We start from the raw sequence: 56,522 nt of genomic DNA, 5'->3' as shown, positions 1-56,522 counted from the left end.
GCGGCACGCGCTTTTCCAGCTTCGCCTCGACCTGGTCGGGCGTCTTGCCTTTCGCCAGGCCCGTGCGGTTGCCCACGCGGAAAATATGCGTGTCGACCGCAAAGGTTTCTTCGCCAAACCAGCAATTGAGCAAGACATTGGCGGTCTTGCGGCCCACGCCGGGCAGGCTCACCAGCTCCTCACGGGTCGAAGGCACCTCGCCGCCGAACCGTTCCACCAGCAGGCGCGCCATTACCATCAGGTTCTTCGCCTTGGAATTGAACAGGCCGATGGTCTTGATGTGCTCGCGAAGGCCTTCCTCGCCCAGATCGAGCATATCCTGCGGCGTTTTCACCCGCGCGAACAAGGCGCGCGTGGCCTTGTTAACCCCCACATCGGTCGCCTGAGCCGACAGGGTGACCGCGACGAGCAATTGGTAACAATTGCCATATTCCAGCTCGGTCTGCGGCGCGGGATCGTCCTCGGCCAGACGGCGGAAGAATTCGAAGATTTCGGCTTTGGTCATCGCGCGCGCTTACAATCCCAGCACCTCGGCCATCGTGTAGCGGCCGGGCGTCTTGCCAATCAGCCATGCTGCGCCCTTCACCGCGCCGTGGGCGAAGATCATGCGGTTTTCGGCGCTGTGCGAAAGGGTGATGCGTTCCTGATCGCCTGCCAGAATCACGCTGTGTTCGCCCGCCACCGTGCCCCCGCGCAATGCGGCAAAACCGATCGCGCCGGGGCTGCGCGCGCCGGTATGGCCGTGGCGGCCGCTTTCCGTATGCGTCGCCAGATCGATCCCGCGCCCCTTCGCCGCCGCTTCGCCCAGCAGGATGGCGGTGCCGCTGGGCGCGTCCACTTTCATGCGGTGATGCATTTCCACGATCTCGATATCCCAATCCGGGGCCAGCCGCGCGGCGGCTTCCTGCACCAGATGGGCGAGCAGCGTGACACCCAGCGAGGTATTGCCCGTTTGCAACACCGGCACCGCGCGCGCAGCGTTGTCGATGGCGGCGTGGTGAGCAGCTTCCAGCCCGGTGGTGCCGATCAGGATCGGGATGCCGGCGCCAATCGCGGCGTGCAGATTGCCTTCCAGCGCGGGCGGCGCGGAAAAGTCCACCAGCACATCGCTGCCATCGGCCAGCCGCGCCACATCCTCGCCCCGGTCCACCCCGCCGGCTAGATCATGCCCTGCCGCTGCAATCGCGTCGCGCAGCGCCTGCCCCATGCGCCCCTGGCTGCCGATAATTCCGATGCGTGCCATTTGAAAAATCCCTTTCGTCCTGCTTCATGGTGGCAATGGACAATATCCGCAACATCGTGATCCTGACCGGCGCGGGGATAAGCGCGGAAAGCGGCCTGCGCACATTCCGCGCCGAGGACGGTTTATGGGAAGATCACCCGGTGGAAGAGGTCGCAACGCCGGAAGGCTTCGCCCGCGATCCCGATCTGGTGCAGCGGTTCTACGACGAACGGCGGGCGCAGGTGATCGCCGCCAATCCCAATGCCGCGCATCTGGCGCTGGGCCGGCTGGACAGCGCTTGGAGGCGCGGCGACCTGCTGATCGTTACGCAGAATATTGACGATCTGCACGAAAGAGGCGGCGCTGCGCGCGTGCTGCATATGCATGGGCAAGCGTTATCGGCGTGGTGCACCGCCTGCGATGCGCGCCACGCTTGGCAAGGGACGTTGCGCAACCGTCCGCCATGCCCCGCCTGCGGCATGGCGGCCTTGCGTCCCGACATCGTGTGGTTTGGCGAAATGCCTTACCAGATGGAACGGATCTACCGCGCCATTGCCGCAGCCGATCTGTTCGTGTCCATCGGCACCAGCGGCGCGGTCTATCCGGCGGCGGGTTTTGTGCAGGAGGCGGCACGCAGCGGCGCCCGGACGCTCGAACTCAATCTGGAAAAGAGCCTGGGCAGCCGCTTTTTCGATGAGACACGGCTGGGCCGGGCGAGCGATCTGGTGCCCGCCTTGGTGGAGGAACTGCTGGCTCAGCCGTGATAGGCGGCCAGAAACGGCTCCATATGCGTGCGATAAGGTGCCGCCGCCCCCACGCCGATAGGGCTGATCGGGCGGCGCACCTGCATTACGCTGGATGTGGTCACGGCCTTGGTGTTGAGATGCGGCGCATGTGCGGCGGGTTCATCGGCCAGCCCGCAATGCGCCAGCAGGCGCGGGATGGTGGCAGCCGGATCGCGTGCCAGATCCTCGTAACGCAGCACCAGCAGCCGTTCGCCCAGAATATCCTGCCAACGGGCGCGCAGATCATCCTCCAACCGGAAATGGTGCGCCATGTCCTGTTGCCGGAAACGCCAGCGGAAATCACCGTTGAACCAGTTGCGCAGGCATGACCACGCGCAATCAAGCGGGTCGCGCACCATCCACACGAGCGGCGCCTGCGGCAGCAGTGCGGCGATAACGCCCAGTATGCGGCTTGCTCCAATGGTCTTGTCGACCGCGCGCACTTGCGGGGCAAAGCGTTCGTCCAGCCAGCGGTGCCACAGCCGGGCAAGGGCAGGCGCGGCTTGGCTGCGCAGGCCGCCTTCCACCGCATCGCACGATGCGCCGCCCAAATCCTGCACCAACAGGCTCATCCGGTTGATCTCACCCGCACCCGCGACCTGGCTGTGGCTGGTCAGGATATGCGCGGCCAGCGTGGTGCCGCTGCGCGGCAGGCCGGTAACGAACAACGTGCGGTCGGTGGCCTCGGTCTGCTGCTCGGCCAGCGCGGCCAGCTTTGCCGCATCATATCCCGAAAGGCTTTCTGCCGCCTCACGCGCGTCCTGCGCCGCATCATAAGGCTGGCTGCGCCGCGCCAGATCGGCGCTGTGCGCGAAAAAGGCAAAGGCGCGGTCGTGCTCCCCACGGTCGGCGTGCATCTTGCCAATCGCCTGCGCGAACAGCGCGCCCGCCAGATCGGACGCGCCGGCAAATTGCGCACTCGCCATCGACAGCCTGCCGGCGAGCGCATCCTCCTCGCCAAAATTGACGAGCGTAGCCAGCGACAGCCAGCTGGCGGCGGAATGGGGGCGCAGGCGCACGGCTTCTTCCAACAGCGTGCGCGCCACTTGCGGATCGCCGCAATACAGCTCTGCCGTGCCGCGGCTATGCGCTGCGGCGGCGCGATCGGGCTGGCCCGGCGGAAGGGCGCGCATGATGTCGAGCGCCTCTCCCCACAGATCCATTTCAGCGAGCAATTGCGCGGTCTGGTACAGATTGGCCGGATTGCGGCCCGCCTGCTCAAGGAAGAGCGCCATCAGCCGCCGCGCCATGGCGACTTCGGCGCAATTGGCGGCGATGCGGGCTAGCGCCAGCCATTGCGGCCCCATCGGCGGCGCAAGGCGTTCCAACCGCTCCAGCAGATCGGTAATCCGGTCGCGGCGTCCGCCGGGCAAGGCATCGCGCAATTCGGCCAGCAGACGCAGCGCATCTGTGGTGTGCGGTGGCGCGGCCGGGTTGCGGATAGACACCAAGAGGGGAACCGGTTTCCAGTAAATTCAAACTTTAGCTCTTGCTTGCCCCTTTCCCCGCCGCAACCGGGCAAATGTCGTAATTTGTCTCAACAAGTCACAATTCCCCCTTGCACCGTTAGAAAGCTAACGGCACATTCCGACACATAGGGAAGCAAATGAGAGCACCGCGCAGCAAAAGCAGCGGGCCCATTTAATCGGGGAGGGGGCAATTCGGACATTGGTCGACAGGCGCGCCGATGGAAATGCTGTGGCGCGGCAGGGGGATCATCCCTTTGCCATAAGGGCACAGTTCCTGCGTGAATGGCAGGACGGCGTGAAGCTTGGCCAGGTGCCGGGTTTCGAGCTTATGCCGAACATCACAGACATCGCCGGGGCTGCCCCGATTCGCAAACGGGCGTGGCGGCAGGCCGATGTGCGGCGCGCGATAGGCGCGGCACAGCAGGCGGGCTTGCAGCAATACCGGGTGGAAATCGGCCCGGATGGCACCATCGCCATCGTGGTGGGCACAGCCTCTCCCGAAGGCGCGGTAGAGGCCTTTCGACAGGATTGACCGTCTGCCGAAAGGTGCTGCGCTGTCTCAGCCCTCGCGGGCGATAAAGCCGTGCATCCGCAGCCATGCGGTAAAGGCCTCGAACCAGCCGGTGCTGGTCGTGGTCTTGTCGTACATGCCGAAGCCGTGGCCGCCCTGTTCGTAATAGTGGAATTCCACCGGCCGACCGGCATCGCGCCAGCTTTCGACCAGGCCAAACCCGGTATTGGGGAACAGCGGATCGTCCACCGCCAGCGCAATGAACAAAGGCGGCGCATCGGCTGACACGTTCTGCGCGTTCATCGGCCCATAGATATTGCCGAGGAAGGCGGGCCGCGCGTCCGCCACGGCTTCCTGCGTGGACATCGCCAGACGCGCCCCTGCGGAAAAGCCGATCATGCCGATCCGGTCAGGGTCCACGCCCCATTCCGCCGCGCGCGCGCGGACAAGCGCAAAGGCCGCCTGCGAATCGGCCAATTGCGGGGCCATATTGGCGACCATCTGCGCCCAGGCTTCCTCTGGCGAAGGCGGGGTTGCGGAGGCAGGGCGCGGTTCGGGCCGCCAATTGGCGAACACCTCCAGCTCGGCAGGCGTCTGGTTCAGGCGGTATTTGAGCACGAAGGCCGCCACGCCGCGCTCGGCCAGCGCGCGGGCCACGTCCCACCCTTCATTGTCCATCGACAGCGTGCGGAAGCCCCCGCCGGGAGCTACGATCACCGCCGCGCCGCTGGCCTTGGCGGGATCAGGCAGGAAGGGGGTGAGCGTTGCCTCCACCACATTGCGGGCAAAGCGGCTGCCATATTGCATGTGCCAGCTTTCCCCAGCGGTCGCGCCGGGCAGAGTGCCGGTGCCAAGCGGGATTGCTGTGGGTTGATCGGGGATGGCAATGGCGGTCATCGCGTCATCCTGTGCCGCCACGGGAGGGGCGGACAGGGCCAGCGCCAGCGGCAAGATCGCCATTCCAGTGCGGCGCAGGGCCTTGGCAAACAGCATCGAATCCTCCCATGTTTTCAGGCAGGAGGCAGTATTACTCCGACAAATTAGCGGGTCAACCGCTGCGCTCAGCCGCGCGGCCCGCAGGCGCGGCAGGCGGGATCCTTGGCGATGCGCAGGCTGCGCATACCCGGCTTCAGCCCGTCGAGCAGGTGCAAGTACCCCCATTGCGCATCGCCCATCGGCGCATCGCCCTTAACCGCCAGCAGCACCCGGATCGCCTGAAGCGCGGCAAAAGTCGCGGTCCAGCCCGCCATCGCGCCCAGCATCCCGTCTTCGGCGCAGGTATCGCAATCCTCCGCATCGAAGGCATCGCCGACATAGCAGCGGTAGCAGGGGCTTTCCGGCAAATGCCCCGCAAAGGCACCGACCTGCCCCTGAAAGCGGCCGACCGCGGCCGACAGCAGCGGAACCCCCGCCGCCACGCAGGCATCGGAAACCGCCAGCCGCGTGGCGAAATTGTCGGTGCCATCCAGCGCCAGATCGACACCCTCCAGCATGGCCGGCGCGCTGGCGGGCGTGATGCGCGCATCGCTGATCGTCACGTCCAGCGTGCGGTCGAATCCGGCCACCCATTGCCGCGCGACCACCGACTTGCCGTGGCCGATATCGCGTTCGGTATAGATCGTCTGGCGTTGCAGATTGCTGGCATCGACCGCATCATCGTCCACCAGCGTCAGCCTGCCGATTCCCGCAGCAGCCAGATATTGCAGCGCGGGCGCGCCAATGCCGCCCAGACCCAGCAGCAGCAGATGCGATCCCGCCAGCGCCGCCTGCCCTGCGCCTCCCACCTCAGGCAGCACGATATGGCGCGCGAAGCGTTCCAGCCTTTCGGGCGAAAGCGGGCGGTCGGTGGGCAAGTTCATGCAAAGCCTGTTGGCAGGCTGTGGACGCGCTGTCGATAGCCGCGCGCGGGTTGTTTACTGCGGGCGCGACGCCCGGTTCACACCCGGTTCGTTGACCCCGATCGGCACATCTGGCGCGGCAGCGCGGTTCACGCCCGGCTCGTTCACCCCGATCGCGCGCGCCGCGGGTGGAGGAGGAGGCGTCGCTGGCTCAAACGATTCGGCAGGTGCCGCATCGCCCATCTCCGTTGATCCGGGCTGCTCGCCATTATCGGCAGAAAGGCGCGCAACGCCTCCCTTGCCTACGACATAGCCACGGTTATTGCCCTGCGCCGTCCGGGCCTGCTCGGTGGCCCGCTTTCCCTCGGCCACAGGCAATTCGCCGTTGGCCGGTTGCTGTGCTGCAGCCGGAACCGCCAGTGCCAAGGCGGCCATCCCTGCGAAAAGCGCGTTATTCCTCATCCCCAATATCTCCGCTCTTTCGAGTCTGCTGAGAAGGCGGATTGCACCACAGACGCACTGAACTGCGAATGAACTCTGCCCGAACCGGGGGCGGCAAAGCGCCGATCAGCTTTCCAGCTGGCGCAGCAGGCTGCGCACATCGCCGTCCATATCGGCATCGCGCTTGCGCAGATCCTCGATCAGACGCACCGCGTGAATCACGGTCGAATGATCGCGCCCGCCAAACTTGCGCCCGATTTCGGGATAGCTGCGCGGGGTCAGCACCTTGGCCAGATACATCGCCACCTGCCGCGGGCGCACCACCGCACGCGCGCGCCGCTTGGACGACATTTCCGCGCGGTCGATGCGGTAGAAATGGCACACCGTGCGCTGAATCTCGTCAATCGTGATGCGGCGGCGATTGGCCGAGAGGATATCGGTCAGCTGTTCTTCGGCCAGTTGCAGGCTGACTTCCTGCCCCGTCAACTGGGCATAGGCGACCAGCTTGTTGAGGCCGCCCACCAGTTCGCGCACATTGCGGTTGATCGTGCGCGCCAGAAACTCGATCACATCGCCCGGCACTTCGAGCGGGGCAAAGCGCGTCAGTTTCGATTCGAGGATCTGGCGGCGCAGTTCAATATCGGCAGGCTGGATATCGGCCACCAGCCCCATCGACAGGCGCGACAGCAGGCGCGGCTCCACCCCGTCGAGCGCCTGCGGCGCGCGGTCGGCGGCAAAGACCAGCCGCTTGCCTTCGGCCAGCAGCGCATCGATCGTGTAGAGCAGTTCTTCCTGCGCGCTCGCCTTGCCGATGATGAACTGGATATCGTCCACCAGCAGCAGGTCGAACCCGCGCAGGCGCGACTTGAACTCCATCATCTCGTTCGATTTCAACGCCTGCACGAACTCGACCATGAAGCGTTCGGCGCTGCAATAGAAGATGCGCGCGCGCGGATGCGCGGCGAGGTAATCGTGGCCGATCGCGTGCAGCAGATGCGTCTTGCCCTGGCCGGTCGCGGCTTTGAGGTAGAGCGGCGAGAATTGCGGCTTTTCCGCCTTGGCCATGCGTTCGGCCGCGTTCTTGGCCAGCACATTGGTGGTGCCGGTGACAAAGGCGGCAAAGGTCAGCGTGGGGTCGAGGCCCACCGAGGAGGTGAAGCCGTCATCGCCAATCGATTCCATCGCCAGCGTGGCATCATTGGCCGCGCGATGGCCGAAGCCGTCTTCGCCGCGCAGGTCGATATCGGCGATCTTGCGGCGGCCGGGATGCACCTTGATGGCGACATGGCGGACTTCGCTGCGCGCGATCTTCCACGCCAGCGAAAGCCGGTCGTGAAAACGGTCGTTCACCCAATTGGCCGAAAAATCGGTGGGCAGGAACAGTTCCAGCGTGCCGGTCGCCTTGTTGAACGAGCCGAGCTGAATCGGCCTGATCCATTGCGTGAACAGTTGGTGGCCCAGATCCTTTCTCAGCCCCTGGCTGATATCGGCCCAGTCTGCCGCCAGATCCAACGCTTCCTGTTCTTCCATCTTCAATGCTGTCCCGTCACGCTGTGTTGGATAGGCTGCTGTCTGCTGGCGCGCTTGCGCGTCCGAATCGGCGGTGGGTCCACCAAGCTGTGTGCCGGCGCACGTGCCGGCCGCGCGCGGGTTCGGTCCCCCCACGGGAAGCGAAGTTCCGGTTTGCGGTCCCCTGCGAATCATAGCTGCCTTCAAGCCCCCGAATTTCCCTGCGATGCACGCCCGTGCAACGTCCCCACTGCCTGTTCGAACCGTCTGCGCCAGCGCCCGATTTGCCACTTGCGCGCAGACACAACTTCCCCGTCCCGAAACGCCGCACGGGCGCATCAGTCCATCGATCCAAAGTCTCAATTGTAGAAGGCCAGAGCGAATGCGTCCGGCCGAAACCCCGTTATGAAGCAGCCGCGAAAAGGGGCAAGGGGCGTGGTGTAAAAAAAGCTAAATATAGGGAGTTGACTCGAAGCAAACCCGCAGGCGTCCGTTCAAGTAACTGATTCAGCGGAAAAGTTTTGTGACAGTCTTGCGAATCGTGAGAATACCTAGACTTGCTGCACTGCGAAGGCGCCGCCTGCTGCGGATGCGAAAAGGGCCGGCGGCAACAGCCCCGGCCCCTTGCGTTTCCTGTTCCCAATCCGTTCCAGGCGGGACGATGTCCAGCGGGCGAATCGGCAGCGGAATTACAGCGCGGCGATTCGCTTGGACAGGCGGCTCAGCTTGCGGGCCACCGTGTTCTTGTGCAGCACGCCCTTGGCTACGCCGCGTGCCATTTCAGGCTGGGCGGCCTTGAACGCTTCGGCAGCGGCAGCCTTGTCACCGGCGGAGCAGGCCGCTTCCACCTTCTTCACGAAAGTGCGGATGCGGCTGATGCGCGCACCGTTGATTTCGGCGCGCTTTTCGTTGCGGCGGATGCGCTTCTTGGCTTGCGGCGTATTGGCCATGTTCGTCCTTGTGTCGGGCCGCAAGACGCGGCCGCTGTCGTGTCTGAATGAATACGGGTTCGAGCGGTTCCCCGCCCGGAAAGCGCGCGCCTTAGCGGCGGGGGGGCGAATCGTCAACTCGTTTGGGGCATTGGCGCTGCCCTAATGCTGGCACACCGCGCAATACCATGTGCTGCGCCCGCCCTGCACGATTCGCCGGATGGTGCCGCCATCGCCACTCTGGCACGGTTCACCTTCGCGCCCATAGACGGCAAAGCGCGTGGCGAAATAACCGAGTTGCCCATCGGGCCGCGCGTAATCGCGCAAGGTGGAGCCGCCATCGGCAATCGATTGCAGCAACACCTCGCGGATCGCGGGGACCAGCCGGGACAGGCTCGCGCGGCTGACCGCGCCGCCTGCTTTCAGCGGCGAGATCCCGGCGCGGAACAGCGCCTCGCACACATAGATATTGCCCAGCCCGGCCACCACGCGCTGATCGAGCAGCAGCAGCTTGATCGCCTGCTTGCGCCCCGCCAGCGCGCGGGCAAGGTGCTCGGCGGTGAGGCCATCGCCCAGCGGTTCGGGCCCCATGGCGGCAAAGGCCGGCCAGCCGTCGAGCGCGGCGGTATCGACCAGATCGACATAGCCAAAGCGCCGCGCATCGTTGAGCGCAAAGCGGTGCGCGGCGGTTTCGATCAGCAAATGATCGTGCTTTTCGTCTGTCACAGGATCGATCCGCCAGCGCCCGCTCATCCCCAGATGGAAGATGAAGGTGGCGCCGCGATCCATGTGGATCAGCCCGTATTTCGCGCGGCGCGACAGGCCGGTGACCACCGCGCCGGTCAAGGCCTGTCCCAGACCATCGGGAAAGGGAAAGCGCAGGTCGGGCCGGTTCACCTGTACGCGTTCAATGCGCTGCCCGTCCAGAAAGCGCGCAAGGCCGCGCACGGTGGTTTCGACTTCGGGCAATTCGGGCATGGCATGTCCCTGTTGGGCGGCATTCGAGTGATGCCAGCCCTTTATCACCCTTTGATCGCGCAGCAATTGCCCCTAAGGCTCCTTGCCATGAACGACACTGTCTCCTTCGGTTACGAAGACATTCCCGCCACGGAAAAGGCCGCCCGCGTGGGCAAGGTCTTTGCCAATGTCGCCGCCAAGTATGACATCATGAACGATGCGATGTCCGCCGGCCTGCACCGTTTGTGGAAAGATCGCTTCGTGCGGCGGGTGAAGCCGCAGCCGGGCGAGGCGATCCTCGACATGGCGGGCGGCACGGGCGACATTGCCTTTCGTCTGGCCGATGCGGGTGCCGAAGTGGTGGTGGCCGATATCAATCAGGCCATGCTCGATGTCGGGCTGGAGCGGGCGACGAAACGCGGCATCACCGATCTGGTCTGGTCATGCCAGAACGCGGAAAGCCTCGATTACATGGACAGGCAGTTCGATGCCTATACGATCGCTTTCGGTATCCGGAACGTGACGCATATCGACAAGGCGCTGGCCGAGGCGCACCGCGTGCTGAAATATGGCGGGCGGTTTTTCTGCCTCGAATTCTCCACCATGACGTGGCCCGGCGCGAAGGAGGCTTACGACTTCTATTCGCACAAGATTGTGCCGCAAATCGGCAAGGCCATCGCGCAGGACGAAGACAGCTACCGCTATCTGATCGAATCGATCCGCCGCTTCCCCCCCATGGGCGAGTTCGAGGCGATGATACGCGCCGCCGGCTTTGCCAATACGCGGGTGGAGCCGATCATGGGCGGGCTGGTGGCGATCCATTCGGGCTGGAAGATCTGAGGCAGGCCGCGCGCATGACCCGCCCTTCCACGCATATCTTGCGGCTCTTGGGCTGGGGCCGCACGCTGGCCCGGCACGGCGCGCTGCGCGGGATCGAGCGCGATCCCAACACGCCGCAGCCGGTGCGCCGCCTGGTGCGCATTGCCCGTTTCGGCACGCGCCAGCCCGCCGTGCCCGATTACGCATCCGCCTTTCGCGCGATTGGCCCTGCGGCGATCAAGCTGGGGCAGACGCTGGCGACCCGGCCCGACCTTGTGGGCGAGGAAGCAGCGCGCAATCTGCTGAGCTTGCAGGACAGCCTGCCGCCCGTGCCCTTCGACCAGATCGCCGCGCAGATCGAATCGAGTTTCCAGCGCCCGCTTTCCGACCTGTTCGCGCATATCGATCCCGATCCGGTGGGCGCGGCATCCATCGCGCAGGTGCACAAGGGCGTCACCACCGATGGCCGGGTGGTGGCGATCAAGGTGCTGCGCCCCGGCATTCGCGAGAAATTCGCGCGCGACATCGCCACCTACGAATGGGCGGCCGCGCATCTGGAGGCATTGGGCGGCGAAGCGACGCGCCTGCGCCCGCAATTGACGATTGCCAATTTCAAGCGCTGGACAAATCGCGAGCTCGATCTGCGGCGCGAGGCGGCGTCGGCATCCGAACTGGCCGAATTCATGCGCGCCATTCCCGACTACCGCGTGCCCGATATCGATTGGGATCGCACCTGCGGCAAGGTGATGACGATCGAATGGATCGACGGGGTCAAGATCAGCAATATCGAGGCGCTGAAAGCGGCGGGGCACGATCTGCCCGATCTGGCGCGGCGGCTGGTGCTGGCCTTTCTGACGCAGGCCATCAGCGCGGGTTTTTTCCACGCCGACATGCATCAGGGCAATCTGTTCGTGAAAGCCGACGGCACCATCGTTGCCATCGATTTCGGGATCATGGGCCGGATCGATCGCCGCGCGCGGCAATGGCTGGCGGAAATCCTCTATGGCCTCACCACCGGCAATTACCGCCGCGTGGCCGAGATCCATTTCGAGGCGCAATATGTGCCCAGCTACCATTCGGTCGAGGAATTTGCGACTGCGCTGCGCGCCGTGGGTGAACCGATGCGCGGCAAGCCGGTGTCGGAACTCTCGGTGGGCGCGATGCTCGACGGGCTGTTCGCCATCACCCGCGATTTCGACATGCAGACCCAACCGCACCTGCTCTTGCTGCAAAAGACCATGGTGATGGTCGAAGGGATCGCCACCCAGCTCGACCCCGAAATCAACATGTGGGATGTCTCCGCTCCGTTCGTGCGCAGCTGGATCCGCGACGAATTGGGGCCGGAAGCCGCGATTGCCGACCGCATCAAAGAGGATACCGAAACACTGCTGCGCGTGCCTGCGCTGATCCGCCGGCTGGAGGAGATGTATCCGCCCAAAGGCGGCGCGCCCGAACCGCCGCCGCTGCCCGATATCGAATTGCTGTGGGAAAGGCGGCGCGTGCCGCAACGGCGCTGGCCCGGCTATGTGCTGGCGGCAGGCGCAGGCGCGGCGGCCGTCTGGGCCGCGATGGCCCTTGGCTGGATCGCCTGAACTGCCCGGTTCTGCTTGACCGGCAAAGGCTTGGCAAACGCGGGGGCAGGGTGCAGGAAAGCCAATCTTAACCAAGATGCGCCAAGGATCGCGCGCAGATGAAGCCGGAGGGGCCGGGTAGAGACATGGACAAGCCACGCGTGCTTCTTGTGGTGGGCGGCGGGATCGCTGCCTACAAGAGCTGCGAACTCGTGCGCCTGATCCGCCGGGGCGGGGCCGATGTCACCTGCGTGCTCACCAATGGCGGGGCGCAATTCGTCACCCCGATGGCGCTGGCCGCCCTTTCCGGCAACCAGGTGCATACCAGCCTGTGGGATCTGAAGAACGAGGCCGAGATCGGCCATATCCAGCTGAGCCGAGAGGCCGATCTGGTGGTGGTCTGCCCTGCCACCGCCGATCTGCTGGCCAAGATGGCGGCGGGCATTGCCGATGACCTCGGCACCACGCTGATATTGGCCACCGACAAGCCGGTGATGGCGGTGCCGGCGATGAATGTGCGGATGTGGCTGCACGAGGCGACGCAGCGCAATGTTGCCTGGCTGGCGGATAGCGGCGTCAAGGTGATGCTGCCTGATGAGGGCGAAATGGCCTGCGGGGAATACGGCCCCGGCCGCCTGCCCGATCCGGAAATGATCTGGCTGGAAATCGCTGATATACTCGGCCTTGATCCGGGCCTTGAACCCGGCAGCGCCAGCCACGATGCCATCGCCGCGCATCTGCGCCGGCTGGCCGAGGAGGAGGCCGAGGAACTGGCCGAGGAGGACGGCGACTTCGTCCCCGTCGATCCGCTGGCCGATGCGCCTGCCGCCAAGTCGGGAGGGCTGGGCGGCCTCATCAGCAATCTGATCCAGCGTTCGACCACGCGCCGCATTGCCGAGGACGAGGCCAGCTATTCCGGTATGGAGGAACTGCCCGCAGGCGAGGACGTCGATCCCGATTATATCGGCCCCGATCTGCCCGAACCCGATCCTTCGCTGGGCCCGGTGCTGGCGACCAAGGGCAGCGCTGTTGCCGCTCCACCGACCGACCGCGAGGCGATCAACCACACGGTCAATTTGCGGCAGGCCGCGCCCCAGCCGTTCGAAGGCGAGGAGGCTGCCATTCCGGTCATGCCGCTGGCCGCCACACCGGCACCCGCAATGGCCAAGGCCGTGGCTGAACCGCCGGGCCTGCCGCCTGCCTTTGCCGCGCTGGCGCACCAGCCGCTGAAAGGGCGCCATCTGCTCATCACCGCCGGCCCTACACATGAACCGATCGACCCGGTGCGCTATATCGCCAACCGTTCCTCCGGCCGGCAGGGCTTTGCCATTGCGGCGGCAGCAGCAGCGGCAGGAGCCAAGGTGACGCTGGTGTCCGGCCCGGTGCAACTGCCCACGCCCGCAGGCGTCAATCGCATCGACGTGGAAAGCGCCGAGGAGATGGCGCAGGCGGTGAAGAAGGCACTGCCTGCCGATTGCGCGATCATGGTGGCGGCGGTGGCGGATTGGCGCCCCCGCGAATATCAGAGCGAGAAGATCAAGAAGCGGGGCAGCGCTCCGCCTGCGCTGATGCTGACCGAAAATCCGGACATTCTTGCGATGGTGGCGGCCAGTTCCAAGCGGCCGGATCTGCTGATCGGCTTTGCCGCCGAAACGCAGGATGTGGTCGAAAATGCGCGCAAGAAGCGCAAGAGCAAGGGCGTGGACTGGATCGTGGCGAACGATGTGTCCGGCGAAGTGATGGGCGGCACCAAGAACCAGGTCCACATCGTGCGCGAACGCCGCGTGGAAGACTGGGAAGAAATGGATAAGGACGAGGTTGCCGGCCGCCTGATTGCCGAGGTCGCCGAACATCTGGAGGCAGTGCATGGCTGAGCAAGTCCCTGTCCGCATCCGCCGCCTGCCGCACGGCCACGGCCTGCCTCTGCCCGAATACGCCACTTCCGGGGCGGCCGGGATGGATGTCGTCTCGGCCGAGGCGCTGATCCTGCGTCCCGGCATGCGCCACGCGGTTGCCACCGGTTTTGCGGTGGCGATCCCGCCGGGATACGAGATTCAAGTGCGCCCGCGCAGCGGCCTCGCGCTCAAACACGGCATCACCGTGCCCAATACGCCGGGCACGGTGGACAGCGATTACCGGGGCGAGGTGAAGGTCATCCTCATCAACCATTCGACCGACAATTTTCCGATTGTGCGCGGCGACCGGATCGCGCAGCTGATCGTTTCCCCCGTCACGCTGGCGCGATGGGTGGAAGTGGAAGAGCTGGACGATACCGCGCGGGGTGAAGGTGGTTTCGGCTCCACCGGGGGATATGCCCCGCTCGGCTGAGCTTCCGCTTTAGTCGAAGCGAAGCCTGATTGGGCGATATTGCTGCGATCCTTGGTGCAGACGTCATAACCGCTGCATCCATTGCAGGAAGGGGCCGGACAGGCTCTGATCCGCACTGCCGATGCTGGCGCCTTCGGTCATGTGGTTGTGATCCTTGAGATAGAGCATCGTCGGGCAGTTGAGGCGGCTACCCGCTGCGCACAGCGTCTGTTCGGCATCGCGGGCGAAATCGTGGAACAGGTCGGGGTCATACTCCGCCCAGCCCAGCATCAGCGGGATCGTGCTCGCGCCCAGCCGGGCCAGCACCGGGCCGGTGGTCTGCAAATCCGCGTCGGTGCCGTAATAGGGGTGGGGGCTGTCCCCCATCGCGCGCGCATAGGCGGGCGACAGAAGCAGCGCGCCTTTCACCCCTGCTACCTCAGGCCCCTGCCGGTCGGTATGCTGCACATAATCGGCCACGACCGAGGCGCCGGCCGAATGGCCCCACAGGAAGATGCGGTCGGGATCGCCGCCATGCTGCGCGATATTGGCGCGCACCCATTGAATCGCGGCGGCCAGATCGTCGCGCGCGGCAGGCCAGGGGTTGGCGGGGGCGAGGCGGTAATCGATATTCACGCCTACCATGCCGTTGCGCGCGGCCCAGGCGGTGGCGCTTTGCGGGTAGTATTCGCCCTGCTTGCTGCCCCCGGTAAAGCCGCCGCCATGGACATAGATCAGCACGGGGCGCCGCTCGCCCGCAGCGGCCGCGTTGAAGGTGTAGAGATCGAGGCGTTGCAGCGGGTCCGTGCCATAGGCGATATCGGTGGTCATCGTGACATCGGCATAGGGCGGGGGCGGCACCAAGGGCGCGAAGATGGCAAAACTGGCCGGATCGATCACCTTGCCCGCCGCCCGGATTTGCGCGGCCTGTTCTTCCGGCACGCCCGGCCACACGGTCTGCGCCTGCGGTTCCTCGCTGGCCGGCTGGCTGCAGGCTGCCAGCACGGCTAAGGCTGCAGCCACGACGATTTCCCGGAATCCCCTCATCACCCGATCTCCTTCTCTCCGCCGGGCAGAGTGGCGCAGTTTGCGCCCAAAGGGAAGGCGGGCCTCCCCGGATAGGAAGGCCCGCCCTCGTGATTCCCAGGAGCTACCGGGAACTTGTGAACCGTATGGGGCTCAGCGGCGCTTGTCGCGCTGCACCGGCTGATCTTCGGGTGCGATCGAAATGCGCACCGTCTCGCCCGAATTGCCGGGGAAATCGGTGAACATAGCTTCCACCAGATTGGGCACCAGATATTGCAGCCGGTTCGAGGTCGAGAGCGCTTCGGCCTTGCCTTCGAACAGGCGCTGGCCGGTGGCGGCGTCGTCGATCTTCAGATCAATCCCGCTGGTGTAGACGGTGGTGCTTTCCACTTCGCTGTGGCGAAAGAAGGGATCGTACCAGCCATAGCCCCAGCGGCTGTTGGGAAGGTAGGCCACGCGCGTATTGCCCAGCCGGTCGCGGTAGACGAAGGGGCGGTAGCTGAACCACGGATCGTAGAACGGATCGCGGAAGGTGCTGGGGCGTGAACGGATGCGTTCGCGGCCATTGTCCACCCCGTAATCGAAGCGGACCAGCAGGCTGGCATCCTCTGGTCTTGCGGCCTGCGCATAGCCCAGCCGCGCCATCTGCGCCTCGACATAATCGGCATAAAGCGCGAATTCGAGCCCGCCCGCCAGTGCCGGATCATCCGCGACGACATAGAAGCTCTGTCCTGCAGGTGCGGGAAGCTGCGATTCGAAGCGGCTGACATCGGCGCGGAACGGCGTCGCGCAAGCGGCCAGACTGCCGGCCATCAGCGCGGCAGCCACCAGCTTCAAGCCCTTGCCCCTGCCTGCCTTCAAGCTTGCGGCAAGCGGTTGAAAAAACGTCGACATGGCACCCATTTCCTGTTCCTGCGAGCAGCCTTGCCTGGAAACGGCAGGACGCACGCAATTGTTCCAATATGCGCAAGCGTTTAGCAAGCGCCGGCTGAACAGCGATTGAATGGATTGCAGAACGAAACGCAAGGTCTGCAAACGGCGCGCTCAGCCCCGGATGAGCCCCAGCGCGTCATATGCCGCCTTCAGCGTGGGCACGCCGATCTCGCGCGCCCGCGCCGCGCCGCGCGCCAGAATGGCGTCCAGCGCCTCGCGGTCGGCTTTCAGTTCGACAAAGCGGCGCTGGATCGGCCCCAGCGTTTCGACCACCAGTTCGGCCATGGCCGGCTTGAACACGCCAAAGCCCTGTCCGCCAAATCGCGCCAGCACAGCATCCGGCGTAGAGCCTTCGAGCGCGGCATAAATCGACACGAGATTGAGTGCTTCGGGCCGCCCGTCCAGCCCCGCCACTTCGGACGGCAGCGGTTCGGGATCGGTCTTGGCCTTCTTGATCTTCTTCGCCATCTCGTCCGGATCGTCGGCCAGATTGATGCGGCTCATATCGGATGGGTCGGATTTGCTCATCTTCGCGGTGCCATCGCGCAGGGACATGATGCGCGCAGCTTCGGATGGGATGATCGGATCGGGCAGGGTAAAGACCGGCGCATCTTCGGCGCAAAAATCATTATTGAACTTCTGCGCAATGTCGCGCGCCAGTTCCAGATGCTGCTTCTGGTCGTCGCCCACGGGCACATGCGTTGCCTGATACAGCAGCACGTCGGCGGCCTGCAGCACCGGATAGGTGTAGAGCGCAACGCTCGCGCCTTCGCGGTTCTTGCCCGACTTGTCCTTGAATTGCGTCATCCGGTTGAGCCAGCCCATCCGCGCCGTGCCGTTGAGCAGCCATTGCAGCTCGGCATGGGCGGGCACCTGCGCCTGGTTGAACAGGACGGAGCGGGCCGGATCGATCCCGCAGGCGACCAGTGCCGCGGTCATTTCCAGCGTGGCGGCGCGCAAGCCAGCCGGGTCATGCGGCATCGAAATCGCGTGCAGATCGGCAAGGAAGAACAGGCACTGTTCGCCGTCGGCAAGGCCATCCTGCATACGCACCCAGTTGCGGATCGCGCCCAGATAATTGCCCAGATGGAGCGAGCCCGTGGGCTGGATACCGGAAACAACGCGCATGGATTTCACCTGTCAGATCGTGCGAAGGGGCAGGCTGAGGACACCTCAGGCCGGGCGTCGCTTCAACTGGGCAATCGTCTGCTTGTCAACCACGCCCAGCACGATCGCCGCCAGCAGATAGACCACGCCCCCGGCCGCGACCAGTGCCGCTACCGCGCCCACGCGCTCCAGCGCTCCGGCTGCGTAATAGGGATCGCCCAGCGGCATGGCGAACCACAAGGCCGCACCCATCACCGCGGTTGCCAAGAGAGTCCGGCCAATCCGGCCCAGCGACAGGGCGGTGATGCGGTAATGCCCCTTTGCCGCCAGAATGGCATAGAGCGCGCCCGCATTGCACCACGCGGCGAGCGACCCGGCCAGCGCCAGCCCCTGCACGCCCAAACGCGGAACCAGCAGGAAATTGAGAACGACATTGACCAGCAGCGACGCGCCCGCCGTATAGACCGGGGTGCGCGTGTCCTTGCGCGCGAAGAAGCTGGGGATCAGCACTTTCACCAGCACATAGGCGGGCAGGCCGACGACGAGTGCCGACACCACCGCGCCGGTTGCCAGCGCATTGTCCAGCGTGAACGCGCCGCCTGCGTAAAAGGCGCGGGTAAAGGCGCTGCCACAGATATACAGCGCGACCGCTGCGGGCAGCGTCAGCAGCAGCGCCAGTTCCACCGCATTGCCTTGCAGGCGTGCGGCTTCGTCCGGCTTGTCCTGCGCCACAAAGCGGCTGAGCGAGGGCAGGATCGCGGTGCCCAGCGCAATGGCGATGATACCCATCGGCATCTGGTTCAGCCGGTCGGCCATCGCCAGAAAAGTGTAGGAACCATCGGGCAGGGTGGCGAGGAAGAACAGGTCGATGAAACGGCTGATCTGATACACGCCCGCGCCCAGCACAGCAGGGCCGATCAGGATGAACAGTTCCTTCACCCCGCCCGTCATGCGCGGGCGGGCAAGGCGGATGCGAAAGCCGTGGCGCGCGGCAAACCAGCCCAGCCAGATGAGTTGCAGCAGGCCCGAAACCGTCACCGCCACGCCCAGCAACATGCCCACATTTTGCCGCAGATCGGTGGAATCGGGCTGCACGAATCCCCAGACAAGCACCGCCACCATGCAGACATTGAGCAGGATCGGCGCCGCGGCGGCGGCGGCAAAGCGCGACAGCGAATTGAGCACCGCGGCAAACACGGTGGCAAGGCTCATGAAGGCGAGATAGGGGAAGGCCAGCCGCGCCATCCGCACGGCAAGGTCGAACAATTCGGGATCGCCCTCCATCCCCTCATTCGCGAAAAGACCGGCGATCCACGGCATCGCGATCAGCGCCAGCGCGGAAAAGACAATCAGGATGGGGATCAGCACCGCCATCACCTCGTCGGCAAAGCGGCGCGCCTCGGTCAGCTCGCCATCTGTGCCCATGCGGCGGTTGAACAGCGGGACAAAGGCGCTGGCAAAGGCGCCTTCGGCAAACAGGCGGCGGAAGATATTGGGTAACTGGAACGCCAACTGCCACGCATCCGCCACGCCGCCCGCGCCCAGCACGCGGGCGAGCAGCATGTCGCGGGCAAAGCCGAAAATCCGGCTGACCAATGTCAGCCCGCCGATCGTGCCGACATTGCGGACAAGGCTCATCGCCGGCGCTCCCGGTTCTGGCTTGCCGGCCTTACGCGTTCGCGCCTGCGCCCGCGCCAGCCTCTGCCGCCTGCTTGGCCTGCAATTGCTGGATATACAAGCCATTGAAATCAATGGGATCGAGCAGCAGCGGGGCAAAACCGGCATCGCGCACCGCATCGGCAATCACGCGGCGGGCAAAGGGGAACAGGATGCGCGGCGCTTCGGCATAGGTGAACATGTGCATCTGGTCTTCGGACATGTTGCGCATCCCCACCAGGCCGCAGAACGAAAGATCAACGATATAGGCCACGCCCTGTTCGGTCTTGGCGGTGGCGGTGATCTTGAGTTCAACCTCGCTCACCTCCTCGCTGATCTTCTTGGCGGCGATGTTGAACTGCACATCCATCTGCGGGGCGCCGGTCCACTGGAAGCTTTCGGGCGCCTTGGGGTTTTCCACCGACAGGTCGCGCACATACTGGCTGATGATGCCGGCCACGGGCAGCTTGTCGGCGCCGTTGGGCACCGGCTGGTTGCCATCAAGATTGGTGAGGACGTTGCCTTCTTCGGCCATGATCGAATGCTTTCGTCAGCAGGCCGGGCGCGATTGGCCACCCGGCGGGTTGAGATAGGGGTCTGGGGCGCGCGCCTAGCACCCGTGCGCGGCCACCGCAACGGGGGGCGCGCGGGGCAATCGGCAAAAGCGCGCGAGAATAGTGCCGGATGAATGTTGCGGGGATGGGACGCACCAGCGCCAATTTCGGCCATTTGGCCGTTGCGGATTTGTATTTCATCCCCATCTTTGCCACTATGACGGCACGCGCGGGACGAATTGATGCGCGGCGGCTGCATCGCCCCGCTCCTCCCGCGTCAGCGAAACGGGAATTGCCTGTGGTATTTGAGATTGTCATCCTCGCCATGATCGCCGCCTTTCTGGGGCTGCGGCTGTATTCCGTGCTGGGCCGCCGGGCCGAGCACGAGGAGGAGATTGTGCCCGGCAATTTCGAACGCGCCGAAGAATCGCGCCGCGTGGCGCCGCCTGCTCCGCTGGCGGAAGCCCCTCGCAACGAGCGGCAGCTCTCTGGCTTCCCGCCCGCGGTGGAACGCGGCTTGCGCGAGATTGCCGCGGCCGATCGCCGGTTTGATCTGATCGGTTTTCTCGAAGGCGCGCGCGGCGCGTATCAGATGGTGCTTGAAGCCTTCTGGCGCGGCGACCGCGAGGAGCTGGCCGAATTGTGCGACAAGGACGTGTATGAAAGCTTCCTCGCCGCCATTGCCGAGCGCGAGGCGGCCGGCCACACGCTCGACAACCGCCTGATCCGGATCGAGGACAGCACGGTGCATTCGGCCATGCTTGACGGCCATATCGCCCGCATTTCGGTGCGCTTCGTCGCCGATATCGCCGCTGTCACGCGAGATGCCAACGGCAATGTCGTGGCCGGATCGCTCGACGATGCGGTGGAAAGCCGGGATGTCTGGACTTTCCGCCGCGATGTGCGCTCGTCCAGCCCGGCATGGTTGCTTGACGAGACTGACGAAGGCTGATTCGCACGCAAGCGGGAGGGCTGGCCGGTGCCCGATTTCGACAAGGCCGCACCTCCTTGCAGGTCCGCCGCATTTGCCCTTCGCTTGGGCCTGATCCTGTCCGCGCTGGCCCTGCTGGCCGGCTGCGTCAGCGTTGCGCCATCCCCTCCGCCGCAGCCATCCGCGCCACCAGCCGCGACCGCCGCCTTGTTGGGTGTCGCGCGCGGCCCCGCGATCGCCAGCCTTGGCCTGCAACCGCGCGACAGCGCCGGTGCGCTCGACGCCTTTCAACTGTCCTGCCCCGTCCTGCTGCGCCGCGCCGATGACAGCGGCCTCACCCGCCCCGAAGACTGGCGCGAGGCCTGCACCGCCGCCGCCACATGGCCACGCGCCGATGCCGCCCGCTTCTTCGAGGCGCATTTCGAAAGCGCGGTGGTGGGGGATGGCGCAGCCTTTGCCACGGGATATTTCGAGCCGGAAATCGCCGGATCGCGCACCCGCCGCCCCGGTTTCGAGGTGCCGGTTTACGCGCTGCCGCCTGACCTCACCCGCTGCTGGCGCGACGACACGCCGCAGAGCGAGCGTACGGGCCGCGCCCCGCTGGGGCGGATTGATGCGCGCGGCATGTGCGTGCCCTACTACACCCATGCCGAGATTGCCGACGGCGCGCTGTCCGGGCGGGGCCTCGAAATTGCCTGGGCGGCCGATCCGGTGGAGTTCTTCTTTCTGCAAATCCAGGGGTCGGGCCGCTTGCTGACGCCCGAAGGCGAGGTGATCCGCATCGGCTATGCCGGGCAGAACGGCCATTCCTATACCGGCATTGGCGCCTTGATGCGCGAACGCGGGCTGATCGGCAGCGGGCCGGGACAATATGCCGGATCGATGCAGGGCATCATGCAATATATCCGCGAAAACCCGGAGGAAGGCGCAGCGCTGATGCGCGAGAACGAAAGCTTCGTGTTCTTCCGTGTGCTCGAAGGCGATGGCCCGCTGGGCAGCATCGGTGTGCCGGTGCGCGCGGAAAGCTCGGTTGCGGTCGATCCGCGATTTGTGCCTTACGGGGCGCCGGTGTTCCTTTCCACCGACCGGCCGGAAGCGCGCGGGCTGTGGGTGGCGCAGGATACCGGTGGGGCGATCCGCGGGGCGAACCGCTTCGACACCTTCTGGGGTGCGGGCGAGCGGGCGCGCGAAATTGCCGGCGGGATGAGCGCGCGGGGACAGGCGACATTGTTGCTGCCACGCGGTACGCTGGCGCGGCTGGGCGTAAGGTGAGTTTCCGGCGATGAGCCGCACGCCCCGCGGGTTGTCGCCCGAAGAAGCCGATCTGTGGGCAAGGCTCGCCGCAACGGTAAAGCCGCTGCACCCGCGCAGAACCGCCCCGCACGCGGCGAGCGCACAACCAGCGCTTGCCGCACCGCCTGCCAAGCGGGTGAAGGGCCGTGTGCCTGCGCCACTGACACCCGCCACCCCAAAGCCCGCGCCGCCCATTCTGCCGCCACCCGGCGAAGGGCTGGATTCGCATTGGGAGAGGCGGCTGGCACGCAATGCGATGGAGCCGGATTTCACGCTCGACCTGCATGGCCACAATCTGGAACAGGCGCATCGGCGGCTGGATGACGGACTGATGCAGGCCAAGGCGATGGGGGCACGGCTGGTGCTGCTGATTACCGGCAAGCCGCGCCCCGTGGATGCCGCCGACCGTGCTGAGAAACGCGGGGCGATCCGCGCCAAGGTGCTCGACTGGCTGGCCGCCGGGCCGCATGGCGCGGACATCGCCGCCATTCGACCCGCGCAGCGCCGGCACGGCGGCGAAGGCGCGCTTTATCTGGTTCTGCGCCGCCGCCGCTGAGCCGCCATGCAAAAAGGCCCCCGGCATCGCTGCCGGGGGCCTACTGACGCAAGCGAACGGAGCCTTTCGCTTACTTGTGGTACTTCGCATAGGTCAGGTCGAACCGGTCGGCATCCATCACCTTGGCGAACGCCTTGGCAAAGTCCTTCACGAACTTTTCGCGGTTGCCGTCCTCGGCATAGACTTCGGCCACGGCGCGCAGCTGCGAGTTGGAGCCAAAGATCAGATCCGCGCGGGTGGCACGCCACTTTTCCGCGCCCGACTTGCGATCCCGCCCAACATATTCTTCCTCGCCGCTGTCCTCGACCACGCTCCAATGCGTGCCCATGTCGAGCAGGTTGACGAAGAAATCATTCGACAGCACGCCGGGGCGGGCGGTCAGCACGCCCTTGCCGCTGTTGCCGGACACCGCGCCCAGCGCACGCAGCCCGCCGACCAGCACGGTCATTTCGGGCACTGACAGGCCCATCAGATTGGCCCGGTCGATCAGCATGTCCTCGGTCTTCACATCGGCCTTGGTGCGCAGGTAATTGCGGAAGCCATCGGCAAAGGGTTCGAGCGGTGCGAAGCTGTCCACATCGGTCTGATCCTGCGACGCATCGCCGCGACCGGTGGTAACCTCCACCTTGACCGGATAACCGCCATCGGCCGCGGCCTTTTCAACCGCTGCCGCGCCTGCCAGCACGATGGCATCGGCCATCGACAGGCTGCCGCGCAGGCCATCGAGCGTGGAGAGGACCTTGTCCAGCTCCTCCGGATCGTTGACCTTCCAGCCGCGCTGCGGTTCCAGCCGCACACGCGCGCCATTGGCACCGCCGCGATGGTCCGAATTGCGGTAGGTCGAGGCCGAAGCCCATGCCGCCTTCACCAGTTCGCTGACCGTCAGGCCGCTTTGCAGAACCTTGGCCTTGAACGCATCCACATCTGCCTGTGACGGAGTGGTTCCGGCAGGCACCGGATCCTGCCAGATCAGGTCTTCGGCCGGAACTTCCGGGCCGAGGTAACGCACCTTCGGCCCCATGTCGCGGTGGCACAGCTTGAACCAGGCGCGGGCAAAGGCGTCGTCCAGCGCGGCCTGATCATCGCGGAAACGTTCCGAAATCTTGCGGTATTCCGGATCACGCTTCAGCGCCATGTCGGCGGTGGTCATCATGGTCGGCACGCGCTTGCTGGGATCGCGCGCGTCGGGGGCCATGTCCTCGTATTCCTGGTTGATCGGCTGCCACTGCCAGGCACCGGCAGGCGATTTCACCAGTTCATAGTCATACTTGAACAGCAGGCGGAAATAGTTGCCGCCCCATTGCGTGGGCGTGTTCGACCATGCGCCTTCAATGCCGCTGGTGGTGATGTGGCCCTTTTCGATCTCTTCGGGGTCGGTCAGCCAGCCAAAGCCCATCAGTTCCAGCGCTTCGGATTCGGGCGCCTTGCGGAAGGTGGGGGCCGGGGCCGCGCCGTGCGCCTTGCCAAAGGCGTGGCCGCCCGCGGTCAGCGCCACGGTTTCCTCGTCATTCATCGCCATGCGGGCGAAGGTCTCGCGCATGTCGCGGGCCATGCCTTCCCAATCGTGCGGATCGCCGCCCGGTCCTTCGGGATTGACATAGATGAGGCCCATCTGGATCGCGGCCAGCGGGTTGTCGAGCGCCTTGCCTTCCTTGGGGTTGATGCGCGTGGGAACGCCTTCGTTCACCCACTGCTCTTCCGTGCCCCAATAGACGGTTTCGGGCTCGTACACGTCCTTGCGGCCGCCGCCGAAGCCGAACACCGGGCCGCCCATGCTTTCGATGGCAACATTGCCCGTCAGGATGAACAAATCGGCCCAGCTGATGTGCTGGCCATACTTCTTCTTGATCGGCCACAGCAGGCGGCGCGCCTTGTCGAGATTGCCGTTATCCGGCCAGGAATTGAGCGGGGCAAAGCGCTGCTGGCCGCTGCCCGCGCCGCCGCGCCCGTCACCCGTGCGGTAGGTGCCCGCAGCGTGCCATGCCATGCGGATGAAGAAGGGGCCATAATGTCCGTAATCGGCGGGCCACCAATCCTGGCTGTCGGTCATCAGCGCGGTGAGATCGGCCTTGAGCGCGTTGTAATCGAGCGCGTTGAACGCTTCGCAATAATCGAAATCCTCGCCCATCGGATCGGGCGACTTGCCGCCCTGCGTCAGGATTTCGAGATTCAGCGAATCGGGCCACCAATCGCGGTTGGTGCGGCCAAACAGGCTGCGGGTCTGCACGCTGCCGTGGAACGGGCAACCTCCTGAAATAGAACCGGTTTTCGCGTCCATTGTGCTCTCCTCTCAAGGGCGGGACTGGATGTCCCTGCATTGAATAGAAGGGCAGGATGACGGCTGGGTGATTATCCGTCCAGTCGATTAATTGGCAGACATTGATCGACTGAGCCGTTTAGTTGAACGGCCTGGCGAATGCGCGCCGTCGCCAGATACGCGAAAACCGCAAAGACTGCCGGGGCGGTCTTTGCGGTTCGCTGGGGTCGGGTTGGCAGATAGAACGCGGGGCGGGCTTATTCCGCCGCTACGGCCAGTTCTTCCACGCTCTCGGTGCGGATCAGGTAATCGAACGCGGAAAGGCCTGCTTTCGACCCTTCGCCCATCGCGATGATGATCTGCTTGTAAGGCACGGTGGTGCAATCGCCTGCGGCAAACACGCCGGGGATGCTGGTCGCGGCCTTGTGGTCGATCGCGATCTCGCCGTGCTTTGACAGGGCAATGCCACTGTCCTTCAGCCATTCGGTATTGGGGACAAGGCCGATCTGCACGAACACACCTTCCAGATCGATCCGGTGTTCGACGCCCGAAGTGCGATCCTGATAGACCAGGCCGTTCACCCGCGATCCGTCGCCGGTGATCTCGGTCGTCTGCGCGCTGGTCAGGATGGTGACATTGGGCATCGACCGCAGCTTGGCCTGCAGCACCGCATCGGCGCGCAGAGCGCTGTCGAATTCGATCAGCGTGACATGGCCGACAATGCCGGCAAGGTCGATCGCGGCCTCGACGCCTGAATTGCCACCGCCGATTACCGCCACGCGCTTGCCCTTGAACAGCGGGCCGTCGCAGTGCGGGCAATAGGCAACACCCTTGGTTTTGTAGGTCTCTTCACCCGGCACGCCCAGATTGCGCCAGCGCGCCCCGGTGGACAGGATCAGCGTGCGCGCCTTCAGCACCGCGCCGTTGGAAAACTCTACCGAGTGGTATCCGCCGGGTTGGCTGGCGGGGACGAGGCGGCTGGCGGTGACGAGCTTCATCACGTCGATATCGTATTCGCCCACATGCGCTTCGAGCTGCGCGGCGAGTTTAGGCCCTTCGGTGTAGGGGACGGAGATGAAGTTCTCGATCCCCATCGTGTCCATTACCTGCCCGCCAAAGCGTTCGGCGGCAATGCCGGTGGAGAAACCCTTGCGCGCGGCATAGATCGCCGCCGAGGCACCGGCCGGGCCGCCGCCCACCACCAGCACGTCCATCGGCGCCTTTTCGGAAAGCTTGGCCGCCGCGCGCGCTTCGGCGCCGCTATCGAGCTTGGCGAGGATTTCTTCCACGCCCATTTTGCCGCTGGCAAACATCTGGCCGTTCAGGAAGGTGGCAGGCACGGCCATCACGCCGCGTTCCTCCACTTCGGCCTGGAACGCGCCGCCTTCGATCAGCGTGGCGGAGACACGCGGGTTATAAAGCGCCATCAGCGTCAGCGCCTGCACCACGTCGGGGCAGTTGTGGCAGCTGAGGCTGAAATACATCTCGAAATCATAGTCGCCATCGAGCGCGGCGATCTGTTCAAGCACTTCGGCTTCCACCTTGGGCGGATGGCCGCCAGCCCACAGCAAAGCGAGCACCAGCGAGGTAAATTCGTGCCCCATCGGCAGACCCGCAAAGCGCACGCTGCGCGACGGATCGCTGGCGCGGCGGATTTCAAAACTGGGGCGGCGCGCATCGGCACCGTCAAAGCGGGCGGTGACAAGGTCGTGCAGGCCCGCAATCTGTTCGATCAGCGCGCGCGTATCGGCGCTGCGCTTGTCATCGCCAAGGCTGGCGACAAGTTCCACCCCCTCGCGCAAATTGCCGAGATATTGCTTCAGCTGCTGGGTCATCGTCGCATCGAGCATCGCGGTTCTCCGGTGAGAATATGGGGAGGAGGAAGAACGGCCCGGAAGCATCCGGGGTGGTGGAGGGGGGATGAACGCCTCCGGGCCGTTCAGGCGACCCGTCGGGGGGCGACGGGAACGCGTCAAATGGTCAGGCTTCCGCCCTTAGATCTTGCCAACCAGGTCGAGCGACGGGGCCAGCGTGGCTTCGCCTTCTTCCCATGCGGCCGGGCAGACCTGGCCGGGATTGTTGCGCACATACTGCGCCGCGCGGATCTTGCGGGTCAGTTCGTTGGCATTGCGGCCCACGCCTTCGCAGGTGATTTCCATGATCTGGATCACGCCATCGGGATCGACCACGAAAGTGGCGCGGTCGGCCAGACCCGAATCTTCGCGCAGCACGCCGAAATTCTTGGTCAGCACATGGTTCTGGTCACCCAGGAAGGCAAATTGCAGCTTGCCGATCTTCTCGCTGGTGTCGTGCCAGGCCTTGTGGCTGAAATGCGTGTCGGTGGACACCGCATAGACTTCCACACCCAGCTTCTGCAGCTGCGCGTAATGTTCGCCCAGATCTTCCAGCTCGGTCGGGCAGACGAAGGTGAAGTCGGCCGGATAGAAGAAGAACACCGCCCACTTGCCGGCGATATCGGCTTCGGTGACGTCGAAGAAATCCTTGCCTGCCTGAAAGGCAGTGGCCTTGAACGGCTTGATGGTGCTGCCGATGATACCCATTGTTTTCGCTCCGTTTGGTGGCCCGCAAATGCTGGCCGGTTACAATTCCGAAGCGGCAGATAAGCATTGATGCAGCGCAACAAAGCCGATTGATACGATGGAGATGATCGAAATTATCGATCACCTCCGTGAAAGTTTCGAAAAGTGCAACAGGTGTTGCGTTTTTTGCAGCATTGACGCAGCTTCGCCCGCAAAAGACGCGCAGCAAGCGGGCCGGGGAGGGGTAATGCAGCCAGCCAAGAGCCGTGCGGAACGGCGTGAACGGAAGCGATTCCGGCCAAGCTTTTCGCTGGTCCTCATATTTGCCATGTGCCTGTTCGTATTTGGCGGGTTCGGGATGCATTCGGCGCTTCCCGCATTGCGCGGCGATTTTCCGCCCGCCCCGCCGCTGGTGCATCTGCACGGAATCGTCTTTGTCAGCTGGATGCTGCTGCTGGCGGTGCAGGCGGGATTGGTGAATGCGGGCAAGGTGCGGCTGCACCGTGCGCTGGGCCTGTGGGGCATTGCCCATGCCGCCATCATCATGGTGCTGGGCCTGTTCCTGCAACTGATTGCCAGCCGCGCAGGGATGGATGCGGGGCGCGATCCGGGGACAGATGGGCTGTATCTGGGCCTGCTTGCCTTTGCGGGCTTTTCCATCCTGTTCGCGTTGGCAATCCGCGAGGCGAAACGGCGGCCGCAGGTCCACCGTTCGCTGATCCTGCTCGCCATGCTGCCGGTGCTGCCGCCGGGGGTGAACCGCTTCTGGTTCCGCCTGTTGGAACTCGACGACCCGATCCCGACCTTCTGGCTCTACCTCACGCTGTGGAGCATGGCGGCGGCGATCGCGTGGAACGAACGCCGCAGCACGGGCCGCCTCAGCGCGGCTACGCTATTTGGCGCAGGCTGGATCTTCGTGCAGGGCGTCGTGCACGAGGCGGTGGTCGGGTCTGCATGGTTTGACGGCGTGTCCCGCGCCGTGCTGTCACTGGCGGTGTATCGCTAGCCGCACTGCGCGCGGTGAAGCAGCTTGTGATCGGCCAGCACCAATGCCATCATCGCTTCGACAACGGGTACACCGCGAATGCCCACGCAAGGATCGTGGCGACCCTTGGTGCGCACATCCACCGCTTCGCCCGCCGAATTGATGCTGGGGACGGGCGTCAGGATCGAACTGGTGGGCTTGAACGCCACGCGGCAGCGCACCGGCTGGCCGGTGGAAATGCCGCCCGCAATCCCGCCTGCATGGTTGGCCAGAAACTCTGGCTTCCCATCGGCGCCGGGGCGCATCGCATCGGCATTGGCCTCGCCGCTTAAGGTAGCGGCGGCAAAGCCATCGCCGATTTCCACGCCCTTGACCGCATTGATGCCCATCATCGCGGCGGCAAGGTCCGCGTCGAGCTTGGCATAGATCGGCGCGCCCCATCCGGCGGGAACGCCGGTTGCCTCGCAGGTGACGACCGCACCGATGGAGGAGCCGGCCAGCCGCGCCTCGTCCACGATCGGCGCCCATTCCTCTGCCGCGACGGGATCGGGGCAGAAGAAGGGATTCGTGCCAATCAGGCTTTCGTCAAAGCGGGCATAGTCGATGGCGTGGGTGCCGATCTGTTCGACCCAGGCGCGCACCCGCACATCGGGAATGGCGAGCCTTGCCACCGCGCCCGCCGCCACGCGCGCGGCGGTTTCGCGCGCCGATGATCGCCCGCCGCCGCGGTAATCGCGAATGCCGTATTTCGCGTCATAGGCGTAATCGGCATGGCCGGGGCGATAGCTTTGCGCGATTTCGCCGTAATCCTTGCTGCGCTGGTCGGTGTTCTCGATCATCAGGCTGATCGGCGTGCCCGTGGTCCTGCCTTCAAACACGCCCGACAGGATGCGCACCTGATCAGGTTCGTTGCGCTGCGTGGTGAATTTGCTGGTGCCGGGGCGGCGCGCATCGAGGAAGGGCTGGATGTCGCTTTCGCTCAGCGCAAGACCCGGCGGGCACCCGTCCACCACTGCGCCCAGCGCAGGCCCGTGGCTTTCCCCCCAGGTGGTGAAGCGGAATACGCGGCCGAAAGTGTTCATGCTCATGGGCATCCCCATTACCCAAACCGCGCGGCGTGTCGAGCAGGCGCTTTCCTACAACGCGCCAACGGATGCAGGGCGATGGCAACAAGCTGGCAAATGCGCGGCAAAACGATCCGCACAGGTGTCAACTTCGCAAAAATCAGGCAAGCCAAGGAAAAGCCGTGAAAAAATGGGGCAAAGCGCCACCGTCACGATGTCAACTTCGTCACCTTTGCGGCGCGGTGGTGAAAAGGGTGGCACAACGGCGCGGCACCTCTGGCAAATCGGCACGGATTCAGGCAGCACAGCGCGCATGATCGCACGACTGAAAGGCCTGCTGGACGAAACCGGCCCCGATTGGGCAGTGATCGATGTGGGCGGCGTGGGCTATCTGGTGCATTGTTCGGCCCGCACGCTCGACGCGCTGGGGCCGGTGGGCGGGCCGTGCCAGATCTTCACCGAATTGCAGGTGAGCGAGAACGATATGCGCCTGCTGGGATTTGCCAGCGCGGGAGAGCGCGACTGGTTCCGCCTGCTCACCACGGTGCAGGGGGTGGGCAGCAAGGTGGCGCTGGCGATCCTCTCGGCACTGTCGCCCGGTGAAATCCGCGATGCCTGCGCGGCAGGCGATGCCGCGATGGTGGCCCGCGCACAGGGCGTGGGGCCGAAACTGGCGGGGCGCATCGTCAACGAATTGAAGGACAAGGCGCTGGGCCTTCCCGGCGCGCTGCCCGGCGGGGGCGCTGTTGCCGGTGCCGCCGCCGCGCCGAGGGGATCGGCCAGCGCCGATGCCGTGTCCGCGCTGCAGAACCTCGGCTTCAAGCCCGCCGTGGCCGCGAGCGCGGTGGCCGCCGCAATTGCCGAACTGGGTGAGGATGCCGGCGAAAGCGACCTGATCCGCGTGGCGCTGCGCAAGGCGGCGGGGTGATAGCTGTAACACGGCTGCAGGCGGCCTAGGCCATTATTTCCCGAAAAATAAGCACAATTAGGTCTTTAGTTTGCTTGCCGAACAAGGTGGTAGCGCTATCATGGATGACCGAATCGGATCAACCGATCGCTTGGATCAGGAGCAGGATGATGACAGGTATGGATCGCCGCGGCGTGATGGCCATGGGGCTGGGGATGCTGGTTGCCGGATGCGGTGGCAGCTCCGGAACGCCGACCCCGTCGCCCGCACCCGCGCCTGCGCCGACCCCGGCACCCACGCCAACGCCCACCCCCACGCCAACCCCGGCGGTGTCGCTCGCCACGGCGGCGGTTGCGAAGGGCTTGCGGTTTGGCAGCACCTTTGCCTGGTCGAACCCCGGCGCGGATGCCGGATCGTTCGCCAACCCCAATTACGCCCGCCTGCTCGAAGCGGATTGCAACGTGCTGGTGCCCGAAAACGAGCTGAAATGGGAAGCCATCCGCCCCTCCTCCTCCACCTACAATTTCACCCGCGCGGACGAGATGCTGGCCTATGCCGAATCCAAGGGCATGGCGATGCGCGGGCATACGCTGTTGTGGTATGTGGCCGAACGTTTCCCCGTGTGGCTGCGCGATTACAATTACGGCGCCAATCCGCGGGCAGAGGCCGAGCGGCTGGTGCGCGAGCATATCGAGACTGTCTGCCGCCATTACGGCAACCGCATTACCAGCTGGGATGTGGTGAACGAGGCGATTGATCCGGCCACGGGGAATATCCGCACCAATCACGGCTTGTCGCAGGCGGTGGGCGGCGATGCCAGCCTGCTGGACCTCGCCTTCCGCACGGCGCGGGCCGAACTGCCCAATGCCGAACTGGTCTATAACGATTACATGGATTGGGGCACGCCCACGCACCGCAACGGCGTGCTGCAATTGCTGCGGGGCTTTCGCGACCGCAATGTGCCGGTCGATACGCTGGGCATCCAGTCGCATATCGGGTTCTATTCCAGCGGCACCGCGCAGAGCATTGTCGATTTCCAGCGGCCTGCGATGAAGTCCTGGCTCGATGACATTGTGGCGCTGGGCTACAAGATCAAGATCACCGAAATGGACATCAACGACCGCCGCCGCGACGGCACGATTGCCCAGCGCGATGCCGATGGCGCGGTGCTGGCCAAGGGCTGGCTCGACCTGCTGCTGTCCTATCCCGAATGCAATGAGATCCTGTTCTGGGGCATGTCGGATCGCTACAGCTGGCTTCAGACATTCGAGACGCCGCGCCCCGATGGCACGATCCTGCGCCCTTGCCCCTATGACAACAATTTTGCGGCCAAGCCCATGCGTCAGGCGGTTCTGGATGCGATCAACGCCGCGCCGGTGCGCCCGGCATCGGCGCGCATCTGACGCGGCGGGACCGGGGCTTAGCTGCGGAAGCTCTGCCTGCCGGGCTTGCTGGCTCGCGGCCCCTCGCATAGGTTGCGCGGCGTGGAACAGCCAGACAGCCTGATGAGCCCTGCGCGCCAGCCGGATGATCCGGATGCGGCCTTGCGCCCGAAATCGCTGGGCGAATTTGTGGGGCAGGCCGCCGCGCGCGACAATCTGCGCGTGTTCATCGATGCGGCGCGCGGCCGGGGCGAGGCGCTGGACCATGTGCTGTTCTTCGGCCCGCCGGGACTTGGCAAAACCACGCTGGCGCAGATTGTGGCGCGCGAACTGGGCGTGGGTTTTCGCGCCACCAGCGGGCCAGTGATTGCCAAGGCGGGCGATCTGGCCGCGCTGCTTACCAATCTCGAACCGCACGATGTGCTGTTCATCGACGAGATTCACCGCCTCAACCCGGTGGTGGAGGAGGTGCTCTATCCCGCGATGGAGGATCGCGCGCTCGACCTCATCATTGGCGAGGGGCCATCGGCGCGCAGCGTGCGGATCGATCTGCCGCCCTTCACTCTGGTGGGCGCGACAACGCGGCAAGGGCTGCTGACCACGCCGCTGCGCGACCGGTTCGGCATCCCCGTGCGGCTGCAATTCTATACCGAGGACGAACTTGTGCAGGTGGTGACACGCGGTGCGGGCTTGCTGGGCATGGCCATGCATCCCGCGGGCGCGCGCGAAGTTGCCCGCCGCAGCCGCGGCACGCCGCGTGTGGCGGGGCGCCTGCTGCGCCGGGTGCGCGATTTTGCCAATGTCGCCGGCGCTGCCGAAATCACTGCCGAACTGGCTGACGCGGCGCTGACCCGGCTGGAAATTGACCAGCTGGGCCTTGATGCCATGGATCGGCGCTATCTCACCATGATTGCCGACATCTATCGCGGGGGGCCGGTGGGGGTCGAAACGCTTGCCGCGGGCCTTTCCGAACCGCGCGACACGGTGGAGGAGGTGATCGAGCCTTACCTTATCCAGCTGGGCCTGATTGCCCGCACCGCGCGCGGCCGCTGCCTGAATGCACGCGGGTGGGAGCATCTGGGGCTGGCCCCGCCTGCCAGTCCGCCGCCCGATTCGCCGTTCCCCCAGCAGGGGCAGCTGTTTGATCCCGGCAAATAGGCTGGCCGGCGCGCGCAGGCGTTAACGCCTGTTGGCGAATGGGGCACTTTCGGTTCCATTGTGGGACAAAGCGTCGCGAAGCCCCCGATTAGCCTGCAAAAACCCGATCCTGCGCGTGGTTAACGGTCGCTTTGCCATTGCCGATAGCAGGCAGAAGGGTCTCTTTGGCAACCTTGGAAGACCTATCTGGCTGCATTGGCGGCAGACGGGGTTGCAGGGAAACGCAAAGAGAGACTGGCATGTCGGTAAGAATGGCCCTTGCGAAATTGTCGGCGGCAGCGGCAGGCACGGCGCTGGCGGCGGGTGGCGCGGTCCATGTGGCAGAGCCGCAGGCCGCAACCGTCAGCTACAAGTCGGATGCGCGCACCAGTTCGACCGGCCTCACCTATGTCAAGGATCGCCCGGCCGCGCGCACCGTGCCGCAGCGCGAGACGCGCCGCATCCGCCGCGTGGTGGAAGGCGAGCCGGAACCGGAACTGGCGCTGCTGCCCTTGCCACCCTTGCCGCTGCCGCAGGAAGGCGGACGGGTAAGCGGCGGTGGCGGCGGCCAGCCCATCATCATCGGCGGTTCGGGCGGCTGGGGCGGCGGCTTTGGCGGCGGGTTCTTCGGCGGTTTCTTCGGCGGCAGCGGCGGCGGGGGGAGCGTCAACCTTTCGACCACCACCTCGACCTCGACCAGCGGTTCGTCAGGCACCACCGGTTCGAGCGGCGACATCAACATCGACATCGATATCGACAATTCGAGCACCGGCTCCTCCACTTCCACCTCGTCGGGCGGCAGCGGCGGATCCTCGACCAGTACCACGACCGGCGGCGTATCGACCAGCACGGGCGGGGTTTCCACCTCAACCACCACGGGTGGCGTGTCGACCAGCACCGGCGGCGTATCCACGTCGACCGGGGCGATCAGCAGCACCACCTCGACCACGTCAGGAAATGTGACCAGTTCGACCGGCGCGGTGTCCTCGTCGAGCGGGAATGTCTCCAGTTCCAGCGGGAATGTGACAAGTTCCAGCGGCAACGTGACGTCCTCGTCCTCGTCCTCCAGCTCGTCGAGTTCATCGAGCTCCAGCTCGTCCTCGTCGTCCTCATCCTCGTCGGGTGGCGGCGATGGATCGAGCAGCGGCTCGTCGGGCAGCAGCGGATCTTCGGGTTCGAGCGGCTCCTCCTCCTCGTCGGGCGGATCGGGCAGCAGCGGGTCGTCCTCCAGCTCCAGTTCCTCCTCGTCGAGCAGCAGCTCCTCGTCCAGTTCGGGCAACATCACCAGCTCGACCGGGTCGTCGTCTACCGGCAGTTCGTCGTCGAGCAGCAGCAGCAGTTCGTCCTCGTCCTCGTCGAGCAGCAGCTCCTCGTCTTCGACCAGCAGCAGCACGAGCACGACATCGGGCACAACTTCGGGCACGCAGGTGCCGGAGCCGGGCATGATGCTGCTGTTCGGGGCCGGCGCGGCCGCCGTGTTCATGCGCCGCCGCCGCCGTGGCAAGTTTGGGGGCGAAACCGGCGAAGACGGCACGCGCGAAGCGGCCTGATCGCCACGACCCAGGTCCACGAAAAAGGGCGGCTCCTTCGCGGGAGCCGCCCTTTTTGGTTTGTGAAGCAGGGCAAGTGCGGACGACCCGGAAGGCCGCCCGTTCGCCCCAATTACGCCGCCAGCTTGCGCAGGACGTAATGCAGGATCCCGCCGTTGAGGTAATATTCCAGCTCGTTCGCGGTATCGATGCGGCACTTGGCGGTGAAGCTGAAAGTGGACCCATCGGCGCGGGTGACATCGACCACCACGTCCTGCTGCGGCTTGATGCCGGCAAGGCCGCGAATGGTGAAGGCATCGTCGCCATTGAGGCCCAGAGTCTCGCGGCTTTCGCCATCGCGGAACTGCAGCGGCAGCACGCCCATGCCAATCAGGTTGGAGCGGTGGATGCGCTCAAAGCTTTCCACGATCACCGCGCGCACGCCCAAGAGGGCCGTGCCCTTGGCCGCCCAGTCGCGGCTGGAACCGGTTCCATATTCCTTGCCGCCGATCACGACCAGCGGCGTGCCGTCTTCCTTGTGCTTCATGGCTGCATCGTAGATCGCCATGGTCTCGCCCTTGTACGAGGTTACGCCGCCTTCCACGCCGGGCACCATTTCGTTCCTGATGCGGATATTGGCGAAGGTGCCGCGCATCATCACCTCGTGATTGCCGCGCCGGCTGCCATAGGAATTGAAGTCCTCCTTCGCCACCTGATGGCCCAGCAGGTAACGGCCTGCGGGGCTGTCGGCCTTGATCGAACCTGCCGGGCTGATGTGGTCGGTGGTGACGCTGTCGCCCAGGATCGCCAGCGGCTTGGCCGCGACAATGTCGGTAACGGGCGCGGGCGTCATGCCCATGCCTTCGAAATAGGGCGGATTGGCGATATAGGTGCTGCCCGGCTTCCAGGCATAGGTGTCGCTCGCCTCCACCTTGATCGCCTGCCAGTGCGCATCGCCCTTGTAGACATCGGCATAGCGCGCCTCGAACATCGCGCGGTCGATGCTGCTGCTCCGCAGATCGGCGATTTCCTGCGTGGTGGGCCACAGATCGGCCAGCATCACGTCCTTGCCGTCCTTGTCCTGCCCGATCGGGGTGGTGGTGATGTCCTCGGTCACCGTGCCCTTCAGCGCATAGGCGACCACCAGCGGCGGGCTGGCCAAGAAGTTGGCCCGCACATCGGGGGACACGCGGCCTTCGAAATTGCGGTTCCCCGACAGCACGGAGGCGGCGACGATGTTGTTACCGTTGATCGCCTTGCTGATGGGCTCTGCCAGCGGGCCCGAATTGCCGATGCAGGTGGTGCAGCCATAGCCGACAAGGTCAAAGCCGATGGCGTCCAGATGCTGTTGCAAGCCTGCCTTCACGAGGTAATCGGTGACAACCTGCGATCCGGGGGCAAGGCTGGTCTTCACCCACGGCTTGGGCTTGAGGCCGCGTTCATTCGCCTTCTTGGCCACAAGGCCTGCGGCGATCAGCACATCGGGGTTGGAGGTGTTGGTGCAGCTGGTAATCGCCGCGATCACCACATCGCCATCGCCAATGTCGTGATCCTTGCCATCCACCGCGACGCGCGCCGGGGCGGCCTTGCCATAGGCGGTGGACAGGTCGGAATTGAACAGATCGTCCACCTCCGGCAGCGCCACCTTGTCCTGCGGGCGCTTGGGCCCGGCAAGGCTGGGCACCACGCTGCCCATGTCGAGATGCAGCATGGAGGAGAACACCGGCTCGTTTTCCGGCGTGAACCACATGCCCTGCGCCTTGGCATAGGCTTCGACCAGCGCAATCGTTTCTTCCGGGCGGCCCGTCAGGCGCAGGTAATCCAGCGTCTTGTCGTCAATGCCGAAGAATCCGCAGGTCGCGCCGTATTCGGGCGCCATGTTGGCGATGGTGGCGCGGTCGGCCAGCGAAAGCGCGGACACGCCGGGGCCGAAAAACTCGACGAACTTGCCCACCACCTTGTGTTCACGCAGCATCTGCACGCAGGTCAGCACCAGATCGGTGGCGGTGACGCCTTCGGACAGCGCGCCGGTCAGCTTGAATCCGACCACTTCGGGGATCAGCATCGACACCGGCTGGCCCAGCATCGCGGCCTCCGCCTCGATCCCGCCGACGCCCCAACCCAGCACGCCAAGGCCGTTGATCATGGTGGTGTGGCTGTCGGTGCCGACGCAGGTATCGGGATAGGCGACCAGCTCGCCGTTCTGGTCCGTGCTCGACCAGATGCCCTTGGCGATATGTTCCAGGTTCACCTGGTGGCAAATGCCGGTGCCCGGCGGCACCGCATAGAAGTTCTGCAGGCTTTTCGCGCCCCACTTCAGGAAGTCGTAACGCTCGGCATTGCGCTCATATTCCAGCGCCATGTTGTTTTCGAACGCCTTGGGATGGCCGAATTCGTCCACCATTACCGAGTGGTCGATAACAAGGTTCACCGGCACCAGCGGATTGATCTTGGCGGTATCGCCGCCCAGCCTGGCAATCGCATCGCGCATGGCGGCAAGATCCACCACGCACGGCACTCCGGTGAAATCCTGCAGCAACACGCGTGCGGGGCGGTACTGGATTTCCTCGCCCGTAACCGGGTTCTTCTGCCAGTCGGCAATGGCCTGAATGTGGTTGCGGCCCACGGTAAAGCCGCCATCCTCGAATCGGAGCAGATTTTCCAGCAGCACCTTCATGCTGAACGGCAGGCGGCTGACATCGCCGATCGTTTCCGCGGCCTTTGCCAGCGAGTAGTAGGCGTATGTTTTTCCGCCTACTTCCATCGTGCTGCGGGTGGAAAGCGTGTCCGATCCGACCTGGGTCATAGATTGCCGTGTCCTTTGCGTTACCGCCGATTGGCTGTTGCTGTTTTGGCCGCCTTGCTAGAGAGGCGGCACCCATGCCGCGCGACTGCGCTTTTGGCGGCTCAAGGTCAAGGGGTGGGGGTGGCCGCGCGCATCACAATGCGGATTTTTGCGAGGGGGCAAAGGCAGGATTGGCGACGTTGGGAAAGGGTTTGTTGGGGCAGCCATGATTATCGGTCGGTCAGAGGAAACGCGCCCCATATTCGGCGTGTGGCGCATGGCGCTGGCGCTGGTGCTGGCGGCGTTTCTGGGGGCCGCGCTGGGGCTCGCCTGGCAGAACTTCGGCATGGCAGACGAAGAGAATGCGCAGAGCGGCGATGCGGTCGAGGAACTGACAGCCGAGGAGGAGGCTGCCGAGGAACCCGCAGACGAAGGCTAGGACTTCGGTTCCCCATCCGCGCCCAAGGGCGAAGCATCCGCCGAAGCGCCCACCTGTCCGCTGTGGCGGCGCGGGGCCGCGATCCAGCACCCCGCCACGATCAGCGCCGCGCCGGCCAGCGTGGGCAGCCGCACGTCCTCGGCAAACAGCAACCAGCCGAACAGCGCCGCCCAGGCAAAGCCCGAATATTCCACCGGCACCAGCACCTGCGCTTCCGCGCGGGCATAGGCCCAGGCAAGCAACAGCAGACCAACGGTGCTGAGAAGCGCGGCGGCCGCGATCCAGCTCCAGGTCGCAGCGCTTTGCGGCCATGTCAGAAACATTGGCGCGGCGGGCAGCAGCACCAGCGTCAGCAGTGCACTTTGAAAGGTGGCGATTTCCAGCGGGGCGGCGACCTGCGCCTGCTGGCGTTGCAGGATCAGGTTCCAGGCGTAAAGCACCGCCGATACCAGCACCAGCGCAATACCGGTGGCGGCATCCTTGCTGAGATTGGCCGTAGTGATCCGCCCACCCACGATCACCACCACGCCCGCCATGCCCAGCACTGCCGCTGTGATCGCCTTGTTGCCCACCTTCTCCTTCAGCACCCACGCCGCCAGTGCCAGCGCGATCAACGGGCTGATGAAGGACAGCGCAATCGCCTCGGCCAGCGGCAGGTGCACCAGCGCAGAGAAAAAGGTGAGCGCGGTAAAGGCCCCCACCACGCCGCGCGTGACATGCAGCTTTAGCGTCAGGCCGGACGGCCAGCGCAAGGCGCGCTGCATGGTCCATAGGCTGCCCGCCAACGCAAAGCCCATGCCGCCGCGCACCAGCAGGGTGGAATAGGCGCCGATCGCGAGCGAGGCCGATTTCATGAAGCCGTCCATCAGCGTCAGCAGCGCAATCGCCAGCAGTGTGGAGAGGAATGGCAGCAGCAGGGCAGGGCGCGGCGCGGCGGGTGACATGGACGCGCCTGTAGAATGGCCGCGCGGCAAAGACCATGGCGATTGCGGCTGCGGCTGCGGCTGCGGCTGCGGTTGCGGGCAGGAACCTTGCCAAACGCAGGCGGTGCGGCCAGACTTGGGTGCATGATTAACCCTGTTCGATCCGCTGGCGCGCGCGTGACACTGTTGGGTGCCTGTGTGTCGCTTGTCGTATCGCTCGTCGGATCGCTACCCGCCCAGGCGCAGCGGCTGGCCTTCGAGCCGGTGCTGGAGCGGGACGGCGTGCAGGTCATGGCCGCGCAATGGGAGCCGGGGACGATCCGCCGCACCATCGCGCCGCGCCTGGCAGGCGATCTGTCGTGGCCGCTCGCCCGCGCCGAAGCGCTGCGCCGCGCCATTGATGACGCGGCGATGGAGGGGCTCGACCCGGCGGAATACCGACCCGATCTGCTCGAAGCCGCGATTGCTGCGGGCGAAGGCCCGGAACTTGACCGGGTGGCAGCCGCCATTTTTGGCTGGCTGGTGGCCGATTACCGCGACGGACGCACACCCATCTCGGCGCGCGCCAGCTATCTGATGGACGATACCGACGCCGATCTTCTGCCTACTGCTGCGCTGATGGAGCGGGCTCTGGTCTCCGGCGATATTCGCGGGACACTGGCATCGCTGCTGCCCAGCCATCCCGATTATGCGGCGCTGCGTGCGCATTTGTCGATCACTCCGGCGCAAGATACCGCACGGCTGAACCGCATCCGCGCCAATCTGGACCGCTGGCGCTGGCTGCCGCGCGATCTGGGCGGCATCCATTTGCTGGTCAATGTGCCCGAATTCATGCTGCGGCTGAATGTCAACGGCGAAGTGATGCGCAGCTACCGCACGATTGTGGGTCGGCCCGGTCGCAGTGCCACGCCGATGATGTCGGAAATCGTGGAAGGGGTGATCTTCAATCCCAACTGGACCGTGCCGCAATCGATCGTGGTGGGGGAAGGGTTGGGGCGGCGGGTGCTGAACAACCCCGCCTGGGCGCGCAGCATGGGTTATACCGCCACGCGTCTGCCCGGCGGCGCGATAAGCGTGGTGCAGGCGCCGGGGCCCCGCAATGCGCTGGGCCTGATGAAGCTGGATATGCCCAATCCGCACGCGATCTTCCTGCACGATACGCCGAACCGCAACCTGTTCGGGCAGGAAGTGCGCGCGCTGAGCCACGGCTGCGTGCGGGTGCAGGACGCGCTGGAACTGGCGGTAACGCTGACCTTGCTGGGCGAAGGCGCCACCGCGCACGAGGCGATGCGCATATCTGCCAGCGGGCAATTGACCCGCGTTGCGCTGGCAAAGCCGATTCCGGTTTATCTCGGCTATTTCACGCTGCGCGTGAGCGAAGACGGGCAATTGGCCGAATACCGCGATCTCTACAACCGCGATGGTGCCGTGCTTGCCGCGCTGGCGCAGCGGCGGGTGCGTTCCATCTAACCCGCTATCGGGGCATTTCGGCGTTCAGGCTGGATTCCGCTTCGCCGCCAAACTCTGCGTCTTCCTCCGCCAAGGCGGCGCGGCGCTGCGCAATCGCGGTTTCGAAATCCACCGCAGCTTGCGGCGGCATGGCCACATCCGCGCCATCAGGCCCGATCCCCAGCCTGTCGGCAAACAGCAGCCGCCCGCCTGAAAGTTGGTAGAGCGCACCCTGCAATTCCTCCGGTCCCACGGCAAAGCAGCCGTTCGACCGGCCGAGCCGCCCCCATCGCGCCACATGGGCAGGCGTGGCGTAGTCGGCTGCGTGCATCACGATAGCGCGGGCGTAGGCCTGATCATTGCTGGGCTCCAGACCCTCCAGCCGCATCGAGGTGCCAAAGCGGCCCTGATACCATTCCCACGATACATAGGCCCCGCGGCTGGTCGCCCAGCTGTCGTGCAGGTTGGAAAAAGCGTTGAGCCAGCCGTCATGTTCCGGGTCGGACCCGCTGCCATGCGCGACGAGCAGGCTGCGTACCGTGCCCGCTTCCAGATTGGCGATGTGAAAGCGGGGCGTGGCCGAATGCACGCCGAAATCGGCAATCGCGGCGACATCGCGCCGCCACAGCGCCGTGCCGGCCCGCTCTACCTGCTCGCGGGCAATGGCAAGGATGCGCCGGCTGCGCGCATCGGGGGCTGGCTGCGCGGCCGCGCGCAAGGGCGCAGCAAGCGCGGCGGTGCCGATGGCGAGCGAGCCGAGGAATGCGCGGCGGTTCATGCCGTTCATATAGGCCCGGCGCGCACGAATTGCAGCTACCGCTTCATTGCCTCGATCGCGGCAAGGCTGGCGGCCTTGTAGGCGCCGTTATCGTGCCGGTGCGTGCCGACGAAATGCACGAAGCCGGCATCCTGCGGCCACGCCTCGTTCCAGTAATTGAGGTAGCGCGCATAGGGCAGCGGCACCACGCCCGGTTCGTTCGCAAGATGGAAGTTGGAGGCAATCTGCTCCGTCCCCCAGATGAAGATATCGTCACGGCCCAGCATCCTTTCCATTTCCGCCAGGAAGGCGGCGGCCAGATCGCGGCCCGGCCCGCCTGCGGCAAAGCCGGTAAATCCCGAACAACCGCGTAAGTAGCGCCAGCCCTGCGCATTGGCGACAGTCGCCAGCCGCGATTCCACGCGCGTCTGCACATGGCCCTCCTGCGGGCCATCGGGATAGAGCGCGCGGGCAAAATCGCCCAGCGGCAGCGCGCCGATCTCCGCATCCCCCCCGCCCAGCAGGCAGAAACTGCGGTTGCGCGAAATCGCGTCCACGACTTCGGGCACTGGCCCCACCGTCACCGTGTCGCTGTCGAGCTGGATCCAGTATTCCGACAACCGCCGATCGAGGATCGTCAGCAGCCGTTCCCACGTGCCGCCGGTGGGGAAGGGATCCGTCTTCACATCGGCAATCGCGATGATTTCGGGATCGCCGCAATGCTGCGCCAGGATCGTGCGGTCTGCTGCGGTCAGCGTGCCATCATCCAGAATGACCACGCGCCCGCGCTGCAACTGGCTCCACAGGCTTTTCACCGCCACCAGATAGGGCAGCAGCACCGCGGTGCCGATCATCGAGAAAATCACCAGCCCGTCGCGCCGGGGCACGATAGGGGGCGTGTCGAGCACGCCGATCACCGCCTCGTTATGCCGGCCCGCCTGCTGCTTTACGCGCCAGCGATGCGGCAGCAGGTTGGGAGGGATGAGGCCAGAGATGATGGGGGCCATGTTCATTGTGGGAAATCCTTGGTCATTTCAACTGGCCAGGATCATCTGGCCATCGGCCATGCGCACTTCGCGAAACGTGCCGAGGAACGACTGGCCCAGCAGCGATATGTCCAGCCCGCGCGGAATGATGACGCCCGGCACATCTGCGGCCTCGTGATTGCCCAGCGCAATCTGTCCGATCACCACCGGCACGCCTGCCACCGGCCCGCTCGCCCCGCGCGCGACAATCCGGACATCGTCTTCGTTCCAGACAAAACCCATCGCTTCGGCATCCGCGCCGGTCAGCGCCACCACGCTGGCGCCGGTATCGACCAGCATCCGCACATCCTGCCCGTCCACGCGGACATCGGCGTAGAAATGCCCGTCCGCCGCGCGGGCGAGCACCGCGCCATCGGACGAAAGCGAGGTTGCCCCCCGCGATGCGGCGAGGGAAGGAAGGGGCTGCGGTGCGCTCGTGCCTATGTCTGTCGCCACATCGTCCGGTTGCGCCGGCAGCATGAGGCCCACGGCCGCGCCGACGAACATGATGGCAAGCAGGGACAGGCGCAGATCCATGCCCCGGCATAGGGCAAAGCGGGTTACCGGCGCGTAAAGCGGGGCCTTGTCTGGTCAGCCCTTGGCAAGCGCGGCCAGCGCAGGGCCATCCACCCGCATCACGGTCCACTCGTCCATCGGCCTGGCGCCCAGCGCCTTGTAGAAACCGATTGCGGGTGCGTTCCAGTCAAGCACCCACCATTCCAGCCGCGCGCAGTCGCGTTCGAAAGCCAAAGCGGCCAGATGGCGCAGCAGCGCCTTGCCCAGGCCCAATCCACGGGCGGCGGGCCGCACATACAGGTCTTCGAGATAGATGCCCGGCTTGCCCTCGAACGTGCTGAAATTGTGGAAGAACAGGGCGAAACCCTGCGCTTCGCCGGCCACTTCACCGATCAGCACCTCGGCATAGGGCCGGGGTCCGAAAAGCTTGGTCGCCAGCGTTGCCTCGTCGAAGCGCACTTCGTGCGCCAGCTTCTCGTAGGCCGCCAGTTCGCGGATCAGTGCGGCGATGAGCGGCACATCGACCGCCGTGGCGGGGCGGATCGTCAAGGTCATTCGAAAGCGCCTATTCCGCCGCTTCGGTTGCCTTGCCCGCGTCGGTCACATTCGCCTCGATCTCGGCCGCCTTGGCTTCGACCAGACGCACGATATGTTCCACCATATCGGCGTCCTGCACATGGTGATCGGTGACGCCCGACAGATAGACCATGTGCTTGCCCGCACCGCCGCCGGTAATGCCGATATCGGTTTCGCGCGCTTCACCGGGGCCGTTGACCACGCAACCCAGCACCGAGAGGCTGAGAGGGGTCTTGATATGTTGCAGGCGTTCTTCCAGCGTCTGCACCGTGCGGATCACGTCAAAGCCCTGCCGTGCGCAGGACGGGCACGAGACGACCCGCACGCCGCGAGTGCGCAGGCCCAGCGCCTTGAGTATCTCGAAGCCCACGCGCACTTCCTGTTCGGGTTCTGCCGAGAGGGAAACGCGGATCGTGTCGCCAATCCCTGCCCACAGCAAGCTGCCGATGCCGATCGAGCTTTTCACCGTCCCGCCGATCAGGCCGCCGGCTTCGGTAATTCCCAGATGCAGCGGGCAATCGACCGCCTCGGCAAGGCCCATATAGGCCGCGACCGCGAGGAACACATCGCTGGCCTTCACCGCCACCTTGAATTCGTGGAAATCGTGATCCTGCAACAGCTTGATATGGTCGAGCGCGCTTTCCACCAGCGCTTCGGGGCAGGGTTCGCCGTATTTTTCGAGCAGGTCCTTCTCAAGGCTGCCGGCATTCACCCCGATGCGGATCGCGCAGCCATTGGCCTTGGCCGCGCGGACTACTTCTGCCACGCGGTCGCTGCTGCCGATATTGCCGGGATTGATGCGCAGGCACGCTGCGCCCTTGTCGGCGGCTTCCAGCGCGCGCTTGTAGTGGAAATGGATGTCGGCCACGACCGGGATCTTCGCCGCGCGCGTGATCTGGTCGAAATGGCGGGTCGATTCCTCGGTCGGGCAGGATACGCGGATGATGTCCGCGCCCGCATCCTCGCACCGGCGGATCTGGTCGATGGTCGCCGCGATATCCTCTGTCGGCGTGTTCGTCATCGTCTGCACGGTGATCGGCGCGTCGCCGCCCACAGGGACATTGCCGACCATGATCTGGCGGGACTGGCGGCGCGCAATATCGCGCCAGGGTCTGATGGAGGATGACATGATCGGTGATATAGGCACAGGCGCGCGCCGGGGCAATCGGGCATGGGGCATGACATGGCACCTGCTTTCGGGCATGACGAGAGCGCATCACGCGCGGGGGGTAAATGGAACAGCACGCGGGCAATTTGTTGCATGACGGGGTGCTGATGCTGGGCTTTGCCTTGGCCTTTGTGCTGCTTTTCCGCCGCCTGGGGCTGGGCGCAACGCTTGGCTATCTGGTGGCGGGCGTGGTTATCGGGCCGCAGGTGCTGGGCCTGGTGGGCGGGGCGCAGGAAAAGGTTGCCTTTGCTGAACTTGGCATCGTGATGCTTCTGTTCATCGTGGGGCTGGAACTCAACCCCGCGCGGCTGTGGAAGATGCGCCACGAGATTTTCGTGCTGGGCGCCGCGCAGGTTGCCGCCTGCGGGCTGGCGGTGACGGCCACGGTGCTGGCCTTGACCGGCTTTACCGCAGAGGCCGCGCTGGCGATCGGTCTGCCGCTGGGGCTGTCCTCCACCGCGCAGGTGCTGCCTATGCTGCAATCGGCGGGCCGCCTCAAAACCCCCTTTGGTGAACGCGCCTTTGCCATTCTGCTGTTTCAGGATCTGTCGATCATTCCCCTCTTGACCATCGTGTCCGCGATGAGCCGCAACCCTGCCGATGCGGCGGGCCCGACCGGCTTGATGCTGGCGCTGCTGACCGTGGTGGCGATTGTCGGGCTCGTCGCCACCGGGCGTTTCCTGATCCGGCCGCTGTTCCGGCTGATCGGCGGTCTGGGCGAGCGCGAACTGTTTGTGATGGCGGCCCTGTTCACCGTGATCGCCAGCGCACTGGTGATGGAACTGCTGGGCCTGTCCTTGGCGCTGGGCGCCTTCATTGCCGGGGTGATGCTGGCCGATACGCCATACCGCCACGAACTGGAGGCGGATATGGAGCCGCTGCGCGGTCTGCTGCTGGGCCTGTTCTTCCTCGCGGTGGGGATGATGCTCGATCTTGGCGCGATTGCCGAGCGGCCCGGCACGGTGATCGGCTTTGCCGTCCTGCTGATCGTCATCAAGACTGCCATCATCACCGTGCTGGGCCTGTGGCTGAAAATGGCCTGGCGCAGTGCGCTGGCGCTGGGTCTGCTGCTGAGCCAGGGGGGCGAGTTCGCCTTCGTGCTTTATACCGCCGCGCAGAAAGCCTTGCTGATATCCGATACAGCGGTCAGCGTGTTTGGCGCGGTGGTCACGCTGTCGATGGCGAGCACGCCGTTCCTGATGATGTTTGCGCGCCGCTTCCGCGCTGCGCCCGTTACCGCCGCAGTGGCGGGCGGAGAAGCCGCACCGCAGCCCGCCTTGCCGCGCGACCTGTCGGCCCGCGCCTTGGTTGTGGGTTACGGCCGCTTCGGCCAGACCACCGCGCAAGTGCTGGAAGCGGCGGGCATTTCGGTCACCCTGATCGACCGCGATCAGGAGCGCATCGATATTGCGGCCGAGTTTGGCTTCACCGTCTATTACGGCGATGGCACCCGGCTTGATCTGCTGCGGCAGGCGGGCGGAGCGGATGCGCAGCTGATCCTGTTCTGCATCGACAAGGATCAGGTGGAGCCCGATTATATCGAGGCCGTGCAGAAGGCCTTTCCGCAGGCGGCGATCTATGTGCGCGGGTATGACCGGCGCAGCGTGATGAAGCTGGCCCATGCTCCGCAGCGCTATGTCCTGCGCGAAGTGCATGAATCGGCGATCCGGATGGCTCTGCTGGGCCTGGATGCGTTGGGCCTTTCGGAAAGCGATATCGACCGCGCCGAAGACCTCTACCGCCGGCAGGACCGCGAACGCCTGCGCGCGCAGATCAACACGGGCGATTTGCGCGCGGCGCGTTACCGCCTGCCCGATCCCGAAGGCGGTTAGGCGCTCATCCCCCGCAAGGGCGGCAATTCATCGGTATCGGCCGGCATGGGGCGAATTTCATGCGGGGCGATGTCGGGCTCGTCCTCCCCATCTGTGATGCCCAGCAGATGCTGCTGTGCAGCGACCACGGGCAGCGGGCGGGCGAAGAAATAGCCCTGCCCAAAATCCACCCCTAACGCCGCCATCGCCGCGCGCTCCTCGATCGTCTCGATGCCTTCGGCCACCACCTTGCAGCCGATATCGCGGGACAACTGCACCAGCGCGCCGGTCAATGCGCGGCGGGCGGGATCGCGGTGGATGTCGCGGGTCAGCGCCATATCCATTTTCAGGATATCGGGCTTCAGATCGACAATATGCCTGAGGCCCGAATAGCCGGTGCCCACATCGTCGATGGCGATGCGCACTTTCTCTTTCAATCGCACCAGATGCCGGCCAAGCACGGCGAAATCGGTGACTTGTTCCTGCTCGGTGACCTCGATCACCAGCTTGGCGGTATCCACGCCTTCCAGCGCCTTTTCGACCGCGCCCGAAAGGATGGTGGACGGCGAGACATTGACCGCGGCATATTTGCCCGGCGGCAGATGGCTGATTGTCTCCAGCGCAGCGCGCACGGCGGCCATTTCCAGTTCGACGCCCAGGCCCACGCGGTTCGCATCCTCGAACCAGGCGTCGGGGCCGCGCCGCGTGGTGTTGGGGAAACGGGCGAGGCATTCGACACCCACCGGCTCGCCCGTATCGAGGGCATGGATCGGCTGGTGAAAGATCGTGATGGCGTGCCCATCGAGCATTTCGGTGATGCGTGCGCGCGTCTCGTCGAGTTCGATATTGTCGCGGATGCTCGCCTCGATCCGTTCGGCGGCCAGGCTGGCAAAGGCGCGCAGCACATGCATGTCGCGCACGCCCAGCGATCGGTCGGGCTGGCGACCCACCGCACAGAAGCTGCCCCATACGCGCCCGTCCGACAGCCGCAGCGGCAAGTTCAGATGGCAGCCCACGGGCAGGAAATCGGTGATGGCCAGCGTCTTGGCAAAGGGATGGTCGGATGCGTCCTGGATCAATTCGGGCAGGCGGCCTTCCAGAATGTGCCAGCAATAGCTGTCCTCGATCGGCTCGCGGAAACCGGCCCCCATCGGCAATTGCAGGTCGGTGCTGACATGGGTGAGCTCGCGCTGACCGTTCTCGACATAGCGCGAGACGAAGGCGATCTCCACGCCCAGATGGCCGCGCACCGCCGCCAATACGCGTTCGAGCGATTCGTCATGCAGCAATTCGTCAGCCAGCGGGCCGGTGGGAATACCGGGCGCGGGCAACTGGATTTCGGCAACGGCCATGCAAGGTCCCCGGATGTGATGGGACAGGCGATGCCGCAAATTCGCTAAATCGTCGTTAACCCAGCGCTCCCGACCATGGCTCAGAGACGCAGTTCGAGGAGGAATTCCTCGTCCCGGTGATTGCCAACCCAGAAATCGATATCGGCAATCTTGGCAAAGCCATAGCGGGCGTAAAACCGCTGCGCGCCGAAGTTTTCCGCCCATACGGACAATTGCACCGCATCCGCACCGCTTGCCCGCGCATGGTCCAGCGCCCAGTCCATCAGGGCCGCGCCAATGCCCTGCCCGGTCGTATCGGGCGCGGTGTAAAGCTGGCACAAAGCCATCGGGCGCGCCGCATCGGAGTGGTGGGCGTAGTCGCTGGGCTGGCGCATCTTGCAAAAGCCCAGCAGGCGGCCGCTCGCCGCGTCTTCCGCCAGCTGGTGCGTGTAGGCCGGATCGGCAATCTCGCCCGCCACCTTCGCCGGATTGTAGGCGGTCGCGAGAAAGGCGTTGAGATCCTCTGCCCGGTAAAGATGGGCAAAGGCGGCGCAGAAACTGTGGCGGCCCAGATCGGCCAGCGGCCCAGTATCGGCAGGGGTGGCGGGGCGCAGGATCATGCGGAAAACTTGTCTGCCTTGCGTTTGCCGAACCGCATGCCGCGTTCCAGATGCGCGCGCAAGGCGGCGTAGAAGGCTTCTAGGAATTCGCGTTCGTGCCCGGCGCCGGCATCCCAGCCGATCTTGCGGCAGATCGCCTTCGCCACTTCGCGCATCGCATCGGGATTGTTCTGCCGCAGCACGCCTTCCAGCACCTGCAATTCATGCTCGCCATAGACCGACAGTTCCGCCTCGCCAAAGCGGTAATCGGGCGGCGCGCCTGCGCTGACGGAAAGGGCGGAGGCCAGCTTCACGCGCGGCGCTTGCACCACCCAGGTGCCCGCCACCAGATCGCCTGCGCGCAAGCGATCCTTGTTGAACAGCGGGAACAGCATGAAGACAAGGAACCAGACGGTCGCGGCCCAGCCCATCACCCCGTCATTCGGCCCGTCGCTGTCGATCAGGCTGAACAGGAAACCTATCGGCAGAAACAGTTCAATATCGCGCAGCAGATTGCGCGCAATCACCGCCTCTGCCGTCAACCGCCCGCCATCGCGTGCGGCCACGCGAATGCCGATCAGCCGTTTGCCCGGCGTGGCACCGCGTGGGCCGAGTTCGAAGTAGAGGAAATAGCCATAGCGCGCGAACCAGAAGGCGAGGATGATCAGCACCACCACCAGTTCCACTGCCGGGCTGGGCGTGCCCGACATCGCCGCTTCCAAAACGCCAAAGCCGATTCCGGCAAGCGCGAGGATGATCGCCAGCGCGCCCAGAAACAGGAAGATGAGGTCGAGCACCAATGCGCCCGCCCGCGAACCCCACCCGGCAATCGTCAGCGGCAGGTTCAAGCCTTCGGGCGTGACCAGGTCGCGCATCCGGCGCGCCTCGCGCAATTGGCGTTTGGCCTGCATGGAAGCGGCGCTGCTCATGCCGGATCGACCTTTGCGCCCATTGCGCGGCGCGGCATCAGCAGGAAGTAAGCCAGCCAGAACGCCAGCATCACCAGCCCGATGGTCAGCCGCGCTTCGGATGTCTGCACCAATTGCCGCGCATAGCCTTCCAGCAGCCCCGCAATCACCAGCATCAGCACACAGCCCACCATCACCACGGCCGCGCGCCGCCCGCTGGCCGCCGCCGCATCCATAATCGACAGCTCGCCCGGAAAAGCCATGGACCGCCCGATATGCAGGCCTGCTGCGCCTGCCAGCAATATGGCAAACAGCTCGGTCGTGCCGTGCACGCTCAGCCATGCGGCAAAATCGAAGCCAAGGCCGCCCTGATGGAACAGCCACAGCATCGCGCCCAGCATTGCCATATTGTGCACCAGCAGCAGCAGCGTGGGGATGCCAAAGGCAAAGCCCAGCGCAAAGGCAAGGATGCACACGCCCGAATTGTTGGAAAACAGGCTCGCGGCAAACACGGTCAGCCCCTCGGCCCCCTCGGTGCCTTCCAGCGATTGCGCCAGCATTTCGGGGCTGGCACCGGGATGGCGGCCGCCCGCCATGCTATCGGGCACCAGCCGGTAATACCATTCGTTATCGCCAGCCACCAGCAGCCAACCGACCAGCGTGCCCGCCACCATCACCGCCAGCGCAATGCAGATGTCGAGCCACAGATCGCGCACCGCCGCGCTCCACCCGCCGCCAAAGAAGCTGCGCAGCCAGCGCAGGAAGCCGGTGCGCGGGCCGTAGACCTGAAACCATGCGCGCCGCACCAGCGATTCCAGATAAGCCAGCGTTGCGGCATCGAGCGAGGTTTCGCGCGCCACGGCCAGGCTGGAGGCGGCCTTGCGATACAGCACCGGCAGTTCGAGCAGGTCATCATCGGCTATGCGGCCGGGGCGGTTCTTTTCCAGCGCGGTGACGATGGATTCCAGCCGCTGCCAATCGCTTTGCCGTTCCAGCCGGAACCGGTCGGAACGCAAGGTTGCCGCCTCGATCGCCGGTGGCGCTTCGGCCTGCTTGCGTGAGAAAAGGTTCAGCGCCATCAGCCCACCGCCTCCAGCCTTTTGGCTTCCAGATAGCGGTCGATCAGGCGGTAACCGACCTGCTGCCACGGTGCCTCGATCACATCCACGCCAAGACGGCGCAGGCGTTGCAACACGATGGCGCGTTGATGCGCGAGACCCGCCGCCGCAATTGCGGTGGCGACATCGGCCACGCTGGCGGGCGCGGCGGCGACAAGGTCGTCCAGTTCCGCATCGCGCAGCGTGACGAAGATCACGAGGTGGTGGCGCACCAGCCGCTCCACACTTTCCACCATCAGTTCGGCCGATGTGGGATCGGTGAAATCGGAAAACAGCACGATCAGCGACCGGCGTTTCAGCCGTGCGGTAAGCGTCGCCAGCGCCAGCGTGAAATTGGGCTCGCGCGGCACATAATCGAGTTCCGCCGCGGCCGTTTGCAAGCGGTAGAAGCTGCGCGTTTCGGTGACGAAGGGCGTCAGCACGCTTGGCTTGTCGGCAAAGCCGAACACGGCCACCCGATCGCCACCCCTCAGCGCGACATACGCGGCGCTGAGCGCGGCCGAAATCGCCCGGTCGATGCGTGGCAGGCCGTCCACCGGCTCCACCATCGCCTGCCCGCAATCAAAGGCAAAGACGATCTGGTTGTCGCGCTCCGCCTCGTTCTCGCGGGCATAGAGCGCGGTGTGGCGGGCGCTGGCTTTCCAGTCGATCCGACGGCGGTCCATTCCAGCTTCGTATTCCGAAAGCGCTTCAAACTGCGTGCCTTCGCCGCGAATTCGCCGCGCGATGAGGCCGAACTGGGCATCGCGCAGGAAGCTTTGCAGCGCAGGCGAGCGGGTGGGCGCAAGGTCCGGCCAGACGCGCACTGCCTGTTCCAGATCGCGGCGCATCTGCCGCGCGCCCAGCCCCAGCGGCCCAGGCCAGCGCAGCCACAGCGTATGCAATTGCCCCGGCCCCCGGCGCGTGGGGGTGATCGTGCCGGTGCCGGCAAAGCGGCCCGCTTCTTCCACTCGGTCCAGCGCGAAGCTGGCCGCGCCGCCATCGCCCAGCCGCGCATCGAAGCCGAGCGCGACGTGCGGCGTACGGGATGAGCGGTAGCCGGCAATTTGCGCCTTCACGCTCAGCGGCAGGGGCTGCCCCACCTCCCCATCGCGCGGCACATCGAGCGCCAGATCCACCAGTCGCCCTGCCAGCCATCCGTCGATCACCGCCAGCAGCAGCAGCGCCAGCCCGGCCGCAGGCGCGACGATCCACGCGCCTGGCGCGGTTGCCGCCACTACCAGCGCAACAGGGGCAAGCAGCACCAGCAGCGCGAGCAGCCGCGCCGATGGCACGATGGGAAGGGCAGAAAGGCGGAAAGGCAGCTTCACCTCAGCGCGGCGCCTCGGTCTCGTCCACCAGCGCGGCGACCAGATCCTCGATCTGCCGCCCCTCGATTTCGGCGGCGGGGGACAGCAACAGCCGGTGGCGCAAGGTTGCGGTGGCCAGCGCCTTCACATCGTCGGGGATCACGTAATCGCGCCCTTCCAGCGCGGCGCGGGCGCGGGCGGCATTGGCGAGCAGCACGGCCGCGCGCGGCGACGCGCCACTGGCGATATCGGCATGGTCGCGCGTCGCGCGCACCAGCCGCACGGTGTAATCGACGATCTCGCGCGCCAGCGTCACCTGCGCCAGCGAAGCCTGCGCGGCCGCGATGCGCGCGGCATCGGCCACCTGCTCCACGCCGAAATCCTCCAGCCGGGGCGGGCCGGACAGATTGCCGAACCGCTCCACGATCCGCGCCTCCTCTTCCATGCTGGGGTAGGGCACGATCAGCTTGAACGCGAAACGGTCCAGCTGCGCTTCGGGCAGGGGATAAACCCCCTGATTCTCGATCGGGTTCTGCGTTGCCACGACCATGAACTGATCGCCCAGTGCGTAAGTCTCGCCGTCCAGCGTGACGCGCCGTTCCTGCATCGCCTCCAGCAGCGCGGCTTGCGTCTTGGGCGGCGTGCGGTTGATCTCGTCTGCCAGCAGCAGGTCGCAAAAGATTGGCCCGCGCGTCAGGGTGAAGGTGCTGGTCTGGAAATTGAACAGGTTGGAGCCGAGAATATCGCCCGGCAGCAGATCGGGCGTGAACTGGATGCGCCCGAAATCGAGGCCGGTCGCGCGCGAAAAGCACTGCGCCAGAAACGTCTTGGCGGTGCCCGGTGGCCCTTCGAGCAGCACATGGCCCCGCGCCACCAGCGCGATCAGCAGATGCTCGACCGCAGCCTCCTGCCCCACGATGGCCTTGGCCACTTCCGCCCGGATCGCCGCTGCCAGCGCGCGGGTATCCTCCAGCGTCATGCTCATTTTTCCAGCATCCTTTCGATTGTCTTGAGTGTCTGCGCCCCGCGCAGAATTTCGGCCGGGCGGCGTGCGGTGCGCATGGCTTCGGCTGCGGCGGCAAAGCCCGTCCCTTCCAGTCCGCGCGCGTGCAAGGCCGCGTCAATGGCAGCTTCGCGCGCAAGGGGATCGTGTTCCCGGATATTGAGCGCGCGCGCCAGCCGCGCAGCCACCAGCGCGGCATACGGCGCACCCAGCAGGCGCCAGCGCCGCGCGCGTTCGATCAGCGCAGCCGAATTGCGTGCCAGTTGCGCCTTGCCCGCACGCATTGCCGGCGCCTGTGCCAGCGGCGGGCCAAAGCGGCGGAAGGCACGCCATCCCACCACCAGCATCGCCAGCAGCAGGCAGATCGTGGCGGCAAGGAATGGCGGGCGGAAGGCAAGTGTCAGCAGGTTCTCGCTCGCGCCAAGGCCGGGCATGGTGAGGTCGAAGACGATGCCCACATCTTCGCCTTCCATCGCCAGTTCCACCAGCGCCACGGCGGCACGGGCGCGCGCCTCATCGCTCATGCCGTAATTGTTGAACAGGTCAGGTTCGGCCACCACGATCAGCGGAAAAAGATCGCCATCCTGTTCGTCTTCCGCCTCCTGGCTGAAGGTAATCTCTGCCGCCTCGGCCAGAGCGGGGTGCCATCCGCCCCGGTTCCAGTATCCGGCGAGCAGATCGCCTTCGGTATCGGTGATAAGCGGGATCAGTTCGTCATTGGGCAATTCGGTTATTGCCTGCACCAGTGCGCTGGGGAACCGGCCCGAAAGGCCCAGCCCGCGCCAGCTCACGCTTTCTCCTGTGGCAAGCGTCAAGGGGGCAAGGCTGGGCACCTGGCTGAACCACAACCCCGTGTAACCGGGGGCAAGTTCCACCCAATCATCTTGCGTGCCTTCGGGCGCATTGTCGGGCAGGGGGCGGCTTTGCCATTTGGGCAGGATCACGATGGTCGGTCCGGTGGTGCTGCGCGCCCACAACACGTCTTCCAGACGCTGCGGATCGGTATTGGTGCCGGGCGTCAGGATCAGCAGATCCTCGACCCTATCGACATCCGATTGCGCGCGGGTCAGGCGCACATCATGTCCGCGCCGCTCCAGCAATTGAACAAGGCCCGAATAGCCATCGAGCGCATTGGATCGGCCATGCGCGGTCACGCCCATGCGTTCGCCTGTCCACCCGGCGCCGATGGCATACAGGAACAGCAGGAGAGCGCCGCCGCCCACCAGCAGCAGGCCCAGCACGGCCTTGGCGCTGAACGGGTTGGCGCGGCGGCTCATCCGCGCGTCCCGGCTGTGATCGCCGAATAGCCCAGCGCGAACTGGGCATAGGAGGCGCGCGCTTCGTGCCAATCGTCCGCCGAAAGCTGGCGCAGCGCAAACAGGCTGCGCTCCACGCGCGCGGCGATGGTGGCAAAGGCATTGCGCGCCTGATCGGGCAAGGCAGGCAGGCCCGCCAGTTCGCGCGCGGTGACAGAGGGCGGCACCAGATCGGGCCGCGCCTCGGCAATCTGCGCGACCGAGCGTTGCAGCAGCAGATGCGTCGCCTCGTCAAAGCGGCCTTCGCTGGCCAGCCGGTCCGCCTCTTCCAGCAGTTCCCGCGCGTGGGCGGCATCGGGGCGGACATCCGCCTCGCCATTGTCGCTTTCCCGGCGGGCGAACACCGCGCCGCGCGCCGCACGCCATACGGCCAGCAGCACGATGGCGGCAAGCAGCGTGATCAGCACCCACATCACCACATTCCAGTTTTCCGCCACGGTGCGGCCCACCGGGCCCAGTAACCAGGCAATCCATTCGAACAGGTCGGCCAGCCAGCTCGATCCGGCGTCAGGCACGTCGAGCGGCTCGATCTGCACGGGGGCAAACTGGATGTCGCCATCCGCCCGCATGGCAGCCCAATCGCGCGAAAAAGCGCTGTCTTCCGGAAGGTTGGTCGCCGCAGGTCTGCTCACGCCGCGTGTGGTGGCATGGCTGGCGGTGCAAAGCAATTGCCACGGCTGCGGGCATTGGCTCTCGGCCCGGATTGCGCACAGCCGCGTCTCGCCGCAATATGGCGCGCATGACACAGATCGCCCCTGCTGAACATTTACCCCGGATCCCCGCCGATGAGGCCGTGCGCCGCGTGCTGGTGGTGGGCGGGGGATCGTCCGGCTGGATGGCCGCCACCCTGCTTGCCACCGTCCTTTCGAAGAAGGTGCGGGTCGAACTGGTCGAAAGCGAGGCGATCGGGATTGTCGGCGTGGGCGAGGCGACCATTCCGCCGATGCAGCAATTCAACCGCGCGGCGCAGATTGACGAGCGCGGCTTCATGGCCGCCACGCAGGGCACCTTCAAACTGGGGATCGAGTTTCACAATTGGGGACAGGTGGGCGACCGCTATCTGCATCAGTTCGGAAGGCCTGCGCGCGAGCTGGACGCGGTGGTGCCGATGCATCACTGGTGGCTGCTGGGCAGGCTCGCCGCCGCGCAGGACGGTGCACCCTATCCCGAATTCGACGACATGTTCATGGCCCGCGCCGCCGCGCGGCTGGATCGCTTTGCGCTCGCCGGAGCGCGCAAGGATCTGCCTGCCAACCGCTATACCCATGCGTATCATTTCGATGCGCATCTTTATGCCGCCCATCTGCGCAAGATCGCGGAAGGGCGCGGTGCGGTGCGCACGGAAGGGCGAATCGTCGATGTGGAGAGGGACGGGGAAAGCGGTTTTGTCACCGCCGTCGTGCTGGACGATGGCCGCCGACTGGAGGCCGATCTGTTCATCGATTGCACCGGCTTTGCCAGCCTGTTGCTGGGCAAGGCGCTGGGCGAACCTTTCGACGACTGGAGCCGCTATATCCCCTCCGACCGCGCGCTGGCCGTGCCATCCGCGCGGCCCGCAGGCGGCATCCGCCCCTACACGCAAGGGATCGCCCACGCCGTGGGCTGGCAATGGCGCATCCCGCTGCAGCACCGCACCGGCAACGGCCATGTCTTTGCAAGCGCCTTTTGTTCGGAGGACGAGGCGGAAGCGCGTCTGCTCGCCAATCTGGAGGGCGAGGCACTTGCCGATCCGCGCCTTATCAAGTTCACCACCGGCAGGCGGCAGCGCGCCTGGGTGGGCAATGTGGTGGGGCTGGGTCTGTCATCGGGCTTTCTGGAACCGCTTGAATCGACCAGCATCCATTTCGTCCAGTCCTCGCTCGAACGGCTGGTCCAGTATTTCCCCACCCGCGCAATGGATGCCGCGCTGCGTGATGCCTTTAACCGCAAGACGGCCGAGGAATGGGCCGACGTGCGTGATTTCATCGTGGCGCATTACCATCTGAGCGAGCGGGACGATTCCGAGTTCTGGCGCTATGTCCGCCATATGGAGATCCCCGACAGCCTGAAGCATACGCTGGAGGTGTGGCGCGCGCGCGGGATCGTGGATGTGTCGGGCGGGCACCTGTTCCAGCTGGGCAGCTGGTCATCCGTGCTGATCGGGCAGCGGTGCCTGCCCGGCGGCGTGCACGCGCTCGCCGACCGGGCCAGCCCCGCATATGCCGCCGAACAGATGCGCCGCATCGCCAGCGAATGCCGCGCGGCCGCGCAAGGCCTGCCCGCCCATGCCGATTTCCTGCGCGATTACTGCGCAGCGGAAACGGTCTGACCCCTCAACCCCGCTTGCGGGCCGAGCGGTAGGTCCCCAGCATCCGCACTTCCTTCGCGTGGAAAGCGAGTTCCTCCAGCGCGCGGTCGACACCCGGCTCGCCCGGCGCGCCCACAATGTCGCAATAGAACATGGTCGCGGCAAAGCTGGCGCCTTTCTGGTAGCTTTCCAGCTTGGTCATGTTGACGCCGTTGGTGGCGAAACAGCCCAGCGCCTTGTACAGCGCGGCAGGCACATTGTTCACCTCGAAAATGAAGGTTGTGATCGCCTCCTCGCCTGCCAGCGTTGCGGGGTCGAGCGGCTGCTGCGCCAGCACCACGAAGCGCGTGGTGTTGTCGGCGGCGTCCTCCACCCGGTCGGCCACGATGGAAAGGCCATAGAGGTCTGCCGCAATTGCAGGTGCAATGGCAGCGATCGACGGATCGCCCGCCTCCTTCACAAAGGCCGCCGCGCCTGCGGTGTCGGCATAGGCCATCGGCACGATACCCCGCTCGCGCAGGAAATGGCGGCTTTGCCCCAGTGCCTGCGGGTGCGAATAGGCCGCCTGAAACGGCCCCAGGCCCAGACCCATCAGCGCGTGATGGATGGCAAGGAAATGCTCGCCCACAATCGACAGCCCGCTTTCGGGCAGCAGGAAATGGATATCGGCCACGCGCCCGTGCTGCGAGTTTTCGATCGGGATAATCGCCGCGCCGGCCGCGCCGTTTTTCACCGCGTCGAGCGCATCCTCGAAACTGAAGCAGGGCAGCGGCAGGCATTCGGGCGCATATTCCAGAGCCGCACGATGCGAATTGGCACCCGGCGCGCCCTGAAAGGCCACGGCGCGCGCCGGATCAGCCGCCGCGGCGGCGCGCATCTTTTCCACCAGGTCGAGCGCGGGAGCAGGGAAGCTTTGCATGGGGGCAAGCGCCTATCGCCCGCAAGGCAGGGCGACAAGTGCAAATGATCGGCAATTCCCGCTACCGCTTTATGGGCATAGGGCCATG

At 65.4% G+C, this 56,522-nt stretch carries 53 protein-coding genes (1 of these 53 only partly in view); 18 read left to right on the top strand and 35 right to left on the bottom strand.

What is annotated here, in order from left to right; all coding sequences use genetic code 11:
* Positions 1-505 carry the 5' portion of an endonuclease III gene (gene nth / locus WFP39_RS03645; protein WP_336917775.1) on the bottom strand. 164 nt of this gene lie to the left of the window's left edge, so only the first 505 of its 669 coding nucleotides appear in the window; it begins with the start codon at positions 503-505; the stop codon falls past the left edge of the window.
* A 9-nt stretch (positions 506-514) separates the two neighbouring features.
* Positions 515-1,243, bottom strand: coding sequence for a 4-hydroxy-tetrahydrodipicolinate reductase (dapB, locus tag WFP39_RS03640; protein ID WP_336917774.1), 729 nt, complete (start codon positions 1,241-1,243; stop codon positions 515-517).
* A 35-nt stretch (positions 1,244-1,278) separates the two neighbouring features.
* On the opposite strand from dapB, the gene WFP39_RS03635 reads away from it, so the two are divergent.
* Positions 1,279-1,986 (top strand): NAD-dependent deacylase, encoded by a 708-nt coding sequence (locus WFP39_RS03635; protein WP_336917773.1) that lies wholly within the window; start codon positions 1,279-1,281, stop codon positions 1,984-1,986.
* On the opposite strand, the gene WFP39_RS03630 is transcribed toward WFP39_RS03635, so the two are convergent.
* A complete protein-coding gene (locus WFP39_RS03630; protein ID WP_336917772.1) occupies positions 1,977-3,455 on the bottom strand; it encodes a tetratricopeptide repeat-containing sulfotransferase family protein in 1,479 nt (492 codons plus the stop codon). The two genes, WFP39_RS03635 and WFP39_RS03630, sit on opposite strands and share 10 nt — an antisense overlap.
* A gap of 220 nt (positions 3,456-3,675) precedes the next feature.
* On the opposite strand from WFP39_RS03630, the gene WFP39_RS03625 reads away from it, so the two are divergent.
* Positions 3,676-4,008, top strand: a complete 333-nt coding sequence (locus WFP39_RS03625) for a hypothetical protein (protein WP_336917771.1) — start codon at positions 3,676-3,678, stop codon at positions 4,006-4,008.
* A gap of 27 nt (positions 4,009-4,035) precedes the next feature.
* Here WFP39_RS03625 and WFP39_RS03620 read toward each other — a convergent pair whose 3' ends face one another.
* The 6 genes from WFP39_RS03620 to mutM form a co-directional block, all read right to left on the bottom strand.
* A complete protein-coding gene (locus WFP39_RS03620) occupies positions 4,036-4,947 on the bottom strand; it encodes an alpha/beta hydrolase (RefSeq protein ID WP_377923244.1) in 912 nt (303 codons plus the stop codon).
* Between the two features lie 101 nt (positions 4,948-5,048).
* Positions 5,049-5,846 carry a HesA/MoeB/ThiF family protein gene (locus tag WFP39_RS03615; RefSeq protein ID WP_336917769.1) on the bottom strand — a complete coding sequence of 266 codons (798 nt, stop codon included), beginning with the start codon at positions 5,844-5,846 and terminating at the stop codon, positions 5,049-5,051.
* Between the two features lie 54 nt (positions 5,847-5,900).
* Positions 5,901-6,251 (bottom strand): hypothetical protein, encoded by a 351-nt coding sequence (locus WFP39_RS03610; protein ID WP_336917768.1) that lies wholly within the window; start codon positions 6,249-6,251, stop codon positions 5,901-5,903.
* Between the two features lie 141 nt (positions 6,252-6,392).
* Positions 6,393-7,796 (bottom strand): chromosomal replication initiator protein DnaA, encoded by a 1,404-nt coding sequence (gene dnaA, locus WFP39_RS03605; protein WP_336917767.1) that lies wholly within the window; start codon positions 7,794-7,796, stop codon positions 6,393-6,395.
* Between the two features lie 668 nt (positions 7,797-8,464).
* A complete protein-coding gene (gene rpsT, locus WFP39_RS03600) occupies positions 8,465-8,725 on the bottom strand; it encodes a 30S ribosomal protein S20 (protein WP_336917766.1) in 261 nt (86 codons plus the stop codon).
* 141 nt (positions 8,726-8,866) lie between these two features.
* The gene (gene mutM / locus WFP39_RS03595; protein ID WP_336917765.1) at positions 8,867-9,682 is read right to left on the bottom strand and encodes a bifunctional DNA-formamidopyrimidine glycosylase/DNA-(apurinic or apyrimidinic site) lyase; all 816 of its coding nucleotides are present in this window, start codon (positions 9,680-9,682) and stop codon (positions 8,867-8,869) included.
* A gap of 87 nt (positions 9,683-9,769) precedes the next feature.
* Here mutM and WFP39_RS03590 point away from each other — a divergent pair, with 87 nt between their 5' ends.
* From WFP39_RS03590 to dut, 4 genes are all read left to right on the top strand, one after another.
* Positions 9,770-10,501 carry a class I SAM-dependent methyltransferase gene (locus WFP39_RS03590; RefSeq protein ID WP_336917764.1) on the top strand — a complete coding sequence of 244 codons (732 nt, stop codon included), beginning with the start codon at positions 9,770-9,772 and terminating at the stop codon, positions 10,499-10,501.
* Positions 10,502-10,515: 14 nt separating this feature from the next.
* Positions 10,516-12,072 carry a 2-polyprenylphenol 6-hydroxylase gene (gene ubiB / locus WFP39_RS03585; RefSeq protein WP_336917763.1) on the top strand — a complete coding sequence of 519 codons (1,557 nt, stop codon included), beginning with the start codon at positions 10,516-10,518 and terminating at the stop codon, positions 12,070-12,072.
* A 125-nt stretch (positions 12,073-12,197) separates the two neighbouring features.
* A complete protein-coding gene (locus WFP39_RS03580) occupies positions 12,198-13,925 on the top strand; it encodes a bifunctional phosphopantothenoylcysteine decarboxylase/phosphopantothenate synthase (protein ID WP_336917762.1) in 1,728 nt (575 codons plus the stop codon).
* On the top strand, positions 13,918-14,379 hold the full coding sequence (dut, locus tag WFP39_RS03575) for a dUTP diphosphatase (RefSeq protein ID WP_336917761.1): 462 nt from the start codon (positions 13,918-13,920) through the stop codon (positions 14,377-14,379). Before WFP39_RS03580 ends, dut begins: the two co-directional genes overlap by 8 nt.
* Positions 14,380-14,442: 63 nt before the next feature.
* Here dut and WFP39_RS03570 read toward each other — a convergent pair whose 3' ends face one another.
* The 5 genes from WFP39_RS03570 to secB form a co-directional block, all read right to left on the bottom strand.
* Positions 14,443-15,405, bottom strand: coding sequence for an alpha/beta hydrolase (locus tag WFP39_RS03570; RefSeq protein WP_336917760.1), 963 nt, complete (start codon positions 15,403-15,405; stop codon positions 14,443-14,445).
* A gap of 132 nt (positions 15,406-15,537) precedes the next feature.
* Positions 15,538-16,197 carry a DUF4136 domain-containing protein gene (locus tag WFP39_RS03565; RefSeq protein ID WP_336917824.1) on the bottom strand — a complete coding sequence of 220 codons (660 nt, stop codon included), beginning with the start codon at positions 16,195-16,197 and terminating at the stop codon, positions 15,538-15,540.
* Between the two features lie 231 nt (positions 16,198-16,428).
* Entirely contained in the window at positions 16,429-17,445 is a 1,017-nt protein-coding gene (gene trpS, locus WFP39_RS03560) for a tryptophan--tRNA ligase (RefSeq protein WP_336917759.1), read from the bottom strand.
* Between the two features lie 45 nt (positions 17,446-17,490).
* Positions 17,491-19,062: a murein biosynthesis integral membrane protein MurJ gene (gene murJ / locus WFP39_RS03555; protein ID WP_336917758.1), complete on the bottom strand. Its 1,572-nt coding sequence runs from the start codon at positions 19,060-19,062 to the stop codon at positions 17,491-17,493.
* Positions 19,063-19,093: 31 nt separating this feature from the next.
* The gene (secB, locus tag WFP39_RS03550; RefSeq protein WP_336917757.1) at positions 19,094-19,615 is read right to left on the bottom strand and encodes a protein-export chaperone SecB; all 522 of its coding nucleotides are present in this window, start codon (positions 19,613-19,615) and stop codon (positions 19,094-19,096) included.
* Positions 19,616-19,932: 317 nt separating this feature from the next.
* Here secB and WFP39_RS03545 point away from each other — a divergent pair, with 317 nt between their 5' ends.
* From WFP39_RS03545 to WFP39_RS03535, 3 genes are all read left to right on the top strand, one after another.
* The gene (locus WFP39_RS03545) at positions 19,933-20,586 is read left to right on the top strand and encodes a Tim44/TimA family putative adaptor protein (RefSeq protein ID WP_336917756.1); all 654 of its coding nucleotides are present in this window, start codon (positions 19,933-19,935) and stop codon (positions 20,584-20,586) included.
* 84 nt (positions 20,587-20,670) lie between these two features.
* Positions 20,671-21,837 carry a murein transglycosylase A gene (gene mltA / locus WFP39_RS03540; protein WP_336917755.1) on the top strand — a complete coding sequence of 389 codons (1,167 nt, stop codon included), beginning with the start codon at positions 20,671-20,673 and terminating at the stop codon, positions 21,835-21,837.
* A 10-nt stretch (positions 21,838-21,847) separates the two neighbouring features.
* Positions 21,848-22,414: a Smr/MutS family protein gene (locus WFP39_RS03535; protein WP_336917754.1), complete on the top strand. Its 567-nt coding sequence runs from the start codon at positions 21,848-21,850 to the stop codon at positions 22,412-22,414.
* 70 nt (positions 22,415-22,484) lie between these two features.
* Here the strand turns inward: WFP39_RS03535 and katG are convergent, their stop codons facing one another.
* The 3 genes from katG to ahpC form a co-directional block, all read right to left on the bottom strand.
* On the bottom strand, positions 22,485-24,692 hold the full coding sequence (katG, locus tag WFP39_RS03530; protein WP_336917753.1) for a catalase/peroxidase HPI: 2,208 nt from the start codon (positions 24,690-24,692) through the stop codon (positions 22,485-22,487).
* Positions 24,693-24,928: 236 nt separating this feature from the next.
* Positions 24,929-26,521 (bottom strand): alkyl hydroperoxide reductase subunit F, encoded by a 1,593-nt coding sequence (gene ahpF, locus WFP39_RS03525; RefSeq protein WP_336917752.1) that lies wholly within the window; start codon positions 26,519-26,521, stop codon positions 24,929-24,931.
* 144 nt (positions 26,522-26,665) lie between these two features.
* The gene (gene ahpC, locus WFP39_RS03520; RefSeq protein WP_336917751.1) at positions 26,666-27,232 is read right to left on the bottom strand and encodes an alkyl hydroperoxide reductase subunit C; all 567 of its coding nucleotides are present in this window, start codon (positions 27,230-27,232) and stop codon (positions 26,666-26,668) included.
* 337 nt (positions 27,233-27,569) lie between these two features.
* On the opposite strand from ahpC, the gene WFP39_RS03515 reads away from it, so the two are divergent.
* Complete coding sequence (locus WFP39_RS03515; RefSeq protein ID WP_336917750.1) at positions 27,570-28,217, top strand: hypothetical protein; 648 nt, start codon at positions 27,570-27,572, stop codon at positions 28,215-28,217.
* On the opposite strand, the gene aroC is transcribed toward WFP39_RS03515, so the two are convergent.
* Entirely contained in the window at positions 28,214-29,284 is a 1,071-nt protein-coding gene (gene aroC, locus WFP39_RS03510; RefSeq protein WP_336917749.1) for a chorismate synthase, read from the bottom strand. The genes WFP39_RS03515 and aroC overlap by 4 nt on opposite strands.
* Positions 29,285-29,573: 289 nt before the next feature.
* Here aroC and ruvA point away from each other — a divergent pair, with 289 nt between their 5' ends.
* From ruvA to ruvB, 3 genes are all read left to right on the top strand, one after another.
* The gene (gene ruvA, locus WFP39_RS03505; protein ID WP_336917748.1) at positions 29,574-30,188 is read left to right on the top strand and encodes a Holliday junction branch migration protein RuvA; all 615 of its coding nucleotides are present in this window, start codon (positions 29,574-29,576) and stop codon (positions 30,186-30,188) included.
* A gap of 146 nt (positions 30,189-30,334) precedes the next feature.
* On the top strand, positions 30,335-31,570 hold the full coding sequence (locus WFP39_RS03500; protein ID WP_336917747.1) for an endo-1,4-beta-xylanase: 1,236 nt from the start codon (positions 30,335-30,337) through the stop codon (positions 31,568-31,570).
* Positions 31,571-31,672: 102 nt separating this feature from the next.
* On the top strand, positions 31,673-32,707 hold the full coding sequence (ruvB, locus tag WFP39_RS03495; RefSeq protein WP_336917823.1) for a Holliday junction branch migration DNA helicase RuvB: 1,035 nt from the start codon (positions 31,673-31,675) through the stop codon (positions 32,705-32,707).
* Positions 32,708-33,092: 385 nt separating this feature from the next.
* Here ruvB and WFP39_RS03490 read toward each other — a convergent pair whose 3' ends face one another.
* A complete protein-coding gene (locus tag WFP39_RS03490; RefSeq protein WP_336917746.1) occupies positions 33,093-34,130 on the bottom strand; it encodes a hypothetical protein in 1,038 nt (345 codons plus the stop codon).
* Between WFP39_RS03490 and WFP39_RS03485 the strand changes: the two genes are divergently transcribed.
* Complete coding sequence (locus WFP39_RS03485; RefSeq protein WP_336917745.1) at positions 34,129-34,236, top strand: hypothetical protein; 108 nt, start codon at positions 34,129-34,131, stop codon at positions 34,234-34,236. The two genes, WFP39_RS03490 and WFP39_RS03485, sit on opposite strands and share 2 nt — an antisense overlap.
* A 112-nt stretch (positions 34,237-34,348) precedes the next feature.
* Here WFP39_RS03485 and acnA read toward each other — a convergent pair whose 3' ends face one another.
* On the bottom strand, positions 34,349-37,021 hold the full coding sequence (gene acnA, locus WFP39_RS03480) for an aconitate hydratase AcnA (protein WP_336917744.1): 2,673 nt from the start codon (positions 37,019-37,021) through the stop codon (positions 34,349-34,351).
* Positions 37,022-37,226: 205 nt separating this feature from the next.
* Between acnA and WFP39_RS03475 the strand changes: the two genes are divergently transcribed.
* Entirely contained in the window at positions 37,227-37,439 is a 213-nt protein-coding gene (locus tag WFP39_RS03475; protein WP_336917743.1) for a hypothetical protein, read from the top strand.
* Here WFP39_RS03475 and WFP39_RS03470 read toward each other — a convergent pair.
* Positions 37,436-38,383 (bottom strand): DMT family transporter, encoded by a 948-nt coding sequence (locus tag WFP39_RS03470; protein ID WP_336917742.1) that lies wholly within the window; start codon positions 38,381-38,383, stop codon positions 37,436-37,438. The genes WFP39_RS03475 and WFP39_RS03470 overlap by 4 nt on opposite strands.
* Positions 38,384-38,506: 123 nt before the next feature.
* Here WFP39_RS03470 and WFP39_RS03465 point away from each other — a divergent pair, with 123 nt between their 5' ends.
* Positions 38,507-39,832, top strand: a complete 1,326-nt coding sequence (locus WFP39_RS03465; RefSeq protein WP_336917741.1) for a L,D-transpeptidase family protein — start codon at positions 38,507-38,509, stop codon at positions 39,830-39,832.
* 4 nt (positions 39,833-39,836) lie between these two features.
* Here the strand turns inward: WFP39_RS03465 and WFP39_RS03460 are convergent, their stop codons facing one another.
* Genes WFP39_RS03460 through ispG form a run of 5 tightly spaced genes read right to left on the bottom strand, consistent with a single transcriptional unit; the run spans position 39,837 to position 43,814 of the window.
* A complete protein-coding gene (locus WFP39_RS03460; RefSeq protein ID WP_336917740.1) occupies positions 39,837-40,589 on the bottom strand; it encodes a murein L,D-transpeptidase catalytic domain-containing protein in 753 nt (250 codons plus the stop codon).
* Positions 40,590-40,624: 35 nt separating this feature from the next.
* Positions 40,625-41,581: a hypothetical protein gene (locus tag WFP39_RS03455; RefSeq protein ID WP_336917739.1), complete on the bottom strand. Its 957-nt coding sequence runs from the start codon at positions 41,579-41,581 to the stop codon at positions 40,625-40,627.
* Positions 41,582-41,602: 21 nt separating this feature from the next.
* The gene (locus tag WFP39_RS03450; protein WP_336917738.1) at positions 41,603-42,130 is read right to left on the bottom strand and encodes a retropepsin-like aspartic protease family protein; all 528 of its coding nucleotides are present in this window, start codon (positions 42,128-42,130) and stop codon (positions 41,603-41,605) included.
* Positions 42,131-42,184: 54 nt separating this feature from the next.
* Positions 42,185-42,664: a GNAT family N-acetyltransferase gene (locus tag WFP39_RS03445; protein WP_336917737.1), complete on the bottom strand. Its 480-nt coding sequence runs from the start codon at positions 42,662-42,664 to the stop codon at positions 42,185-42,187.
* Between the two features lie 10 nt (positions 42,665-42,674).
* The gene (gene ispG, locus WFP39_RS03440; RefSeq protein ID WP_336917736.1) at positions 42,675-43,814 is read right to left on the bottom strand and encodes a flavodoxin-dependent (E)-4-hydroxy-3-methylbut-2-enyl-diphosphate synthase; all 1,140 of its coding nucleotides are present in this window, start codon (positions 43,812-43,814) and stop codon (positions 42,675-42,677) included.
* A 104-nt stretch (positions 43,815-43,918) separates the two neighbouring features.
* Here ispG and WFP39_RS03435 point away from each other — a divergent pair, with 104 nt between their 5' ends.
* Positions 43,919-45,685, top strand: coding sequence for a monovalent cation:proton antiporter-2 (CPA2) family protein (locus WFP39_RS03435; protein ID WP_336917735.1), 1,767 nt, complete (start codon positions 43,919-43,921; stop codon positions 45,683-45,685).
* Here WFP39_RS03435 and WFP39_RS03430 read toward each other — a convergent pair.
* From WFP39_RS03430 to WFP39_RS03395, 8 genes are all read right to left on the bottom strand, one after another.
* Positions 45,682-47,016: a sensor domain-containing phosphodiesterase gene (locus tag WFP39_RS03430; RefSeq protein WP_336917734.1), complete on the bottom strand. Its 1,335-nt coding sequence runs from the start codon at positions 47,014-47,016 to the stop codon at positions 45,682-45,684. The genes WFP39_RS03435 and WFP39_RS03430 overlap by 4 nt on opposite strands.
* Before the next feature lie 80 nt (positions 47,017-47,096).
* On the bottom strand, positions 47,097-47,615 hold the full coding sequence (locus tag WFP39_RS03425) for a GNAT family N-acetyltransferase (RefSeq protein WP_336917733.1): 519 nt from the start codon (positions 47,613-47,615) through the stop codon (positions 47,097-47,099).
* Complete coding sequence (locus tag WFP39_RS03420) at positions 47,612-48,523, bottom strand: RDD family protein (protein WP_336917732.1); 912 nt, start codon at positions 48,521-48,523, stop codon at positions 47,612-47,614. Before WFP39_RS03420 ends, WFP39_RS03425 begins: the two co-directional genes overlap by 4 nt.
* Positions 48,520-49,581, bottom strand: a complete 1,062-nt coding sequence (locus WFP39_RS03415) for a stage II sporulation protein M (protein WP_336917731.1) — start codon at positions 49,579-49,581, stop codon at positions 48,520-48,522. Before WFP39_RS03415 ends, WFP39_RS03420 begins: the two co-directional genes overlap by 4 nt.
* Positions 49,581-50,930, bottom strand: a complete 1,350-nt coding sequence (locus WFP39_RS03410) for a DUF58 domain-containing protein (RefSeq protein WP_377923239.1) — start codon at positions 50,928-50,930, stop codon at positions 49,581-49,583. The genes WFP39_RS03415 and WFP39_RS03410 overlap by 1 nt, the downstream gene beginning before the upstream one ends.
* Position 50,931: 1 nt before the next feature.
* Positions 50,932-51,894 carry an AAA family ATPase gene (locus WFP39_RS03405; protein ID WP_336917730.1) on the bottom strand — a complete coding sequence of 321 codons (963 nt, stop codon included), beginning with the start codon at positions 51,892-51,894 and terminating at the stop codon, positions 50,932-50,934.
* Positions 51,891-53,189 (bottom strand): DUF4350 domain-containing protein, encoded by a 1,299-nt coding sequence (locus WFP39_RS03400; RefSeq protein ID WP_336917729.1) that lies wholly within the window; start codon positions 53,187-53,189, stop codon positions 51,891-51,893. The genes WFP39_RS03405 and WFP39_RS03400 overlap by 4 nt, the downstream gene beginning before the upstream one ends.
* Positions 53,186-53,860 carry a hypothetical protein gene (locus tag WFP39_RS03395; RefSeq protein WP_336917728.1) on the bottom strand — a complete coding sequence of 225 codons (675 nt, stop codon included), beginning with the start codon at positions 53,858-53,860 and terminating at the stop codon, positions 53,186-53,188. Before WFP39_RS03395 ends, WFP39_RS03400 begins: the two co-directional genes overlap by 4 nt.
* 107 nt (positions 53,861-53,967) lie before the next feature.
* Here WFP39_RS03395 and WFP39_RS03390 point away from each other — a divergent pair, with 107 nt between their 5' ends.
* Positions 53,968-55,536, top strand: a complete 1,569-nt coding sequence (locus WFP39_RS03390) for a tryptophan halogenase family protein (protein WP_336917727.1) — start codon at positions 53,968-53,970, stop codon at positions 55,534-55,536.
* A 4-nt stretch (positions 55,537-55,540) separates the two neighbouring features.
* On the opposite strand, the gene WFP39_RS03385 is transcribed toward WFP39_RS03390, so the two are convergent.
* Positions 55,541-56,434 (bottom strand): prephenate dehydratase, encoded by an 894-nt coding sequence (locus WFP39_RS03385; protein ID WP_336917726.1) that lies wholly within the window; start codon positions 56,432-56,434, stop codon positions 55,541-55,543.
* Positions 56,435-56,522: the final 88 nt, after the last annotated feature.

This window comes from Alteraurantiacibacter lauratis, from assembly GCF_037154155.1.
GTDB lineage: Bacteria > Pseudomonadota > Alphaproteobacteria > Sphingomonadales > Sphingomonadaceae > Alteraurantiacibacter > Alteraurantiacibacter lauratis.
Note: the sequence above shows the minus strand (reverse complement) of the source record. Positions and strands in the feature narration are given on the sequence as shown.

Coding starts and splice junctions, on each gene's coding strand:
- dapB (WP_336917774.1), bottom strand. CDS start 1,243: ATGGCACGCATCGGAATTATCGGCAGCCAGGGGCGCATGGGGCAGGCG.
- WFP39_RS03635 (WP_336917773.1), top strand. CDS start 1,279: ATGGACAATATCCGCAACATCGTGATCCTGACCGGCGCGGGGATAAGC.
- WFP39_RS03620 (WP_377923244.1), bottom strand. CDS start 4,947: ATGGCGATCTTGCCGCTGGCGCTGGCCCTGTCCGCCCCTCCCGTGGCG.
- WFP39_RS03615 (WP_336917769.1), bottom strand. CDS start 5,846: ATGAACTTGCCCACCGACCGCCCGCTTTCGCCCGAAAGGCTGGAACGC.
- dnaA (WP_336917767.1), bottom strand. CDS start 7,796: ATGGAAGAACAGGAAGCGTTGGATCTGGCGGCAGACTGGGCCGATATC.
- rpsT (WP_336917766.1), bottom strand. CDS start 8,725: ATGGCCAATACGCCGCAAGCCAAGAAGCGCATCCGCCGCAACGAAAAG.
- mutM (WP_336917765.1), bottom strand. CDS start 9,682: ATGCCCGAATTGCCCGAAGTCGAAACCACCGTGCGCGGCCTTGCGCGC.
- WFP39_RS03590 (WP_336917764.1), top strand. CDS start 9,770: ATGAACGACACTGTCTCCTTCGGTTACGAAGACATTCCCGCCACGGAA.
- ubiB (WP_336917763.1), top strand. CDS start 10,516: ATGACCCGCCCTTCCACGCATATCTTGCGGCTCTTGGGCTGGGGCCGC.
- WFP39_RS03580 (WP_336917762.1), top strand. CDS start 12,198: ATGGACAAGCCACGCGTGCTTCTTGTGGTGGGCGGCGGGATCGCTGCC.
- dut (WP_336917761.1), top strand. CDS start 13,918: ATGGCTGAGCAAGTCCCTGTCCGCATCCGCCGCCTGCCGCACGGCCAC.
- WFP39_RS03570 (WP_336917760.1), bottom strand. CDS start 15,405: ATGAGGGGATTCCGGGAAATCGTCGTGGCTGCAGCCTTAGCCGTGCTG.
- WFP39_RS03565 (WP_336917824.1), bottom strand. CDS start 16,197: ATGGCCGGCAGTCTGGCCGCTTGCGCGACGCCGTTCCGCGCCGATGTC.
- trpS (WP_336917759.1), bottom strand. CDS start 17,445: ATGCGCGTTGTTTCCGGTATCCAGCCCACGGGCTCGCTCCATCTGGGC.
- murJ (WP_336917758.1), bottom strand. CDS start 19,062: ATGAGCCTTGTCCGCAATGTCGGCACGATCGGCGGGCTGACATTGGTC.
- secB (WP_336917757.1), bottom strand. CDS start 19,615: ATGGCCGAAGAAGGCAACGTCCTCACCAATCTTGATGGCAACCAGCCG.
- WFP39_RS03535 (WP_336917754.1), top strand. CDS start 21,848: ATGAGCCGCACGCCCCGCGGGTTGTCGCCCGAAGAAGCCGATCTGTGG.
- katG (WP_336917753.1), bottom strand. CDS start 24,692: ATGGACGCGAAAACCGGTTCTATTTCAGGAGGTTGCCCGTTCCACGGC.
- ahpF (WP_336917752.1), bottom strand. CDS start 26,521: ATGCTCGATGCGACGATGACCCAGCAGCTGAAGCAATATCTCGGCAAT.
- ahpC (WP_336917751.1), bottom strand. CDS start 27,232: ATGGGTATCATCGGCAGCACCATCAAGCCGTTCAAGGCCACTGCCTTT.
- WFP39_RS03515 (WP_336917750.1), top strand. CDS start 27,570: ATGCATTCGGCGCTTCCCGCATTGCGCGGCGATTTTCCGCCCGCCCCG.
- aroC (WP_336917749.1), bottom strand. CDS start 29,284: ATGAGCATGAACACTTTCGGCCGCGTATTCCGCTTCACCACCTGGGGG.
- ruvA (WP_336917748.1), top strand. CDS start 29,574: ATGATCGCACGACTGAAAGGCCTGCTGGACGAAACCGGCCCCGATTGG.
- WFP39_RS03500 (WP_336917747.1), top strand. CDS start 30,335: ATGATGACAGGTATGGATCGCCGCGGCGTGATGGCCATGGGGCTGGGG.
- ruvB (WP_336917823.1), top strand. CDS start 31,673: ATGAGCCCTGCGCGCCAGCCGGATGATCCGGATGCGGCCTTGCGCCCG.
- WFP39_RS03485 (WP_336917745.1), top strand. CDS start 34,129: ATGATGCTGCTGTTCGGGGCCGGCGCGGCCGCCGTGTTCATGCGCCGC.
- WFP39_RS03490 (WP_336917746.1), bottom strand. CDS start 34,130: ATGCCCGGCTCCGGCACCTGCGTGCCCGAAGTTGTGCCCGATGTCGTG.
- acnA (WP_336917744.1), bottom strand. CDS start 37,021: ATGACCCAGGTCGGATCGGACACGCTTTCCACCCGCAGCACGATGGAA.
- WFP39_RS03475 (WP_336917743.1), top strand. CDS start 37,227: ATGATTATCGGTCGGTCAGAGGAAACGCGCCCCATATTCGGCGTGTGG.
- WFP39_RS03470 (WP_336917742.1), bottom strand. CDS start 38,383: ATGTCACCCGCCGCGCCGCGCCCTGCCCTGCTGCTGCCATTCCTCTCC.
- WFP39_RS03465 (WP_336917741.1), top strand. CDS start 38,507: ATGATTAACCCTGTTCGATCCGCTGGCGCGCGCGTGACACTGTTGGGT.
- WFP39_RS03460 (WP_336917740.1), bottom strand. CDS start 40,589: ATGAACCGCCGCGCATTCCTCGGCTCGCTCGCCATCGGCACCGCCGCG.
- WFP39_RS03455 (WP_336917739.1), bottom strand. CDS start 41,581: ATGAACATGGCCCCCATCATCTCTGGCCTCATCCCTCCCAACCTGCTG.
- WFP39_RS03450 (WP_336917738.1), bottom strand. CDS start 42,130: ATGGATCTGCGCCTGTCCCTGCTTGCCATCATGTTCGTCGGCGCGGCC.
- WFP39_RS03445 (WP_336917737.1), bottom strand. CDS start 42,664: ATGACCTTGACGATCCGCCCCGCCACGGCGGTCGATGTGCCGCTCATC.
- ispG (WP_336917736.1), bottom strand. CDS start 43,814: ATGTCATCCTCCATCAGACCCTGGCGCGATATTGCGCGCCGCCAGTCC.
- WFP39_RS03435 (WP_336917735.1), top strand. CDS start 43,919: ATGGAACAGCACGCGGGCAATTTGTTGCATGACGGGGTGCTGATGCTG.
- WFP39_RS03430 (WP_336917734.1), bottom strand. CDS start 47,016: ATGGCCGTTGCCGAAATCCAGTTGCCCGCGCCCGGTATTCCCACCGGC.
- WFP39_RS03425 (WP_336917733.1), bottom strand. CDS start 47,615: ATGATCCTGCGCCCCGCCACCCCTGCCGATACTGGGCCGCTGGCCGAT.
- WFP39_RS03420 (WP_336917732.1), bottom strand. CDS start 48,523: ATGAGCAGCGCCGCTTCCATGCAGGCCAAACGCCAATTGCGCGAGGCG.
- WFP39_RS03415 (WP_336917731.1), bottom strand. CDS start 49,581: ATGGCGCTGAACCTTTTCTCACGCAAGCAGGCCGAAGCGCCACCGGCG.
- WFP39_RS03405 (WP_336917730.1), bottom strand. CDS start 51,894: ATGAGCATGACGCTGGAGGATACCCGCGCGCTGGCAGCGGCGATCCGG.
- WFP39_RS03400 (WP_336917729.1), bottom strand. CDS start 53,189: ATGAGCCGCCGCGCCAACCCGTTCAGCGCCAAGGCCGTGCTGGGCCTG.
- WFP39_RS03390 (WP_336917727.1), top strand. CDS start 53,968: ATGACACAGATCGCCCCTGCTGAACATTTACCCCGGATCCCCGCCGAT.
- WFP39_RS03385 (WP_336917726.1), bottom strand. CDS start 56,434: ATGCAAAGCTTCCCTGCTCCCGCGCTCGACCTGGTGGAAAAGATGCGC.